Raw genomic sequence first — 48,247 nt, forward strand, 5'->3', positions numbered from 1 at the left:
GCGCGTACCGTGCGAACGGACGCGGCGGCGGCCGGGATCGCCAGCGCGACGGCGACCAGCCCGGCGGCCACCGGACGGCGGCGGCACCACCACAGCGCCGCGCACGCCGCCGCGCCGCCGATCACGTCGGCCCACAGGTACCAGCGGGGCGTGCCGGGGCCGAGGTCTCCCCACACCACCGAGACGCCGCCGGCCAGCGCGAGCACGACCCCTCCGGCGACCGCGACCCGCTCCCGCCGCGACCGCCCGCCCTCTCGCCCACCGGCTCGCCCGTCATCCTGGCCGTCGCCACCGGTGCCGGCCCACCAGGCCCGCCCGGCCTGGTCGGCCTGATTTTCGTCGCCCGTCTGCGGGCTGCTCGCCCCGAACACCATGGCCGATCGTAGCCCGCGGCCGCCGCGCCGGGCGGCAACCATGGTCACCGGCCGTGGCAACCAAAGTCGTCACCGGTGCGCGACCGCGGTGGCCACGGTCCGGCCGCAAGGCAGCAGCGCCGCCCCCGCGCGGGACGGGAACGTGGGGTCATGGTCTCCCTTCAGGCACGCGGCCGGTGGGCCGCGCTCGTACTGGCCGGGCTCACCCCGGTCGTCGCCGAGCTCACGCTGGGCAATCCGCCGCTGCGCCAGGCGTGGCTGCTGCTGGTGTGGACGCCGATCTACGGCGCGGGCACCGTCCTGATCCGCGAGCTGGTACGTCGTGCCGGGCGCGGGCGGGGGTCGGTGCTGCTGCTGGGGGCGGCGTACGGGATCGTGGAGGAGGGGCTGGCGCTGCAGGCGCTGACCAGCCCCACCCTGTACGGCGCGGCGGGGTGGGCGCCGCGCGTCCTGGGCCTCAACAGCGCCTACACCGAGCTGAACATCCCCTACCACGCGGTGTTCAGCGTGGCGCTGCCGATCCTGCTGGCCGACCTGCTGTTCCCGGCGCTGCGCCACCGCCCCTACCTGGCGCGGGCCGGGCTGGTGGTGACGGGCGTGGTGTTCGTGCTGGGCGTGCTGCTGCTGCGCTGGACGGCGGCCTTCATGGACCCCGGCTACCTGGCGCCGTGGCCGGTGCAGGCGGGGTTGCTGCTGGCGGTGGCGGCGCTGGCCGTCCTGGCGTTGCGCGTCGTCCCGCCGTCGTCGGCCGAGTCCCCGCAGGCGGCCGGGGGATCGGCGGGCGTGCCCGCTCCGGCGCTGGTGGCGGTGGGGGCCGGGGTCGTCGCGTTCGGGTATCTGGCGCTGCTGTTCCCCTTCGGCGGGGCCCGGCATCCGGCCTTCACCCAGGGCGGCTGGGTGGCGGCGCCGATGGCGGCCGCGGCGCTGCTGGCGGTGGTGGCCGCGCTGCTGGTACGGCGGTGGGCGGCCTACGGCGGCTGGGGCGACCGGCACAGTCTGGCGCTGGCGGGCGGTGCGCTGATCGGGCACACCGCCTTCGGAGTGCTCGCCAACGGCGAGACGGCCGCCGACCGGGTCTCGCTCACCGTGCTCGGCCTGGTGATGGCCGCTCTCCTGGCGCTGCTGGCCCGCCGCATGCGCCGGCTTCCAGCGCCGGCCCGTACACGCTGACCTTCAGCGCCGGCCCGCCGTACGGGCTGAGGTTTCAGCGGGCCGCGGCGGCGGGCTGGGCGTGGCGCTGCACGGCGGCGGCGAACGCGGCGATCAGCGGGTGCGGACGCCGTCCGTCGCCGGCCAGCTCCGGCTGGAACAGCGTGCCGACGAAGAACGGGTGGCCGGGCAGCTCGGCCACCCGCACCATGCCGTCCTCGGCGTGGCCGGAGAAGACGAGCCCGTGCTCGGCCAGCCTCCCGCGGTAGGCGTCGTTGAGGCCGTAGGAGCAGCTGTAGGCCTCGACGATGGACGTGGTCCCCATGATCTGCTCGATCCGCGAGCCGGGGGTCAGCCGCACCAGCCCCTCGTGCCCGGCCAGCGAGCACGACAGCGGCTCCAGCAGGAACGCCTCGGCGCCGGGGGTGTTCTCGGCGTGGTCGACGTCCAGCCCGCACACGTTGCGGCCGTACTCCAGCAGCATGTGCTGGAACCCGCCGCAGGTGCCCAGGAACGGGATGCGCCGCTCGCGGGCGGTGCGGGCGGCGTTGACCGCGCCGGCCTCGCTGGCGTACGGGCTGCCGGGCATGATCCAGATGCCGTCGAAGCCGTCGAGGTCGTCGGCCTCGGTGGTGGGGATCCAGTAGGGGTCCAGGGCGATGCCGTCGCGTTCGCGCAGCGCCTCGATCAGGCGGGGGAGGCGGGCGTGGGACCGGACGCTGGGTGAACGGTCTGCGACCAGGGCGATTCTCATGCCTCCCATCGTGACCTCCACCCGTGCTTAAGCGCCAACGATGATGTCTGCACCTGCTATAAGCATTACTGATGGACCCGAATCTGTTGCGCACGTTCGTGACGGTGGCCCGCCTGCGTTCCTTCTCGGCCGCCGCCCACGAGCTCGGCTACACCCAGTCGGCGATCTCCCAGCAGGTCGCGGCGCTGGAGGCCGATCTGGGGCTGCCGCTGCTCGGCCGCCGCCCGGTGGAGCCGACCCCGGCCGGTGAGCGGCTGCTGGAGCACGCGGGGCCGCTGCTGCTGCGCCTGCGGGCGGCGCGCGCCGACGTGCTGCGCGCGGCGGCCCAGCCGGCCCACCGGCTGCGGCTGGCCGCCACCCCGCTGGCGGTCAACGCCGTGCTGGCCGGACGGCTGGCCGGGGCGCGCGCCGCCCAGCCGCGGCTGCGGGTGGAGGTGCGTACCTGTGACCGGGAGCGGCTGGCCGAGCTGCTGGCCGAAGGGGAGGCCGACCTGGGGCTGGCCGACGGCATCGCCGCGCCCAGCGACCCGCTGCGCCTGCCGGAGTCGGGCCCGATGACCACGGTGGGCGTCAGCGAGGAGGACCTGGTGGTGGCGTTGCCGCCGGGGCATCCGCTGGCGGGACGCCGGGCGTTGCGGCTGGCCGACCTCCTCGACGCCCGCTGGCTGCAGACGCCGCTGTGCCCGTTGCCGCGCCTGCGTGACCTGGCCGGTGACGGGTTCGCCGCGGCGCTGGTCTACCAGGGCGACGACGTGCACACCGTGCTCAACCTGGTGGCCGCCGGGCACGGGCTGACGCTGCTGCCGGCCTCGGCCGGCCGGGGGGTGCCGCTGGTGGCGCCGCGCCTGGTGCACCGCGTGGAGCTGGTGCACGGCGCGCTGCCGCCCGGCCCGGCCGCCACCTTGGCCAGGGCCCTGGCCGGCCCGCCGGACTGACGCTGCGGGGTGCGGGCCGGCCCGCGTGCGGTGGGTGGACGGGTCAGGCGTGCCAGCCGCTCACCCCGCCCGGCACCGGCGCGGCCGGGTCGTAGGGCTCGCGGGTGAAGACGAACGTGTTGAGGTCGAGGTGGTCGGCGGCCACGCGCAGCGTCTCACCGGTGTAGTAGCCGTCCAGGCCGAGCCATGTGCCGTCGTCCTGGGCCACGAACCGGGAGGCGCGCCCGCTGCCGTCGACGGGAGCCAGCGACAGCCCGCGGTCGGGCAGCAGCCGCAGCGCGTACGGCTTGGGCCCCCAGTGCCACAGCCCGGTCAGCGCCAGCAGGTCGGGGTCGGCGGGGACGGGCTGCCATTCCTCGGGCAGGCGCGGCTCGTGCTCGTCGAGGATGTCGAGCAGGTCGGTGAGCAGGGTGCCGGTCATGCCGCTGGTGGTGTTGGCCATGAACAGCGCGCCCACGCGTTCGGCCGGGTCGGCCCACACGGTGGCCAGGAAGCCGGGCATGGACCCGGTGTGCCCGGCCAGGCGGCGCCCGCCGACGCGGGCCAGTTGCAGGCCGAGCCCGTAGCCGACGGTCCAGGAGTCGCCGTCGGCGACGCCGGCCGGTTCGCGCATCTCGGCCAGGGTGTCGGCCGACAGCACGCCGCCGGTGTCGCCGCCGACGAAGGCGGCCCAGCGGGCCAGGTCGTGCGGGGTGGACCACAGCTGCCCGGCCGGCCCCATGGCCACGGCGTCGTGCTCGGGCTCGGTGAGCACCATGTCGGCCCACGGGTGGACGGCGTAGCCGGTGGCGTGCGGGGCGCGGGGGCGGGCGGTGGTGGCGTTCATCTCCAGCGGCGCCAGCACCTCCTGCCGCACGGCCTGCTGCCAGCCGGCGCCGCGCAGCCGGGCCACCAGCTCGCCCAGCAGCGCGAACCCGACGTTGGAGTAGTGGAAGAGGCGCCCGGGCCGGTGCCTGACCTGGTCGGGGCCCACCCGCTTGAGCAGGTCGGGCAGCTCGAGGCCGGGGGTGCGCTCCCACCAGTCGGTCGGCGGTTCGGCGGTCAGGCCGGAGGTGTGGGCCAGCAGCTGGGCGATGGTGGCCTGCCCGGCGGCGGTGCCGGGCAGGTGGCGCTCCAGCGGGTCGGTCAGCGCGATCCGGCCCTCGTCGCGCAGCCGCATGACGGCCACGGCCACGATCGACTTGGTGATCGACCCCAGCCGGTACTGGGTGGCCGGGGTCGGCGGGCCGTCGCCGACGCGGCCGCGGCCGCCGAACCACACCGTCCGCCCGTCGCGGACGATCGCCGCCGTCAGCGACGGCACCCTGCACTCGGCCTGCTCGACGGCCAGCCTGCGCAGCAGCGCGCGGGCCGTCACCTGTCCCACCTGACTCATGGGCGACAAGACTAGCGGCGTCGGGCGGGCGCCAGGTGCGTACCTGCCGGCTCGCCGCGGCTGTCCGGGTGGCCGGGCCGTCATCGATCGTGGTGGTGCGGGGAGACCAGGCCGGCGTCGTAGGCGGCGATGACGAGCTGGACCCGGTCGCGGGCGCCGAGTTTGGTGAGCAGGCTGGCGATGTGGGCCTTGGCGGTGCCGGGGCTGATGTGCAGCCGGGCGGCGATCTCGGCGTTGGACAGGCCGCGCCCGGCCAGGGTCAGCACCTCCCGTTCCCGCGCGGTGACGCCCAGCGGCTCGCGCGGCAGCGGGCGGGGTTCGGGGCGGCCGGCGAACTCGGCGATGAGGCGGCGGGTGACGCTGGGGGCGATCAGCGCGTCGCCGGCCGCGACCACGTGGACGGCGGACAGGATGTCCTCCAGCGCCATGTCCTTGACCAGGAAGCCGCTGGCTCCGGCCCGCAACGCGGCGTGGATGTTGTCGTCGTCGTCGAACGTGGTGAGCATGATCACGCGGGTGTCCGGGGATTCGGCGGTGATGGTCTGGGTGGCCTCGATGCCGTCCATGCCGGGCATGCGGATGTCCATCACGACGACGTCGGGGCGTAGCTGCCGGGTGAGCTGGACGGCTTGGGCTCCCGTCCCGGCCTCCCCGGCGACGACGACGTCGGCGATCCCGGCGTGCTGCGCGTGCTGGCCGCCAACGCGCTCCTGGCTCCGGTGTCAGGGCTGGTCGGCATGGGAGTCGGCGCGCTGCTGCGGCACACCGCGGCCGCCGTCGTGTCCGTCTGCGCGGTGCTGGTCATCGTGCCGACCTTCTTCCGGCCGACCGTCCACCAATGGCTCAACGACCTCTACGCCCTGGTCCCCTTCTACGTCTGGCGCACCTGCCTGGGACTGCCCCAGCTCCGGGACGATCCCGCCCTGCCCACGGTGGCCGGCTCCTGGGCCGTGTTCGCGGCCTGGCCGCTGGCCGCCGCCGTCCTGGCCGTGCTCGTCGTGCACCGCCGCGACGTCTGACCGCTCCCGAAAGGAATCCGATGAACTCCCTGCTGCTGCGGCGCCTGCCGGCCGTCCCGCTGACGGCCTGCCTCGCCCTGGCCGTCACGGCCTGCGCCACGCCGACCGCCTCGGCCACGCCCACCGGCCCCGCCACCGCGTCCGCCGGCCCCGCCGCCACGGCCACCGCGTCCCCGGCCGTTCCCCGGCTGGAACTGCCGCGCCCCACCGGCCCCGATCCGGTCGGCCGCGACGTGCTGTACCTGGTCGACAAGAGCCGTAAGGACCCTTGGGTCCCGCGATCGGGCCCGCGCCGGCTGATGGTCTCGATGTACTATCCCGCTCGTTCGGCCACCGGCGCCCCGGCCCCCTTCATGGCCCTGGAGGAGGCCGCGTCCCTGCTGCGACGCAAGGCCCCCGGCGCCGACCTGCCCGCTGAGATCGTCAGCGACATCCGCACCTACGCCCATGCCGGCACGCCCGCCAAGAAGGGCCGCCATCCGCTGGTGGTGCTCTCACCCGGCCTCGGCCTGCCGCGGGGCGGCCTCACCTCCCTGGCCGAGGACCTGGCCAGCCGCGGCTACGTCGTCGCCTCGGTCGACCACGCCTACGAATCGTCGGGAACCGTCTTCCCCGGCGTCGGCCTGCTCACCTGCGCCCCCCTGTGCGACCAGCCCAGACCCCCCGAGGGCGGCAAGGCCGCCATCGCCAGGAACCGCGCCCAGGACGTCTCCTTCGTCCTGGACCGGCTGACCGGCCGCCACCCGGCCTGGAAGCGCGCCAACCTGATCGACTCCAGGCGCGTCGGCATGGCCGGCCACTCCATCGGCGGCGAGGCCGCCTCCGCCACCATGGCCGCCGACACGCGGATCAAGGCCGGGGTCAACCTCGACGGCACCATCAGCGCAACCCTGCCCGCCGCCGGCCTGGGCGATCGCCCTTTCCTGCTGATGGGCAGCCGACGTGACCACAGCCCCGGCAAGGACGACACCTGGGACAGCGCCTGGCGGACCCTGCGCGGCTGGAAGCGCTGGCTCACCGTCGCCCAGGCCCAGCACAACAGCTTCACCGACCTGGCCGTCCCGCAGAGCAAGGTCGGCCCGCCGGCTCCCGGCACCATCGCCCCCGAACGCGCCCTGGCGCTCACCCGCGCCTACGTCGGCGCCTTCTTCGACCAGCACCTCAAGAACCGCAAGCAAGCCCTGCTCGACGGCCCCACCCCGGACAACCCCGAAGTCGGCTTCCACAACCCGTGACCCTGCACCGGGCCACCGCCGCCCTTCCCCGATCGCGCGCTCGGGGCCCGTCCGTATGGCCGCCGGGGCCGGTCAGCGGGTGGGGGCGCGGTCGAAGGTGTCGAGGATGAGCCGGCTGGCGTCCAGGTCGCGGGCGGTGTCGCCGAGCCCGGGCAGCTCGATGGGGCCGGGCCAGGTGTGGCCGCCGCCGTTCACCGTGTACAGGCCCAGCGTGGCTCCCCGCGGGCAGGACGTCCACAGGCGCAGCCGGACGAGGCGCAGGGGATGGCTGGTGGCGGGGGAGGAGCAGCGCTGGGCGGCGGCCCAGGCGTTCATGGTCTGCTCGACCGGAGGCAGCACGATGAGCGCGGCCAGGTGTCGCAGTTGGCCGCCGGGCTCGGGGTGGCCGCCGCCGTAGGGGACCAGGCGGTCGGCGGTGCCGTGGAAGGCGATGATCGTGGTGGGGGCGGGGTGGGCGCAGGGCCGGGCGATGGGGATGCCGGCCACGGCGGCCACGCCGCTCAGGCGTCCGTCCAGGGCGCAGACGAGCGAGGCGGCCAGGCCGGCGCCATAAGACAGGCCGGCGGCGAACTCGCGTCCGGGGTGGGCGCACTGGTGGCGTTCGACCTCGTCGAGCAGGGCGGCCAGGTAGGCGGTGTCGTCGGGGCCGGCGGTGTGCGGCAGGGTCCAGGCCAGCCGTCCGGGCGCCGATTGGGGAGTGATGACGATGTAGCCGCGGCTGGGGCCGATCTGCGGCAGGCGGCTGTAGGCGGCCTGTTCGGCGGCGTTGGAGCCGAGGCCGTGCAGGTTGAGCAGCACGGGGTGGGGGCCGGGCCCGTCTGGGACGGCCAGCAGGTAGCGGCGGGTCAGGCCGGCGGTGGTGAGCTGGTGGGGGCCGGAGGTGAGCCGGCGGGCCGTGGCGGCGCATCCGCTGCTCGCCGCGCCCCGCACCTGCTCCCGCATCCGCCCCTGGTCCTGCCCCTGATTTTGCCTCTGGTCCTGCCCCTGCCCCCGCGCCTGACCGGGAGTCTGGCCCTGTTCGCCTTCGCCGGACCGGGAGGGCACCGCGCAGCCAGACAACACCGCCACCGCCAGCAGCGTCACCAGCGCCGTCATCAGCGCCGTGACCGTGGTGCTCGCGCTGGTGCTGCTCGCGGCGCTAGTGATGGTCGCGGTGCTGATGCTGCTGCTGGTCGTCCTGGTGCTCGTGGTGCTGGCGCTGCTGGTCGCGCTGGTGCTCGTGCTCCTGCCCATCTCGCCCCCCATCTTGCCCACCGCGCGCTGCTGGTCGTACTGGCAAGTGTGCCTTCCGCCGCCGCCCGCATGCGCGCATGCCGAAACCGGCCGCCCCCTGTGCCCGGGGGACGGCCGGCCAGGGCGGCGGGTCAGCACACGATGAAGATGCTCTTCCAGCCGACGGGGGTGCGCTGCTCGGCGTTGCGGTTGGAGGCCAGTTCGAAGTGCATCACGCCGGAGGCGTTGGGCTGGTTGTACATGCGGCCGCTCTGGCCGTCGCCGTACCACTTGTAGGAGCCGTGGTAGGGGATGTTGGACACGCCGCAGGCGTCCAGGACGACCGAGCGGCCGGTGAAGCCGCGGCCTTCGTAGGCGACGTACTGGGAGGCGTACGCGGCGCCGGCCGAGGCGAGGACGAGCCCGGCGGTGATCGCGGGGACGAGAAGGATCTTCTTCAACGTGTTCTCCTTCGAGGGTTCCTGACGAATGCCCACGGTGGGTAATCGTATGGCAACCCTTCGTACGCGTCGAGGCGTTCTCGCTGATGGCGAGGGTGGGAGGCCGTCCGGGGCGGTCCACGGCGGCGGGCCGGGACGTCGAAAAGCCGCTCACCGCGGGCCTGTCGGCGGCGGTGAGCGGCTGCGTCAGAGCGGGGGAGCGGGGGAGCGGTCAGGACTTGGCGTGCAGGGCGCTGCCCTTCTTCCACTGCGAGAACGGCAGCTGCCAGTAGCCCCAGCCGTTGTTCCACTCCAGTTCCCGGTTGGTGCCGGTGATCTCCACGACGTCGCCGCGCTGGAAGTTGTCGTAGAACCACTTGGCCTGGTCGGGGCGGGAGTTGATGCAGCCGTGGCTGACGTTGCGCACGCCCTGGGCCCAGACGTTGTCCTTGGCGTGGACGTACTCGCCGGAGTTGGAGATGCGCACGGCGTGATCGATCATCACGTCGTAGTAGCCGGGGTCGCCCTTCTTGCGGCCGGGGGAGATCATGCGCACCGGGTTGCCGCGTTCCATCGTCAGGTGCACGCCGGAGGTCGTGGTGTACTCGCGGGTGGTGGCCATGCCGGCGCTGATGCGCATGGTCTGCACGCGCTTGTTGTCCTTGTAGACGTACATCATGTGGGTCTTGGTGTTGACCTTGCTGATGACCTTGGCGCCGATCTTGAGGCTGGCGGAGTAGTCCTTCACGCCGTACAGGCCCTTGCCGGCCTTGACGCCGGTGATGCGGGCGTTGAAGCTCACCTTCTGGTGAGCGGGCCAGTACTTGGCGGTGCGGTAGATGACGGTGGTGTCGTTGATCCACCGCCAGGCGCCGGTGACGGGCTTCTCGGCCTCCACCTCCAAGGCGCGCTCGACGGCCGCCTTGCCGGTGACGGGCTGGTTGAAGGTGACGATGATCGGGGCGCCGACGCCGAGGGTCTCGCCCTTGGCGTTGGGGGTGACGTCGGCGACCTGCAGCTCCCGCTCGGGTTTGACCGTGGTGAAGGTGCTGGTGGCGGCGGTGGCGCCGGCCTTGGCCGAGACGTTGTAGTTGGTGGAGGGCTTCAGCGGCGTCCGGGAGACCCACTTGGTCTTGTCGGCGTTGAACCTGCCCTCGACCGTCTGGCCGCCGCCGTCGACGGTCACCTCCTCCAGCGCGCCGCCGGCGGAGGTCACCACGACCTTCTTGTCGGGGCTGACCTTGGCGCTGCCTTCGGCGGGGCTGATGGAGACGGTGGGCGCCTGCGGGGTGGCCACCGTGGTGGCCTCGGGCGCTTCCGGCCCGCGCGAGGCGGCGTTCCCGCTCGAGCAGGATGCCGTCAGGGCCGCCACCGCCAGCAGCGCGAGGCCGGCGGCAGACTTCGTCCATGCGGGCGCAACGTTCAAGACTGTCCTCTCCCCCAGGGCGGCAAACCCACCCCAAAGACTTTAATGCTCCTGCATGTATGACGCAGAAGCATTTAGGAGAGTTCGGTCACATTTGCATCACTAATTGCTGTCAACCCCAGGTCAACCTGCGTCAACGCGACGATCAACGCCTCCTGTCCGGGGGAGCTCAGTGCCGCTCCAGGCGGTGGGTCAGGCCCGTGTGCCGCCGTCCGGCGCCCTTGGTCCGTACGGCCTGGGCCAGCGCCCGCCGCGACCCCACGATCACCACCAGCCTCTTGGCCCGGGTGATCGCGGTGTAGAGCAGATTGCGCTGCAACATCATCCACGCGCTGGTGGCCAGCGGGATCACCACCGCCGGATACTCGCTGCCCTGACTGCGGTGGATGGAGACGGCATAGGCGTGGGCCAGCTCGTCCAGCTCGTCGAAGGCGTAGTCGACCTCCTCGTCCTCGTCGGTGCGCACGGTCAGGCTGTGGTCGTCGGGACGGATGCCGGTGACGATCCCCACCGTGCCGTTGAACACCCCCGCCGCGCCCTTGTCGTAGTTGTTGCGCAACTGGGTGACCTTGTCGCCCACCCGGAACACCCGCCCGCCGTAACGGCGTTCTGGCATGCCCTCGCGGGCCGGGGTCAGCGCCTCCTGCAACGCGATGTTGAGCGCCCCGGCCCCGGCCGCGCCGCGGTGCATCGGCGCCAGCACCTGCACCTCGCGCCGGGCGTCCAGCCCGAACCTGGACGGGATGCGCCGCGCGACGACGTCCACCGTCATCGCCGCGATCTCCTCCGGCTCCTCGCACGGGAACAGGAAGAAGTCCGACATGCCGGCCAGCACCGGATGGTGCCCGGTGTTGACCCGGTGGGCGTTGGTCACCACCCCCGACTCCTGCGCCTGGCGGAAGATCTGCGTCAGCCGCACCCGCGGCACGTCCACGGCGGCCAGCAGATCCTTCAGCACCTCCCCGGCCCCCACCGAGGGAAGCTGGTCCACATCGCCCACCAGCAGCAGATGCGTGCCCGGCGCCACCGCCTTGAGCAGCTTGTTGGCCAGCAGCAGATCCAGCATCGAGGCCTCGTCCACCACCACCAGGTCGGCGTCCAGCGGGTTGTCGCGGTCGAAGGTGGCCTCCCCGCCCGGCCTCAGCTGCAACAACCGGTGAACGGTGGTGGCCTCGTGCCCGGTCAGCTCCGACAACCTCTTGGCCGCCCGCCCGGTCGGCGCGGCCAGGATCACCTTGGCCCGCTTGGCCCTGGCCAGCGTCACGATCGACCGCACGGTGAAACTCTTGCCGCAACCCGGCCCGCCCGTCAGCACCGCCACCTTGCACGTCAGCGCCAGCCGTACCGCCTGACGCTGCTCGGGCGCCAGCTCGGCGCCCGTCTGGGCCGCCAGCCACGCCTCGGCCCGCTCCCAGTCGACGTCGGCGAAGGACCGCAGCCGGTCATGGCCGCTGTTCAGCAACGCCAACAACCCGCCGGCCAGCGACAGCTCGGCCCGGTGGAAGGGCGGCAGATACACCGCCGGCACGCTGTTGTCCCCGGCCGGCACCTGCTCGCGCACCACCCCCTCCTCGGCCGCCAGCTCCTCCATGCACCGCGTGGCCAGCTCGGCCGGCACGTCGAGGATCTTGACCGCGTCGGCCACCAGGTTCGGCGCCGGCAGATAGCAGTGGCCGTCGTCGGCCGCCTGCGACAACGTGTACCGCAACCCCGCCTTGACCCGCTCGGGACTGTCATGGGGGATCCCGACGGCCTGGGCGATGGTGTCGGCCGTCTTGAACCCGATGCCCCACACCTCATCGGCCAGCCGGTACGGCTGCCCGCGCACCACCGAGATCGACGACTCCCCGTACTGCTTGAAGATCCGCACCGCGATCGAGGTCGACACCCCGACCCCCTGCAAGAAGATCATCACCTCTTTGATGATCTTCTGCTCCTCCCACGCCACCGCGATCATCTTCGTCCGCTTGGGACCCAGCCCCGGAACCTCCACCAGCCGCTGCGGCTCCTGCTCGATCACCTCCAGCGTCCCCGTACCGAAATGATCGACGATCCGCTCGGCCATCTTCGGCCCGATCCCCTTGATCAGCCCCGACCCCAGATAACGCCGGATGCCCTGAACCGTGGCCGGCAACACCGTGGTGTAGGACCACACCTCGAACTGCTTGCCGTAACGCGGATGCGACGTCCACCGCCCCCGCAACCGCAACGACTCCCCGACCTGCGCCCCCAGCAGCGGCCCCACCACCGTCAGCAACTCCGCACCCGACCGCTCGGTGGCCACCCGCGCGATCGTGTACCCCGTCTCCTCACTGGCGAAGGTGATGCGCTCAAGAACCGCATCAAGGGACACACCGAGCGAACCGTTGGCGTCAGGCTTCACGCAAACCCCTCTATTGCCTGTTGTGAAGGCAAGGTTAGAACAGCAGCCCCTCCCACGAACCACCCCATCTCCGGGTGGCGCTACCCGGCTTCACCACCCGGCCGCGGCGGCACGCCGGATTCGAGCCCCCTGCCGATCCGCGCACCCAGGCAGCGCAGCGCCTGCCTGAGTTCGGCCGGTTCGACATCCGCCAGGTCGGCGTCGAACGTCAGCAGCAGCCCCGCCAGCCCAGGCCATGACCACGCGCCGAGCGTGAGCCGGCACGTGCCCTCGGTGTCGTACTCCACCGTCGACCCGCCCGGGGCGAACCGGGCCACCGTAGCGGCGGGCAGAGCCAGGACGGCCGAGCCCCGGCACGGCCACTCGGCGGCGGCGTCCCCGCGGTCGTGCGCGGTCATGACGAAGACGACAGGATCGCCGTGCGGGACGTCACGCCGGTCGAAAGGCACATGCGTGGGCAGGTGCGGCGTACAGCGATCCACGCGCATCGCACGCCACCGGCCGGCGCCCGGGTCGAAGGCGACCAGATACCAGCGCGCGGCCCACACCACGAGCTCGTGCGGCTCCAGCGTGAGCGTGACAGGCTCGCCCTCACCGGTGTAATCCACCCGAACAAGATGCCGCCGGCCGATCGCACCGCCCACGGCCGCGACGACCCCGGCCTCGATCGGCGGCGCGGGGAACTCCCAGTAGTTACGGGCCGAGGAAACAGTGAACGCCTCGGCGTGCAGACGGCTGCGCACCGGCATCGCCTGATGCAGCGTGGCCAGCGCACGAGCCGCGTTCTCACGGATCCCGGACAGGACCGCCGGCACCGTCTGCAGCGCGACGGCCGCGGCCACCGCCTGATCCTCATCGAAGACCACCGGCGGCAAACGGGTCCCACGACCCAGCCGATACCCTCCACCCGCTCCGCGGACGGCCTCGATCTCATACCCCAGGTCCCGCAACGTCTCGATGTCGCGACGCACCGTTCTCACCGACGCCCCGACCCGGCCGGCGAGCTCACCGGCCGTCAGAGTCGCACCGACCCCGAAAATCGACAGCAGCTTGAGCGTCCGCGCGGAAGTGGCAGCCATGATTGCCCGATCCTCCCACCCAAAGCGGCCACTCGATGGCAACCATGCCGACAAAGGTGGCCGACATGACCCAGCCACCCAGCCCCCACAAGCACACCCGCACCACCGAAGCGCCCCCCGCACGCGAGGCCGGCACCCACGCGACCACCGCGCTACTGGTGGTGCTCCTGGGATCCTTCATGGACCTGCTCGACGCCACCATCGTCACCGTCGCAGCCCCCGCCATCGCCCAGGACCTGGCCGCCGACGACACCCAGATCCAATGGACGATCGCCGCCTACACCCTCGCCCTGGGCACAGGCCTGATCACCGGCGGACGACTCGGAGACCAGCACGGCCGCAAGCGCCTGTTCACCATCGGACTGACCGGCTTCATGACCACCTCGGCACTGTGCGCCCTGGCAACCGACCCCGGCATGCTCATCGCCATGCGGGCCGGACAAGGACTCACCGCGGGAATCATGGTCCCGCAGGTGTTCGGCCTCATCCGGGCCACCTTCCCCCCGGGCGAACGCGCCAAGGCGTTCGGCGCCTACGGAGCAGCCCAGGGCCTCGCCTCGGTCGCCGGACCGCTGCTCGGCGGCCTGCTCGTCGACGCCGACCTGTTCGGACTGGGCTGGCGCACGATCTTCTGGATCAACGTGCCCCTCTCCATCCTCGCCCTCACCATCGGCGCCAAGACCCTGCCCGAGTCCCGCTCCGCCTCCACCGCCCCGCTGGACCTCCCCGGCGCACTCCTCGCCGCCACCGGCATCCTTCTCCTGCTCCTGCCGATCATCCAGACCCAGACCTGGGGATGGAACTGGACCGGCTACGCCCTCCTCACAACCGCAATCCTGCTGCTCACGATCTTCCTCGCCCACGAACGCCGCCTCACCCGACGCGGCAACGAACCCGTCCTCGACCCGGCCCTGCTGAGAATCCGCGCCTTCACCGTCGGCCTCAGCGCCTCCACGCTCTTCTTCGGCGGCATCGGACCGTTCTTCCTCACCCTGTCGGTCTACCTCCAAAACGGCACCGGCCGCACCGCATGGCAGACCGGCCTGGTGATCCTCCCGTACGCACTCGGCTCGATCATCACCTCCGGCCTCGGCGTCGCCCTCACCACCAAAGCAGGCAGAACGCTCCTGACCACCGGCTCCCTCACCATCGCGGCATCCCAGCTCGCCCTGTGGTACATCGTCAAAGACGGCAACGACCCCGGCTACTGGCCCCTGGCCCTGGCACTGTTCGCCGGCGGCCTCGGACTCGGCCTCACCGCACCCATCCTCGTCAACGTCGTCCTGGCAGGCGTCCCCGGACGCAACGCAGGCGCCGCGGGCGGGGTCCTGTCCACCGTCAACCAGATCGGCGGCGCGGCCGGCATCGCCGTCCTGGGCACCCTCTTCTTCACCTCCGCCACCGCACCAGCCACCACAGCACCGGCGCCGCCCGCCTACAGTCACGCGCTCGGCATCGTCCTGACCGCCTCCACCGCGCTCTACCTCATCACCGCACTCCTGATGCTCGCCCTCCCGAAAACCGCCACCACCAACGCCGAACAGAGACAACTGCACAGAACCGACGAAAGACGGGGGACAGGCACCACACCGTGAACCCCCCGTCAGCACCCAACCCACCCACCACCCCTTACAGTGTCACCGGTGAAGATCAGACAAGGCCGCCCCGGCGACGACGCCGTCGTCCTGACCATGTTCGACAGCGCCATCACCTGGCTCGTCAGCCAGAACCGCACCGGCCAATGGGGCACCCGCCCCTTCACCGGCGACCCCCGACGCACCCAGCAAGCCGCCGACTGGCTCGCCGGCGGCGGCATGCGCATCGCCGAGATCGACGACCAACCAGCCGGCTGCATCGTCGTCGGCGACGCCCTGCCCTACGTCACCCCCGCCACCGAACCCGAGCTCTACGTCCAGGTCCTCGTCATCGACCAACGCCACGCCGGCCGAGCCGTCGGACGACACCTCCTGCAATGGGCCCTGCAAGAAGCCCGCGACCGCAGCCTCGGACTCCTCCGCGTCGACTGCTACGCCGGCGACGACGAACGCCTCGTCTCCTACTACGAAAGCTGCGGATTCACCCGCGACCAGCCCTTCACCGTAGGGGAGTGGCCCGGCATGATCCTCCACCAACGCCCCTGAACCCGGCCCGACCCCGCCCCGAGCCTCACACCAGGGCCAACTGAGCCACCGACGGCCCCCGCCCCACCGGCTCCGGCGCACCGCACCGCATCCCATAAACCCGGCACAACTGCGCGATCTGCCCCGTGATGCGCTGCTCGTAACCGGGGGAGGGGAACCCTGCCCGATCGTAGAGCTCCTCATAACGCTCCACCAGACGCGGATGCGCCCCAGCCAACCACCGCATATACCACTGCCGCGTCCCCGGCGGCAACCGCAACACCACCGGCTCCACCGCCACCGCCCCCGCACCCGCGATCCGCCGCACCGTCGCCGTCAACTGATCAGCCGCATCACTGAGCAACGGCAACACCGGCGCCATCAGCACCCGGCACTCCACCCCCGCCTCCACCAGCGCCGACACCAGCTCCAACCGCGCCTGCGCCCCCACCGCACCCGGCTCGACCGCCCGCCTGATCCGCTCGTCCACGAACGCGATCGACACCGCCACCCGCGCACCCGCCCGCGCCAGCACCTCCGCATCCCGCAACACCAGCGCACTACGCGTATACACCGTGAACGGCACCCCCGCCGCCCCCAGCGCCGCCACCACCCCCGGCATCAACCGATACCTCTCCTCAGCAGGCTGATAACCATCGCCCGCCACACCCACCGCCAGCGGCTCGCCCTCCCACCGCCCCAACTCCGACCGCAACCGCTCCACCACATTCGGCCGGACCACGATCCGCGAATCGAAATCAACCCCCGCGTCCAACCCCAACCTGCGATGACCCGCCCGCGCCCCACACCCCAGACACGCATGCACACAACCCCGGTAAGGCGAAACCGCCCACCGCTCCACGATGCCCGCACTCCCCGGCACCCGCTCGATCACCGTACGGGCCTGCGTCTCATAAAAACCGTCACGCACCACCGCGCGCCGCTCGATCAGCGGCCGCCCATCGACCGCCTCGACAAGCGCCAGCGCATCCCAACCCACCCAACCAGTGGAACACGCATTCGACTACCTTTCAAGCGGAACACCGCAACGCCCACACCCCGAAGGAACCCCATGGCCTGGATCCTGCTCGCCCTCGCCATCGCCACCGAAGTCCTCGCCACCACCGCACTCAAACTCAGCAACGGCCTCACCCACATCGGCTGGACCACCGCCGTCGCCACCGGCTACATCACCTCATTCGTCCTGCTCGCCCGCGCCCTCAAACTCCAACTCGACATGGGCACCGCCTACGCCATCTGGTCCGGCGCCGGCACCGCCGCCATCGCCCTCATCGGCGCCACCCTCATGGGCGAAACCCTCACCCCCCTCAAGATCAGCGGCATCCTCCTCATCATCGGCGGCGTCATCGTCCTCAACCTCGCAGGCACCCACTGAACCCCACCACAAAACGCGTTGAACACCCCCCACCCCCTCCCTACACTGCCCCCGTGCTCACACCCGAATACCCCCTCACCACCCCCCGCCTCCACCTGCGCCCCTTCACCCCCGACGACCTCGACGCCCTCCACGCCTACGAATCCCGCCCCGACGTCGCCCGCTACCTCTACTGGGAACCCCGCGACCGCCAAACCACCAGCACCTCGACAAAAGAATCACCCGCCACACACTCCACGACGAAGGCGACGCCATCGACCTCGCCATCACCCTGCGCACCACCGGCCAACTCATCGGCAACGCCCTGCTCATCTGGACCAGCAGACAACACCGCCAAGGCGAGATCGGCTACGTCCTCCACCCCGACCACCACGGCCACGGCTACGCCCCCGAAGCCACCCGCCCCCTGATCCACCTCGGCTTCACCCAACTCGGCCTCCACCGCATCACCGGCCGCCTCGACGCCCGCAACAAAGCCTCAGCCCGCGTCCTGGAAAAACTCGGCATGCGCCACGAAGCCACCCTCCTCGACAATGAGATCGTCAAGGGCGAATGGACCAGCGAAACCATCTACGCCATGCTCGAAACCGAATGGACCCCATGACCGTCGTCCACCACCTCGCCCTGCAGACCGACTGGGAACACGCCCAGCAAGCAGGGGAGTACCGCATCTCCACCCTCGGCCACACCCTCGACGACATCGGCTTCATCCACCTCAGCCACGACCACACCCAACTCCGCACCGTCCACGACACCTACTACACCACCGTCACCCACCCCCTCCTCGTCCTCGACATCGACCCCACCGGCCTCGACATCCGCACCGAGAACGGCTACCCCCACCTCTACGGCCCCCTCCCCGTCACCGCCGTCACCGCCACCCACCCCTACGCCCCCTGACCACCCGCCCACCCCATCGCCCGCAACAACCGCAACACATGAGGCGGCGTCCCCACCAACTGCGTACGCCCCGCCCGGCACGACACCACCAGCAACCGCGCCCCCTCCACCCCCAGAAAATCCAGCCCGCTCACATCCACCACCAGCGACTCGTCGATCCGCCGCGCCCGGCCCAACGCCTCGGCCAGCGCCACCTGGTTCGTCGCATCCACCTCACCCACCAACCGGATGATCGACGGACCCGGCATCGGGCAGCACGTGATGCGCAACTGGTGATCGACATAGAGCAGATGGGGGAGGGACGCGCACCCGAGGGGGTCCGGGGTATTCACGACAAAGCCGCCATTCCCGGGCTCTCACACGCCCGGTATCGGAAGAGGGGAGTGGACCGTGGACCGTGCGGCCGGTGACGCACGCCGGGACCGCCGACCCCCCTGGACCAAGGCGGCCCCGCCGAGGCCGGAGGGGTTTCACGCCCCCAATTCACACACCCGCACCCCGACAGCATAGAGCAGCCGTCCGACCGCCGTGCGTAATCACGGGGATCTCCAGAGCCGCCCGACAAGGCCTTTTGCGGACCAATTACCCAAACCACACAGAATCCACGTTCTGTACGGTATGAGTAGTTTGTCCGACTAGAGGCGGTTCACGAAGCGGGAGGCGGCATGCTGGCTCATGCCGGTCTCGCCGCGCACCAGGAAGACGGCTTCCTGGATCTGGCCGAGCGCCTTCAGCTCCCGAGCCTGGTCCACCAGGTCGACACTGGGGTTGGGGCGGTTGCGGGGGCTTTTGGTGAGACGGACGGCCAGAATGATCAGCCAGATGACGGCGGCGACGATGACGGCCGTGAGTGCGACGAGGCCGGCCGTCGAGGCGGCCAGAGCCGGCGGGGCGGCGAGGAACTGGCTGGACGTCAGGCTGGGCATGGTGGAAATCTGCCCGGCGGGTGACTGTTCATGCGGGATGTCTTTGCCGTGTCGTGGCGGGTGGCTGGTTGCTCGATAATGAACATTATGTCAAGTAGACCGGATCGGGGGCCTCCTCCGCGCTCCGGTCGCGGCCGGGGTGGGTGTCGTCGCGGTTTCAGTGGTCTGATGCGTTCGACAGTTCGCTCGGTCGAATCGAGGATCGTTGGCGTGCTCTCCGCCGGCGGTATCCACGTGAGGGTCGGATGACTACCCACTTCTGGCACCTGTGTCTAGGCGGTGCGGCTTTCTGGACGAGGTCGATGGGCGGTTGTGCCGGCGGCCCTGCTTCTTCATCCGACGATGCGTGTCCTGGTCGGGTTGGTAGTGCTACTCCCCCGTGCGGGTGGCGGCAAGAGGGGGTCCTGGCGGGAACGGCACATCATCGAGGTGCCTTCCGGAAGGCGAGGCGGGGTCGGGCATCGAGCCGGTGGACGTCCTGCTGTCCAGGAGTCGGTGGGAGCGAGGGGTTGTGTTGCGTGTCGAACAGCTCCTGGGGTTTGTCGATGCCCGCTCGCCCCGGGTACTCCCCCATATGGCTGTCCTGTGACGTCGTTGCCTCGCACCCGCCCTGTCCCCCGGCCCGGGCGTGTCGGGGCACGGTGCGGTGGTCGGTGTGAGCATGGCGGGATGGTCGTACCGGTCTGGGGGCGGTGTCGGTGATCATCTACCCTCTTCGCCATGGGCGTGGTGATCGGGGTGGTCGGCGGATGAGCACGGTGTGGCTGTTCACGGGTGACAGCGTGACTCAGGGGGCGTTGCACACGTTCGGGTGGCGTGACTATACGCAGTTGTTCGCCGAGCGGGTGCGCTTCGAGCTGAACCGGCCGTCCGATGTGGTCATCAACACCGGGGTGAGTGGTCAGAAGGTCTCTCAGCTCGATGTGGAGAACGCGGTGTTGCGTCATCGGCCCGATGTGGTGGTGCTGATGTTCGGGCTCAACGACTGTGTTGCCGGGTTGGCGGGTCTGCCGGCTTTCGGCCGTGACTATGCGGCGGTGGTCTCCCGTGTGCGGGAGGCGGGTGCGAAGGTGGTGCTGCAGACGCCCAATCGGGCGCCGGAGTCCGGCTGGGCGGATCTTTCGGCTTATGCCGAGGTGGTGCGTTCGCTGGATGCGGATGTGTTGGTGGATCATCATGCGGCTTGGGATGGTGGCGAGCATTGGATGGGGTCTGGGTGCCATCCCAATGAGTATGGGCATCGGGCGTTGGCGAGGAATCTGTTGCGGGCGCTCGACCTGTGGGAGCCGGTGGGGGTGAGTGGGTCGTTGTTCATCCCGTGAGGTGTGCCGCGGATGGGGGTTTGGTCGGCAGTTGCTCCTGGTTGATGCGGGTGAGCAGTGGCGGGCTCCAGTGGGTGCCGTAGGCGAGTTGGAGCTGCGGCAGTCGCCAGTCGTCGCCGGTGACGGCGCTGCGGCAGGTGGGTGTGGCGCAATGGCAGGCCATGGACCAGGTTGCGACGCCGCTGTGGGTGGCGTAGTCGATGGTGAGCTCTTCGCCGGGGGCGATCTGTCTGCGGGCGGTCAAGGTGGTCGCGTCGGTGTGCCAGAGGTTGGGCTCGCAGGAGTGGTTGCCGTAGCGCACCGGGTGGTCCGGGTCGAGGAGCAGGTGGCGGCCCTCTTCGACGGTGAGGCTGCTGTAGGGCGGGGTGAGGGAGGCCAGGGTGTTGTCGTCGATGAGGCGGCCGCCCAGTCGCATGACGATCTCGTCCTTGCCGATGTGTTCGCGGGCGAACAGGCCGGTGCCGTGGATCGGCGAGAGGGTGGGGCGGGCGCGTGGCGTCAGCCAGGACTGGGGCGGGTAGGCCGGGCTCGTCATTGATGGCTCCCTGTCGGGACGTCTGAGCGTGCTCATGGTGGCGTTGAGGTCGGCGTGCATCGCTCTGCGGGTGTGCAGCGGGTGTTGTGATGGGACGGCCTGCTGGGGGGTCGGGTGGGCGTTGCTTGTGGGCCCGCCGCTCGGGTTCGCGTGATCATTGCTGCTGTTCATGTTCACAGAAATGACGAGTTCGTGGCCGGCACGTCGTCGCTCTTGTGTGCCTGCCGACTCGTCAGAGTCGTTCCGATCCACCTCGGTATGCCAGGCATGTCAGCACCAGGTGAAGCCTGTGCGGCCTTTCCGCTCGGTCAGTCGATGCCTTCGATGATGCGGAAGTCGCGCTCGACGCCGTCGGGGAAGGCCGCCAGCGCCTTCTGGTATGCCTTGCTGTCGTATGCCGCGACGGCCTGTTCAAAGCTGTCGAACTCGATCAGAACGACGCGTTGTGTGATTCCGGCCTCGTGGGCGACGACTCGACCGCCGCGGGACGGCAGGAGGGACAGGTTGCGTCCGCCCCCAGCCTGGACAGCGGGGCCGGCCAGCTTGTCGTAGGCAGTCAGCCTCTCAGGGTCGGAAATGGCGGGGTAGACGCTGACCCAGTAGCCCTTGGCCATGGAAACCTCCTGTGTTGGGCCGGACGGGTCCGACTTCGAATTGACACTCGGATCGATCGATTCCGGCGACGGTACTGCGGTCAGTTGAATCGCCATGTGCGCAGGTTAGGGCTTGATGTGCGGTCGGGGGAAAGATCGGTACGGGATAGACTCAGAACGGATCGTTATCAATCGGCCGGGAGGGCACGTGGCGCCGGACACGGTGAGCCTGCGGTATTTCCTGGTGCTGGCGCAGGAGTTGAACTTCACCCGCGCGGCCGCACGGATCGGTATCGCACAGCCCGCCCTCAGCGCCCGGATGCGCCGTTTGGAGGCGGAACTCGGTACGGCCCTGCTGGTCCGCAACACGCGTAGCGTCGGATTGACCGCGGCCGGTGCGGCTTTGGCGGAGTCAGCGCCGCCCGCGCTGGCGGCGCTGGACCGGGCATGGGACACCGCCCGGAGCGCGGCGGCCGGTGAACTGGGCACGCTGCGCATCGGATACAGCCTCAGCACCGGGGCCGAGACGGCACCGGCTCTGGTGGACAGGCTGATTCGCGGCAACAGCGGGCTCGAGGTCGGCGCGGTGCCGATGGCGACACCGGAGATCTCCCCCGCGGTCGCCGACGGCCGCATCGATGCCGGGATCACCCGTGGTGAACAGCCGGGTCGTGGCGTGCGCCGGTTCCTGCTGCGGCGTCAGCGCGTCGGGGTCCTGCTGGCGCAGCACCATCCGCTGGCCGGGCACCCGGAGATCGAGATCGCCGACGCGGCCGCGTATCCGCTGCGACTCCCGGACCGTGCGGCCAACCCCGTGATCCACGATCAGCTGTCCGAACTGTTCCGAGGCATTCGGCCACACCCCCGGTTCCGTAGGCCCGCAGTCTCTTTCGACATGTCTCAGCGTGACCTGCGCGACGGGGTCACCCTCGCCCCGGCGGGAGAAGCCGCGGTCACGGCATCACCGGCCGGTCTCACCTGGCGACCGCTGCGGGGCGCGCCCAGCCTGACGATCCACCTGGTCCTGCCGCTCGAGCAGTCGCCGCTGCACCGCCGCATCCGTGCTGTCGCCAAAACTCTGGCGCACGGGCTGCACTGGCTGCCGGACTGACGCGCAGGAGGTCAAGCGAGACGGACGTCTGCGGTCCTCTACAAGTGCGTCCTGGTGCTCAAGGGCGGCCGCCGTCCGCAACTGGGCCCGGCCGTCCCCGGCTCCTCGGCCCGCGCTCGCCTGTGGAGTGTCCGCGTGAACGCCCCGACCGACGTCCCCGCTGTCCGTGACGGGCAGCCGCCGACCACCCCGGCCGACACCGATCGGGACACCGAGGTGGCTGAACGGGAGGCGTACGTGCGCGTGTCGATCGACCCGTCCGAGCCGGTGGCGGTCTGGTTGGCGATCGTTGAGGTCCCGTCGCGCCAGGGGTGCCGACGCGGTGAGGCGCTCCATGGCGGACCCCGGACCGCTGCCTGGTGATCACGGACTGGAACTACACAGAGTTACTTCGGGGGTGGTCGCAGGGACCTGAGCGAAGGGTCTTGTGGGGTTGGTGGGAAATTTTTTTCGGGGGTCCGCGGCTTCGTTGTGATCTTGGCGGGCGGATGGGGGGTGTGGGGGTGATCTGGGGTTTTGGGGGTTGCGCAGGGGTACGTCAGGGCTCCCCCAGGTGCTGACGGGGGCTTTGACGGCGTGTTGATTCACTGTCTTTGTCATGTTCGGTGGTTTTAGGGTAGAGCTCCTGCTATTCGCTCAGCGAGAGGAGCAGCACGTGGGGAACCAGTCGGTTTTATGTCCGGTGTGTCAGGGGGTTCTGCCTGCTTCCGACAGGGAGGCGTACACCTCGCTGCGGGGCCGGTTGATCCTGACGAACGGGTATTGCAGGGGTGGGCACGCCGAGCGGCGTGCCGAGGTGGCGGAGGTTGAGGAGACGCGGCAGGTGGCGCGTCCGTTGCCGGTCCCTGGGGTGGTGGCGCCGGTGCCGATGGGGCGGCGCTGATTTCTCTGCTCATCGGTGGCCTGGGGTGGTGTGCCAGTAGTCGCGGGTCTGTACGGCCAGGCCGTCGGGGTTGAAGCGGGCGAAGACGCAGCCCGCGAGGGTGATGGGGTGGCCGTTGTCGAGGGCGTGGACCCGGAATTCGATGGCGGCCTGGTCGCCGTCGACGATGGGGGTGGCGAAGGTGACGTGGGGGTCGCTTTCGCCGGTGAAGGATTGCCGGATGTAGTCGGCGATGGCGTCTTTTCCGTGGTGGGGTGGGCGGAAGGGCATGCTGGTGTGGGTGGCGTCGTCGCTGTAGAGGGCGATGATGGCGGTGGTGTCGTGGTGGGTCCAGCCGTGTTGCCAGGTGTCGGCGAAGTGCTGGGCGGCGGCGCGGGTGTCCATGTGATCGTCCATGTGATCCATTGTGTGCGGTGGGTTTCGGGTGGGGTTCCTGGTCGGGGTTGAGGTGTCTCCCCCGCCAGGATTTTTTTCGGGCATATCAGGGCAATTTGGCTGCTCAGCTCGGCTGTCTGCGGTGATTTGTCAGCATCGGTGGAAGATTCGTGTCAACATCTAGAGATGCCTGGGCCTTATGGGACTGCCGTTAATGCCGGTACTGGTGGTGTTCGTCCGCTCGCGATCGGTTGACGCCTCTCCCCTGCCCGCTGCCCTTGACGTCTCCGCGAAGGAAGATCCGCGTTGCGCATCCTGCTCCTGTGTTCCTCGTTCAACGGCCTGACCCAGCGTGCCTGGCTGGAGCTGCGGCGGGCCGGCCATGACGTGAGCGTCGAGCTGGCGATCTCCGAGCGGGTCATGGTGGAGGCGGCCGAGCTGGTCAAGCCGGACCTGGTGATCTGCCCGTTCCTGAAGGAGCGGGTGCCGGAGGCGTTGTGGCGCGGGCACCGTACGGTGATCATCCATCCGGGGCCGCCCGGGGACCGGGGGCCTTCCTCGCTGGACTGGGCGATCGCCGAGGGCGAGCGCGAGTGGGGGGTCACGGCGCTGCAGGCGGTGGAGGAGATGGACGCCGGCCCCATCTGGGGGTGGCGGACGTTCCCGATGCCGTCGGAACCGCCGCGCAAGTCGGCGCTGTACAACGGGCCGGTGTCCGACGCGGCGGTGGAGCTGGTGGCGGAGGTCGCGGTCAAGGCGGCCGATCCGTTGTTCGCGCCGGCGCCGCTGGACTACCGCTCCCCCGGTGTGACGGGACGGCTGCGGCGGCCGATGCGGCACGCCGACCGGGAGTTCTCCTGGGAGCAGCCGGCCGAGGAGATCGTGCGGGTGGTGCGGGCGGCCGACGGCGCGCCGGGCGGCCGGGCCCGGTTGTGCGAGTTGCCGGTGCGGGTGTTCGACGTGCACCGGGGTCCCGATCTGGCCGGCGCGCCGGGGGCGGTGGCGGCCCGGCGTGAGGGGGCGGTCCTGGTGCACACCGGCCAGGGGACCGTGTGGGTGGGCCACCTGCGCCTGGAGGCGGACACAGAGGCGGACACAGAGGCAGGCTCCCAGGCGGGCTCGCAGGCGGGCGGGGTGAAGCTGCCGGCGACGATGGTGCTGGGTGAGCGGCTGGCGGGTGTGGGTGAGCGGGCCGGCTACAGCGAGATCACCTACGAGCGCGGCGATGAGGTCGGGGTGGTGAGCTTCGACTTCTACAACGGCGCGATGTCCACCGACCAGTGCCGGCGGCTGGCGGCGGCGTTGCGGTACGCGGCGGCGCAGGACACGCGGGTGCTGGTGGTGCGGGGTGGCGAGGTGTTCTCCAACGGCATCCACCTGAACGTGATCGAGGCGGCACGTCATCCGGAGCTGGAGGCGTGGATGAACATCAACGCGATCAACGCGGTGTGCCGGGAGATCGTGGAGTGCACGTCGCAGCTGGTGGTGACGTCGATCGCGGGGAACGCGGGGGCGGGCGGGGTGATGATGGGGCTGGGCGCCGACCGGGTGATCGTGCGGGAGCCGGTGGTGCTCAATCCGCATTACCGGACGATGGGGTTGTTCGGCAGCGAGTTCTGGACGTACGTGCTGCCGCGGCGGGTGGGGGCGCAGGCCGCGGCGGAGCTGACCGGGCGGGCGTTGCCGGTGGGGGCCGCCGAGGCGGTGGAGCTGGGGCTGGCCGATCGGGTGGCGGGCGGGTCGCGGCAGGAGTTCGAGCGGCGGGTGGTGGACTTCGCGCACCGGCTGGCCCAGGACTCCTCCTACGACGCGTTGCTGGCGGCGCGGCGGCAGGCGCGTGAGGCCGACGATCGGCGCAAGCCGCTGGACGCCTACCGGGCCGAGGAGCTGGCCGAGATGAGCCGGGACATGTTCGACGACCGCAACGGGTTCCGGGCTGCGCGCCGGGCGTTCGTGGGCAAGGCGCGGGCGCAGGCCACTCCCCCGCATCTGGCGGGTCATCGGGAGCTGTCCGGCGCGTCGGGGCCCGCGGTCGCAGCGGCATCTCATATGTGAGATATGGTCCTGTGTTGTGGCAGATGATTATCTTGTGCGGATCGGCCGGCTCATCCGGGATGCGCGTCAGCATCGCGGTTGGACGCAGCTTCAGCTGGCCGATGCGCTGGCGACGAGTCAGAGCGCGGTCAACCGGATCGAGCGCGGCAACCAGAACATCAGTCTTGAGATGATCGCCCGGATCGGGGAGGCGCTCGACAGCGAGATCGTGTCCCTGGGGTATGCCGGTCCGATGCATCTGCGGGTGGTGGGCGGGCGCCGGCTGTCGGGCAGCATCGACGTCAAGACGTCCAAGAACGCGTGTGTGGCGCTGTTGTGCGCGTCGCTGCTGAACAACGGCCGCACGATCCTGCGCAAGGTGGCGCGGATCGAGGAGGTCTACCGGATCCTGGAGGTGCTGGCCTCGATCGGGGTGCGGGCGCGGTGGATCAACGAGGGCAGCGACCTGGAGATCGTGCCGCCGGCTCGGCTGGAGCTGGAGGCGATGGACACCGAGGCGGCTCGCCGTACCCGTAGCGTGATCATGTTCCTGGGGCCGTTGATGCACCGTACGGGAGAGTTCCAGATCCCGTACGCGGGCGGCTGCGACCTGGGCACGCGTACCGTCCAGCCGCACATGTCGGCGCTGAAGCACTTCGGGCTGGACATCACCGCGACGGGCGGTTTCTACCACGCCAAGGTGGACGGCGGCGCCGCCCCCGCGCGGCCGATCGTGCTGACCGAGCGCGGCGACACCGTGACGGAGAACGCGCTGCTGGCCGCGGCCCGCCACCCGGGGGTGACGGTGATCCGCAACGCCTCCTCCAACTACATGGTGCAGGACCTGTGCTTCTTCCTGGAGCAGCTCGGCGTGCGGGTGGAGGGCATCGGCACCACGACGCTGACGGTGCACGGGCTGGCCTCCATCGAGCGGGACGTCGACTACTCCCCCTCCGAGGACCCGGTCGAGGCCATGAGCCTGCTGGCGGCCGCGGTGGTGACCAGTTCGGAACTGACGATCTGCCGGGTGCCGGTGGAGTTCCTGGAGATCGAGCTGGCGGTTCTGGAGGAGATGGGCCTCGACTGCGACCGCACGGGCGAGTACTGGGCGGCCAACGGCCGTACCCGGCTGGTCGACCTGACGGTGCGGCCCTCCAAGCTGGTCTCCCCCATCGACAAGATCCACCCGATGCCGTTCCCGGGGCTGAACATCGACAACGTGCCGTTCTTCGCCGCGATCGCGGCCGCGGCGCAGGGCTCGACGCTGATCCACGACTGGGTCTACGACAACCGGGCGATCTACCTGACCGAGCTGACCCGGCTGGGTGCCTCGGTCAAGCTGCTGGACCCGCACCGGGTGCTGGTCGAGGGGCCCACGCGGTGGCGCAGCGCCGAGATGATGTGCCCGCCGGCGCTGCGCCCGGCGGTGGTGGTGCTGCTGGCCATGATGGCCGGCGAGGGCACGTCCGTGCTGCGCAACGTGTACGTGATCAACCGCGGCTACGAGGACCTGGCCGAGCGGCTGAACGCGCTGGGCGCGCGCATCGAGACCTTCCGCGACATCTGATTTTCGTCGGTGGCGGCCGCTACCGTCTCCTCTGCAAGCAACATCACCCGCAGGCGGCCTGCCGGCCGGTGGGTGCGTTCGGTGCGTCGCCGAGATGTGAGGAGGGGAGCCGGTGCGGCCCGCGGAGCTCGACAGGTTGACGGTGGGACAGGCGGCTGACCGCTACGTGGAGCTGGTGGTGGCCAAGACGTCGACGGGCGCGCTGTCCCCGGCCACGGCCGAGGTCTACGCGCGTGACGTGGCCACGCTGGTGGCGCTGGCCGGCGCCGACGTGGTGCTCGACGACCTGACCGGCGAGGACGTCGACGCGATCTTGCTGGCGTTCGCGCGCAAGCCCGACGCGCGGCAGGCGGGCGGGTCGGGGTCGGGGCAGTCGCCGTCCTCCCAAGCCCGGTTCCGGCGGTCGATCTCGGCGTTGTTCAAGCACGCGACGCTGGCCGGGTGGGTGCAGATCAACCCGATGACGGCGGCGACGGTGACGGCCAAGCAGCGGGGCGGGCTGCGTCCGGAGCGGCGGGCGCTGACGCGGGAGCAGGCCCAAGGTCTGATCGGCGCGGCGCGGCAGCTGCGGGAGGCGCCCGAGCAGGAGGGCAAGCGGCGCGACCAGCGCATGCAGTTGCGCGACGCGGTGATCGTGCTGCTGCTGTCGACGGTGGGGCCGCGGGTCTCGGAGCTGGTGCGCGCCAACGTGGAGGACTTCTTCACCAACGACGGGGTGCGCTACTGGCGGATCTTCGGCAAGGGCGGCCGTACGCGTGACGTGCCGCTGCCCGCCGACGTGGCCGAGGTGTTGCAGGCGTACCTGGCGCGGGGGCGGGGCCAGGTGGCCGGCGCCGACGACGGCAAGGCGCTGCTGCTGTCGTGGCGGGGGCGGCGGCTGGCGCGGGGCGACGTGCAGGCCGTGATCGACCGGGTGCAGCGGCACGTCGATCCCGATCAGCGGCGTTCGGTGACGCCGCACGGGTTGCGGCACACCACGGCCACCCATCTGCTGGCCGACGCGGTCGACATGGACGCGGTGCGGCGGGTGCTGGGGCACAGCGACCTGTCGACGCTGGGGCGTTACCGTGACGAGCTGCCCGGGGAACTGGAGGTGGCGATGAGGTCGCACCCGCTGCTGCGTGACAAGCCGTCCCGGTAGATCGTTTGGCCGGCGGTGATCCGGTTGGTGATCGGGGTCGTGATGGCGGCCATCGGAGTCGTGATTGGCCGGGGCGGGCGGGGGCTGGTTGGCTCGGCGGTGTGAACGGACGGATCACCACCGGATGGGTGGACATCGCGGGCATGGCGGCCTACACGGCCCTGCCCGTGGGGATGCGGCGGCCCGTGGGCGTGCTGGTCGCCGGTGAGATCTTCGGGGTGAGCGGGTACGCGCGGCGGATGGCCGATCGGCTGGCGGGGCTGGGGCATGCGGCCGTCGTCCCCGACTTCAACCACCGGCACGAGCTGCGGCCCTCCCCTGGGCCTTCGGCGGCTCCTGCAGCGGCTCTTTCAGCGGCTCTTTCAGCGGCTCTTTCAGCGGCTCTTTCAGCGGCTCTGACGACTTCTGCGGCTCCGGCGACGGAGGATCCGGCGGCCCCTTCAACAGGCCCGTCAACAGGCCCGTCAACAGGCCCGTCAACGGGGTCATCCGCGGGTTCCACGGCGAGCCCGTCATCGGGCCCGTCAGGGGATCCGTCGGCGGGATCTTCGGCGTGCTTCGTGCGGGAGGCGGTGGAGGGGGCTGAGGCAGGGGTCGGGGTGCCGGTTGCCGTGGACCCGGGGACGGGTGGCCCGCTGGGGCGGGTGGTGGAGTTGCCGGCCGACGCGGACGGCCGGGAACGGGGGCTGGAGCTGGCCTGGCTGCTGCGCCGGGAGCAGGTCCTGGCGGACGCGCGCGCCGCCTCGGAGCATCTGCGGCGCGTGGGTGCCTGGCCGGCCGCGGCGGTCGGGTTCAGCCTGGGCGGGCACGTGGTGTGCTCGGTGGCCGGTGAGCTGGGGCTGGCGGCGGCGGTGGCGCTGTACCCGGGCTGGCTGACGGGCACCGAGCTGCCGCTGAGCCGGCCGGAGCCGACGCTGGAGCTGGCCGCTCGGGCGACGGGGCGGCTGGTGGTGCTGCTCGGCGCCGACGACCCGATCATCGACGTTGATCAGCAGCGGGTGATCGGGGAGCGGCTGGAGACGGTGGTGTATCCGGGGGCGAGCCACGGGTTCGCCGCCGACGAGCGTGACAGCTTCCATCCGGCCTCGGCGCGGGACGCCTGGCGGCGGATCGAGGAGGTGCTGGACGAGGCGCGCCGCTCCCGTACGGACTGACCCCGAACCGGGCGGGTCAGGTACGGGCGGGGGTGGCGCGGATCGCCAGGCGTTCGAGGGAGATGCCCAGGACGTCGGCCAGTGAGGCGATGGTGAAGAACGCCGGCGTGGCGATGCGCCCCGTCTCGATCTTGCGGAGGGTCTCGGCGGACATGCCGGCCGCGGCGGCGACCTCGACGATGCTGCGCTCGCCTCGGGCCTGGCGCAGCATGTGGCCGAGCTGCTCGCCGCGCAGCCGCTCCTCGGGGGTCAGCGGGGATCGCACCATGCCCCAAGCCTACACCCGCGGGATACTTATACCGGTATTGTTATCGCCCCCGAGCAGAACCAGGTCCGGCCCCCGAGCCGACCTCCGGGTCAAGGGATGCGGGACACCTCGGGGAAACGGCTGTCGGGCTCCTGGAACAGGCGGGTGGGCTTGCCCAGCAGGTGCAGGTCGAAGAACGCCCCGACATAGGCGCGCTGGGCCGCCACCGACCGTTGCGGATCGATCGTGCCCACGAAGTCGGCGACCGGCACCCCGCCCTGCTTCCCGTCCCCCGCCTTGGGCAGCGCCGCGGCGATCTGCGGCAGCAGCGCCTGCAGGTCGGTGAACGAGCCGTGCGCGGCGCCGGTGAACCGCAGCTCCCGCTTCCACCCGGTCGAGGCCCGCCAGAACGACTTCCAGCTCGGCTCGCTCTCCCGCGTGTGCGTCTGGGCCGCCAGCTGCAGGAACGGCCTGGTCACCCCGGTGGCGGCGACCGGGCCGACGTAACCGCCGTCGAGGTTGACCCCGGCGTCCACCCGCGGGTCGTCGTGGACGAGCTGGGCCGCCACCGACCCGCCCAGGGACTGCCCCAGCGCCCCCACCCGGGACAGGTCGGGCGCGCCGGGCAACCCGGCGGGCAGCCGGCCGCCGCCGACGGCCCGTCCCTGCCCCAGGGCCGTGACCTGGTCCAGCACGAACCGCATGTCGGCCAGCCGCGCCCGCGCGTGCCGCTCCAGCAGCGCCGCTATGACGGGCGGGGTGAGCTTGGCCGGCAGGGGCAGTGCGCGCACGACCCGCCCGCCGGGGAACTCCACCTGGTCGGCCTCGTAGGTGTGGTCCACGGTGACGACCAGGTACCCGCGCGAGGCCAGGTCCTGCACGAGCGTGGTGCCCAGCGTGCGCGGCCCGCCGTCCCCGGAGCCGAACAGCACGACGGGCAGCCGGCCCGCGCCGCGCTCGACCGGCGCGCCGGTACGGGCGGCGGTACGGGTGGCGGCCCAGTCGACGGCGCCCTTGGCGATGCCCATCGGCGGCGCGGAGCGGCGGTCCCAGTCGGCGGCGGCCAGGGGCGCCATGTGGGGGGCGAGCGGCTGCGTGCCGCCCTTGGCCGGGTACCACAGGCTGACCATCAGCTCCCGGTACGGCTTCGACCGCACCAGGGGGTCGCGGCGGGAGCGGTCGACCAGGCGCAGGGCGACGGTTCCCACCGGGTGGGGGCCGCCGGGCGCGGGCAGGGCGACCGTGACCGCCGGCCGCGCCTGCTGGGCGTGCAGGGGGACGGTGGCGGGCGTGAGGGTCAGGGCGGCGACGGCCAGAGGGGCCGCGTACGTCTTCACGGGCATGCCGGTGTTCTCCTCGAACGGGAAGGAAGGCGGGGGTGTGGTCCGAGGCTGGCAGGCGGGCTCGCGGGCGGGCCAGCGGCCACGGGCTGACCTGCCGGTACGACTTTCGGATGAGGGGCCTGGATGTTCCTCCTTGCGGAGGATGGGGGACGCCGCGGCGCGGCCTTTAGGGTGGGCGCATGACTCCGGCCGCCCGCCCGACCGCGACGATCGGTTCGACGGTCCGCCCAGCGGTCCGCTCGATGATCGGTTCGACGGTCCGCCCAGTGATCGGCTCGACTCGGTGATCGGCTCGGCGATTGGTCCAACAGCCCGTTCGGTGATCGGCTCGACGGTCCGATCGACGGTCCGATCGACTGTCCGTTCGGTGGTGGGCTCGGTGCCGCCCGTGGCCGCCGACGCGCTGCTGGCCGCCGTGATCTTCGTGGTCACGCTGGGGCCGGGCCGGGTGGCCGAGGGCGGCCCGGCGGTGCTGGCCCTGCAGGTGGCTCTGGTGGCGCCGCTGGTGTGGCGGCGGCGCGCCCCGCTGCCGGCGCTGTGCGCGATCGGCGGAGCGGCCGCCCTGCAGTGGGTCGTCGGGGTGCAGCTTCCGGCCGACGCCGCGCTGCTGGTCGCGCTCTACACGGTGGCATCCCGCCGCCCGTGGCGGGCGACGCTGGCCGCCGCGCTCGTGCTGGAGGCCGGGGTGGTGGCGGCCGCGGCGCGGTGGGCACCGCCGGGCCGGATGCCGTTGACGGTGGCGGCGCTGAGCGCGATGTCGGCCGCCGCCCTGGCCGCCGGCCTGTGGACGCGTACCCGGCGGGCCTACGTCGCCTCTCTGGAACGCGACCGCGACCAGCGGGCACGTCTGGCGGTGGCCGAGGAGCGCGCCCGGATGACGCGCGACATGCACGACATCGTCACCCACAACCTGTCGGTCATGGTGGCGCTGGCCGACAGTGCCGCCTACGTCCACGACCGCGCCCCCGATCAGGCTGTGGCCGCGATGGCGCAGATCGCCGACACCGGCCGCCAGGCACTGCGCGACATGCGCCGCTCCCTCAGCACCGACCAGGCCACCGACCAGGCCACCGACCAGAGCGCCGACCAGAGCGTCGGCCAGAGCGCTGAGGAGGGCGCTGAGGAGGGCGCCGGCCAGGAGCAGGAGCTCGGCATCGCCCCGCTGCACCCGGCGCCCGGGGTCGCCGACCTCGACTCGCTGGCCGGCCGGATGCGCGCCGCCGGCCTGCCGACCCGGCTGCAGGTCGACGGCGACCCCGCCGACGTCCCGGCCGCCGCGCAGCTCACCCTCTACCGGCTGGCCCAGGAGGCGCTGACGAACACGCTGCGGCACGCCCCCGGCGCCCGCGCGCACGTCCAGGTGCGGCTGACCCGCCGGCGGGCCGACCTCGAGATCACCGACGGCGGCGGCCGCCCGGCGCCCCTGCGGCCCGCCGGGCGGGGACTGGCCGGGATGCGCGCACGCGTCGCCGCCTACGACGGCACCCTGCACGCCGGCCCGGCCCCCGGCGGCGGCTGGCGGGTCGCGGCCGTCCTGGACCTGTCGGGCCCGCATCTGTCGGGCCCGCATCTGTCGGGCCCGCATCTGTCGGGCCCGCATCTGTCCGGCCCGGACGCGCCATGACCATCCGGCTGCTGATCGCCGACGACGAGGCGCTGCTGCGCATGGCCTTCCGCATGGTGCTGGACGCCGAACCCGACCTGCACGTCGCCGGCGAGGCCGCCGACGGGGAACAGGCCGCCCTGCTGGCCCGGCGGCTGCGCCCCGACGTCGTGCTCATGGACGTCCGCATGCCCGGCCTGGACGGCATCGAGGCCACCCGCCGGATCGTCCGGGACTGTCCCGCCTCGCGGGTGCTCATCCTGACCACCTTCGACCTCGACGAGTACGCCTTCGCCGGGCTCAAGGCCGGTGCCGCCGGGTTCCTGCCCAAGAACACCCCGCCCCCCGACCTGCTCAGCGCGATCCGCAACGTCGCCGCCGGCGAGGCCGTCCTTTCGCCGCGTGTCACCCGCCGCCTGCTGGACAGGTTCGCCCCCCAGCTCACCCCCGCCCCCCGCGAGCAGCACCGGCTGCTGGGCCTGCTGACCGCCCGCGAGCACGACGTGCTCGTCCAGGTGGCGCGCGGTCTGTCCAACGCCGAGGTCGCCGCCGCCCTGCATCTGGCCGAGGCCACCGTCAAGACGCATCTGAGCCGCGTGCTGCTCAAACTGGGGCTGCGTCACCGCGCCCAGGTCGTGGTGTTCGCCTACGAGAGCGGCCTGATCCGCCCCTCCTCATGACCCGTCCCGGCAGCCTGCCGTTCGGCCCGGTGGACCAGCGCGGCGATGTGGGCGCTCACCTGCCGCCACACCCCCGGCGGGAACCCGTGCCCCATCCCCTCGACCAGCAGGAACTCCGCGCCCGGGATCGCCTGCGCCGTGGCCAGCCCGCCGGCGGGGTCGGCGGCGGCGTCGGCCGCGCCGTGGATCACCAGCGCCGGCACCGCCAGCCCGGCCAGTCCCTCCCGCCGGTCGCCCGACCCGATCACCGAGGCCGCCTGCCGCAACATGCCCGGCAGCGACCAGCCGCGATCCCACGCCCGCTCGGCCACGGCCCGCACCGCCTCCAGGTCGGCGGGCACGCCGCCGGCGCTCGCACCGGCCACCATCCGCGCCACGTACAGTTCACGGGTGGTCGGCGGCGGCCCCGGGGCGGCCGGTCCGGTACCGGGGCGCGGCGGCGGCGGGGTCATGCGGTCGCCGTGCGTGGACATGATCGAGGTGAGCGACCTGACCCGCCCGGGGTGCCCGACGGCGACCGCCTGGGCGATCATGCCGCCCAGCGACGCGCCCACCAGGTGGACGCTGTCCAGGCGCAGGACGTCCAGCAGCCCCACGGTGTCGGCGACCAGATCGGCCAGCGTGTACGCCAGCGAGGACAGGTCACCGGCCAGCGCCGCGGCGAAGTCCGGCTCGCCCGCGCCGTCGAACCGGGTGGAGCGCCCGCAGTCACGGCCGTCGAACCGGATCAGCTGCAGGCCGTGCCCGACCAGCTCGGCGCACAACCCGTCAGGCCAGTTGATCAGCTGACCGCCCGCCCCCATGATCAGCAGCACGGGCGGCGCGGCCCGATCACCCAGCCGCTCGTACACGATGTCCACCCCGGCCGGCCCGACCCCGGACGCCGTCTCCTCGCCCACTTCCGCCCCTTCCCGGCGCCTCCCGGCCCCTTCCCGGCACGGGCGGAACTGTCGGCGCCCGCCGCTACCGTGACCGCATGGACGACCGCATGGACGACAGCATCGTCATCACCGGCGCGCGCGTGAACAACCTCAAGAACCTGTCCCTGCGCATCCCCAAGAACCGGCTCGTCGTCTTCACCGGCGTGTCCGGCTCCGGCAAGTCCTCGGTCGTCTTCGACACCGTCGCCGTCGAATCCCAGCGCCAGCTCAACGAAACCTACTCCTGGTTCATCCGCAACCGGCTGCCCAAACACGAAAAACCCGAAGCCGAGGCCATCGACAACCTCGGCGCCGCCATCGTCGTCGACCAGAAGCCGGTCGGCGGCAGCTCACGCTCCACCGTCGGCACCATGACCGACATCCTGCCCGTCCTGCGCGTGCTGTTCTCCCGCTACGGCACCCCCAGCGCCGGCTACTCCTACGCCTACTCCTTCAACGACCCCCACGGCATGTGCCCCGGCTGCGACGGCCTCGGCCGGGCCGTCCGCCTCGACCTCGACGCGCTGCTGGACACCAGCAGGTCCCTCGACGAGGGCGCCATCCGCTTCCCGCTGTTCGGGGTCGGCACCTGGCAGTGGCAGATCTACGCCCGCTCCGGCACCTTCGACCCCGCCAAACCCCTCACCGGCTACACCCCCGAAGAGCGCCACCTGCTGCTGCACGGCGGCGGCTTCACCGTCGAGGTCCGCGGCAAGAACGGCACCCTCAACAAGGTCGACTACGAAGGCGTCGCCGACCGCTTCACCCGCCTCTACCTCAAACGCGACCTGTCGGGCCTGAGCGACAAGACCCGCGAGGCCGTGCTGGCCTTCGTCACCGAAGGCACCTGCCCCCAGTGCCAGGGCGCCCGCCTCAACCAGGCCGCGCTGGCCACCACCATCGGCCCCCACACCATCGCCGACCACACGGCCATGGAGATCAGCGACCTCATCGCCGTCCTGGCCGGGCTCGGCAACCCCGTCGCCGACACCGCGGCCGCCGCGCTGCGCCGCATCGACCAGATCGGCCTGGGCTACCTCACCCTCGACCGCGAGACCACCACCCTGTCCGGAGGCGAGAGCCAGCGCCTGAAGACCGTCCGCCATCTCGGCTCCAGCCTCACCGGCATGACCTACGTCTTCGACGAGCCCAGCGCCGGCCTCCACCCCGCCGACGTCGGCCGGCTCAACACGCTGCTCCAGGCCCTGCGCGACAAGGGCAACACCGTCCTGGTGGTCGAGCACGACCCCGACGTCATCGCCGTCGCCGACCACGTCATCGACCTGGGGCCCGGCGCCGGCCTGCACGGCGGCACCGTCGTCTACCAGGGCACCGTCGAGGGGCTGGCCCGCTCCGGCACCCTCACCGGCCGCCACCTGCGCGCCCGCACCCCGCTCAAGACCGCCGTGCGCCGCCCGACCGGGCATCTCACCATCACCGACGCGGCCCTGCACACCCTCGACCACCTCACCCTCGACGTGCCCACCGGCGTCCTGACCTGCGTCACCGGCGTCGCCGGGTCCGGCAAGTCGACTCTCATCGGCGAGGTGTTCACCGCCCAGCACCCCGGCGCCGTCACCGTCGACCAGGGCGCCGTCGCCGTCTCGGCCCGCTCCAGCCCGGCCTCCTTCATCGGCGTCCTGGACCCCGTCCGCCGCCTGTTCGCCCGCGCCACCGGCACCCAGCCCGGCCTGTTCAGCTACAACTCCACCGGCGCCTGCCCGGCCTGCGAGGGCCGCGGCGTCATCCACACCGACCTGGCCTTCATGGACCCGGTCACCGCCGTGTGCGAGATGTGCGGCGGCACCCGCTACAACCCCGAGGCTCTGCGGCACCGCCTGCGCGGCCACACCATCGTCGACGTCCTGGCCCTGACCGCCGAACAGGCCGCCGTGTTCTTCACCGAACCGGCCATCCGCGACCGCGTCACCACCCTGGTCGACGTCGGCCTGGGCTACCTCACCCTCGGCCAGCCCACCTCCACGCTGTCCGGCGGCGAACGCCAGCGCATGAAACTGGCCGGCGAGCTCACCAAGACCGGCGCCGTCTACGTCCTGGACGAGCCCACCACCGGCCTGCACCTGTCCGACGTCGACACCCTCATCGACCTGCTGGACCGCATCGTCGACGCCGGCAACACGGTCATCGTCGTCGAACACCACACCCAGATGGTCAAACGGGCCGACTGGATCATCGACCTGGGGCCGGGCGGCGGCAAACACGGCGGCCGCCTGATGTTCCAGGGCACCCCCGAAGATCTGCTGACGGCGTCCGGCTCCCTCACCGCCGCGCACCTGGCCGCCGCGCTTGCCTGACCGGCCGCGAACAGGGTGGAGCTGATCGTGCCGGGGGCGGCACGATCAGCCCTGTGTCAGCCCTGTGTCAGCCCTGGGGCTCCTCCGCCGGGCAGCCGATGCCCTCGGCGGGCAGGGCCGCCGAGATCAGGTAGCTGTCCATGGCGGCCGTGGTGCACGTGGTCATGCCGTAGACGCCGTGGCCCCAGCCCTCGTAGGTGAGCAGGGTGGCCTTGGGGCCGAGCTGGCGGGCCACGTTGGCCGACCACTCGTACGGCGTGTCGGGGTCGTGCTTGGAGGTGGCCACCAGCAGCGGCGTGCTGCCCTTGTACCGCAGCGGGTGCTGGGGGTTGTTGACCGGATGGCCCTGGCAGATCGGCATGTCGCCCATCGGCATCGGGTTGTACCGCATGTCCGGCGCCACCGCGTTGGCGGCGCGCATCACCTCGGCGTACTCGCCGTAGCCCCGCAGCGACAGGTTCCAGTCCTGGCACAGGATCGCGGTGGGCAGCTCGGCGTACGTGCCGTTCACCGGCCAGTTGCCGGGAGGGCCGGGCATGTCGTCCGGCACCGGGCCGCCCGCCAGCGCGAGCAGCACCTTGGCCTCCTGCCGCCAGGCGGGCGCCTCGTTGAGCACCACGCCCAGCCACTGCAGGTTGTGCGCGCTCACCGGGCGGCCGTCGCCCGGCCACAACAGCTGACCGCGGCCCGCCTTGGTCAGCAGCCCCTTCCACAACGCCCGGATGTCGCGGCCGCGCAGCACGCAGTCGCTGTCGCGCTCGCACCAGGCGATGAACTCATCGAAGCTGTCCTGGACGGTGGCCGCCTCGCTCACCTGGAACGCCTTGACGTCCAGGCTGTGGTCCATGTTGCTGTCCAGCACCATGGCGCGGATCCGGCCCGGGAACAGCTCGGCGTACATCTGCTGGGCCAGCGTGCCGTAGGAGACGCCGTAGGAGGTCAGCTTGTCCTCACCCAGCGCGGCGCGGATGGCGTCCATGTCACGGGCCACGTTGACCGAGTCGAGGTGGTCGTACAGGGGGCCGGTGAGCTTGCGGCAGTCGGCGCGCAGCCTCTTGTCGAAGGCGACCCACGTCAGGTAGTCGGCCTGGCTGGACATGACCGGGTAGGGCATCTGGTTGTACACCGAGGCCGAGCAGGTCACCGAGCGGCTGCGGGCGACGCCGCGGGGGTCGTGGCCGACGATGTCGAAGCGCCGCTGGATGTCCTGGCTGAAGCCGGAGGGGCGCAGGATGTCGTTCACGCCGGAGTTGCCGGGCCCGCCGGGGTTGCTCAGCAGGGAGCCGATCCGCGCGGACGGGGCGGTGGCCTGGCGGCGGGCCAGGGCCAGTCCGACGGTCGGCCCGTCGGGCTTGGACCAGTCGACGGGCACGGCCAGCGTGCCGCACTCGACGGTGGGTTCCTCCTCGCACGGCCCCCAGGTGATGCCGCGTTTACCGACGGCATCCGTGACGTCCTGCCGGGTCACCGCCGCGCCGGCCGTCCCCGCCATCGGGACGGCTAACAGCGTCGCCACCGTCGTGAGGGCGGTGGCGAGCAGGGATGTTCTTCTCAGCACATTGCTCCTATCGTCGATCGGCACGTCGATCGGCGGGCGGGGCTGCTCGCACGGCGCACGATCGGGCCCCCTGGCCTGGCCGTGGAGCATCCCTGTTCCTGCCTCAGCGGCCCGTGGCGGGGCCGTTGCCGTGCCTCTCCTTGATCACGACTGGGAATTTAACAGGCGAAGGCCGCACCGGTGGACATTACGTCAGAATCTGGACAATTGCGGGTGCGGGACCAGCGGAGGCCGCCCGGCCGGGACCCCGCCGTCCGGTCAGCAGCTCAGGTCGCGCGCCGGCAGACGGCCCGTGACGAGGAAGTCGGTGACGGCACGATCACCGCAGGCGTTGCCGTTGGCGAGATACACCCCGTGACCGCTGGAGTCCACGGCGACCATCCGGGCCCGCTGCCCCAACGCCTCGCGCATCTTCAGCGCCCCGCTGTAGGGCGTGGCCGGATCCCGCAGATTCTGGATCAGCAGGACGTTGGCCGGACCCCGCGAGCCGACCCGCGTGGCCCGCTCGGCAGGCCGGAACGGCCAGTACGCACACGGCCCCAGATTCACCGGCATGCCCGCGGTCAACGGGTGGGCGGCCCGGCTGCGCCGCACCTGCTGCTCGTGCCGGGCGATCGAGCTCGGCCACACGACGTCGTTGCACATCGTGGCACCGGCGTGCGCGGCGGTGTTCTGCAGAGCGGCCGGCGGCGGCTGGTTCGGCGCGGGCAGCTCGGCACCGTTCAGCGCGGCCTTCATCAGCCCCGCCAGCATCGGGTAATTGGCCCTGGAGTACAGCGCGTTGAGCAGCGTCTCCCGCAGCAGGTTTCCGGTCAGCCGCTGCTCCGGCTCCGCCCCCGGCCAGGCGAGCGGCTCGCGGTCCAGCCGGGCGGCCAGATCCAGGAACGTCCGGCGCACCGCGGCCACGTCGGCGCCCAGGCCGTAGTCGCCGTCGCGGGCGGCCGCCCACGCGCCGAAGTCGGGGAAGCTGTCCGCCACGCCGACGGCGTAGTTGGCCAGCCACTGGCGCGCCACCCTGCGCGGATCGGGGTCGTCATTGCTGTCGAGGATCACCCGATCGGTGGTGCCGGGGAACATCGTGGCGTGCACGGCGCCGGCGTAGGTGCCGTACGAGACGCCCCAGTAGGAGATCTTGTCCTCGCCGAGCGCCACCCGGATGCGGTCGATGTCCCTGGCGTGGTTGCGGGTGCTGATGTGCCGGATCAGCGGCCCGCCGTTGCGGGCGCAGGCCTCGGCGATCCGGCGCGACCACGCCGCGTTCCCGGCGATGCCGCCGTCGGCGTCGGGGTAGGGCTTCATACGCGTCAGCGACAGGTCGGCGGGCGCGAGCCCGCATGAGACCGGCGAGCTCCTCCCCACGCCACGCGGGTCGAACCCGACGATGTCGAAGCGGTCGAGCACCTCCTTCGGCAGCTTCCTGACCAAAGTGCTGGGCCGGTTCAGACCCGGACTGCCGGGGCCACCCGGGATGATCAGCAACACGCCACGGCGGAGGTCGGGACGAGCCGTCCTGATCCGCGACACCGCCAGCGTGACCGACGGGCCGCCGGGGGCGGAGTAGTCCATCGGCACCTCGATCGTCGTGCACTCCTGGCGGGGATCGACACCCTCGCCGGGCAGGCAGGCGTTCCACGGGGTGACGGCGGCGTGCGCCGGGGCCGCCAGCAGAGTGGCCGTCAGGGTGGCCGCGGACAACAGGGCACAGGATTTCATCAGGGTCCTTTCGGTTCCGGTGGGGACGTCCACGACTCTGCCGGGTCGTTGATCGTCGAACCAGAGACCTCGTCACCGACCGCCCGTGACCTCATCACGAAACCGACAAAACACCTGAAATCCGGAAGCCTGGAACGGGATGGAACGCCCAGCCGATAGAGACCATCCACCAGGAGACCAGCTTGAAACTGCCCGGACGCCCCCTGCTCGCAGCCGCACTCCTCCTGACCGCCACCCTGCACACACCCACCGCCCAGGCCGACACCGCACCCATCGTCCACGCATGGGGATACAACTTCTTCGGCCAAGTCGGCAACGGCACCAACGACACCCCCGTCACCCACCCCATCCCCATGGTCTCCACCGGCGGCCACAACGTCACCCAGACCAGCGGCGTCTACCTCGAAAGCTACGCCCTGCACACCGACGGAACCCTCTGGACCTGGGGCAACGGAAACCAGCAAATCCCCCGCCCCGTCCCCGGCCTCCCCCCGATCAAACAGATCAGCAGCGGCACCGGCCACAACCTCGCCGTCGGACGCGACGGCTCACTGTGGGCATGGGGCAGCAACGACTACGGCGAACTCGGCGACGGCACCACCACCCGCACCCCCACCCCCACCCCCAAGAAAGCCCCCATCACCGGCATCGTCCAAGCCGCAGCAGGAACCGGCTTCACCCTCGCCCTCAAATCCAACGGCGAAGCATTCGCCTGGGGACTCAACCGCTTCGGACAACTCGGCGACGGCACCACCACCCAGCACACCACCCCGGTCCGCGTCAAAGTCCCCTACGGCATCACCCAGATCTCCGCCACCGGCGAATTCGGCATGGCACTGCGCAACGACGGCTCCCTCTGGTCCTGGGGAACCAACTCCTCCGGCGAACTCGGCGACGGCACCACCACCCAGCACACCACCCCCATCCGCGTGGACCGCCACGTCTCCGGCATCACCACCATCTCCGCAGGCATCGCCCACACCCTCGCACTCGCCGCCGACGGCACCATCTGGACCTGGGGCAGAAACTGGACCGGCCAACTCGGCGACGGCACCACCACCGACCACGCCACCCCCGTCCACCTCCCCCTGACCGGCATCACCCACGTCAGCGCCGGAACAGGGGAAAGCCTGGCCATCGACACCACCGGCACACTGCGCTACTGGGGCGACAACACCTACGGCCAAGCCGGCAACGGCACCGCCGGCCCCGATCACCCCGTCCTCACCCCCACCCCGGTCAACGGCCTGACCGGCGTGGTCACCGCCAGCGCCGGCATCGTACCGCTGGCCGTCGCGGCACCCGGACCCGTCGTCGTACCCGACCTGACCGCAACACTCGCAAGCCCGGCAAACCGGCCACTCCTCGCCGTCGGCCTCCTCCCCGGCACCACGACCACCACCCCCGACAGCCGCCTGTGCAACCACCTCGGCGAAATCGTCAGCCAGAACCCCCAACCCGGCGACACCGCGACCGCAGGCTCCACCGTCAACATCGTCGTCGCCGTCCGGCCCACCAACGGCTGCCTCTGACGACGACACCCCTCACGAAACCCCGTCCACCACCGGAACCAGCACGTGCGTCACCAACTCCCCAGCCGGCGTACACCCCGGATCCGACACATACACCTCCCGCACCGCACCCCTCACCACCAAACGCCGCTCAGCACACCACGCCAGAACAGCGTGCACCGTCAACGCAATCTGGTCATAAGGCCCCACATGAGTGGCCCGCGCGAACACCCCACCCGGCAACACCCCCACCTCCACCCCCTCACCGACAACCCCCTCCACCCCACCGTCCAGCAACAACGCCACCCGGACGTCCACCACCTCACCCACATCAACCGGAAACAACCCCACCAACCGCACCGGCCCAAACCCCTCCGGCAACCCCGCCACCAACCGCGCCACCGCCGCAGACGTGGCCCGCCCCACATCCTCAGGCCCCGCCGCCCGCTCACCCACGAACGCCGCCCGCCCCCCAGCCTCCCGCACCAACCCCACCTCAGCCGCCGGCAACCCCACAGCCAGCACCCGCTCCAACGACGCCAACGTCCGCCGCCGCCGCGCCAACTCCACCTCCAACGACACCCGAACCGACTCCAGCGCCCCCACCTCCCCCGACAACACCCGACCCACCACCGCCAACGGCACATCCAACGACCGCAACAACCCGATCGACAACGCCTCCCGCGCCTGCCCAGCCCGGTAATACCGATAACCCGTCACCGCATCCACATACGCCGGACGCAACAACCCCAACTCGTCGTAATGCCGCAACTGCTTCACACTCAACCGACCAAGCCGCGCAAACTGCCCAATCGGCAGCAACTCCTCATCCACCAACACACCCACCCTCACGTAACGTCAGCCCCATGACCCTGTCCATCGGCCAAGTCGCCCAACTCGCCGGAATCACCGTACGAACCCTCCACCACTACGACGAAATCGCCCTCCTCACCCCCAGCCAACGCACCACCGCCGGCTACCGCCGCTACACCGACGACGACCTCCTCCGCCTCCAGCAAATCCTCCTCTACCGCGAACTCGGCTTCCCCCTCGAACAGATCACCGACATCCTCGACCACCCCCACACCGACGACCTCACCCACCTCCACCGCCAACACGAACTCCTCACCCAAAAAGCCCAACGCCTCCACCAGCTCATCACCAACGTCGAACGCGCCATCCAAGCCCACACCCACCGCATCCCCCTCACCCCCCAAGAACGCCTCGACGTCTTCGGCGACTTCACCCCCGAAGACCACCAAGCCGAAGTCCAACGCCGCTGGGGCCACACCGACACCTACGCCGAAAGCCGCCGCCGCGTCGCCTCCTACACCAAGACCGACTGGCTCCGGCTCACCACCGAAGCCACCGCCATCGACGACGACATGCGCGCCGCCCACACCCGCGGGATCGCCCCCGACGACCCCCAGGTCATGGACATCGCCGAACGCCACCGCGCGCACCTCACCCGCTGGTTCTACGACTGCACGCCCGAACTCCACCGCGGTCTCGGCGACCTGTACGCCACCGACCCCCGTTTCACCGCCACCTATGACGACCGCGCCCCCGGCCTGGCCGCGTACTACCGCCAGGCCATCCACGCCAACGCCCGCCGCCTCTGACCTGGATGAGGGGTTTGTGGTTGGAAAAGCTAGATCATGTTCAAACCCGGCACCTTTACATTGTAGATTTCTAAGCTGGGAGGTCCAGCGCGGCGGCCGTCAGCGCGCGCGCCCGCCGGGGCGAGGTCACCAGCTCCACCGCGTCCGACAGCTGGTCCACGCACCCCGCCACCGGCAGCCCCCTGACCACCGGATCCGTCACCGACGCCAGCAACGCCCGCGCGAACCGCTCCCCGCCGATCACCCGGAACGGCCGGTCGTAGAACCCCCGCACCCCCTCCTCCAGCCGCTCGGTCAGCGCCATCCGGTTCTGCAGCGCCGCCAGCCGTCCGTACGCCGTCGTCAGGCCCTCCTCCCGCTCGCGCCACGACCGCGCCGCCAGCGCCGCCCCCAGCGCCTCACCCAGCTCGGCCGAGCCCGGCAGCCGGGCCAGCGCGCTGCCCAGCCATTTGGCGTACGGCGGGTAGCGGCGCCGCAGCAGCAACGCCAGCCGCATCACCTCCCGCGCCAGCCGCGCCCCCACCACGGCCGACCCCAGCTCGTCCCCCACCTCCCCGCACCGCCCCGGGAACGGCTCCTCCTGGCCGATGCGCTGCCACTGGCAGGCCAGCACGTACCGCCACACGTCCTGCGGATACCAGCGCAACGCCTGCCGGGCCGTCTCCAGGCCCGCACCCGGCAACCCGTCGCAGAAGACCTCACCGCCCGTCACCTCGGCCAGCGCCTGCCACGGCACGGACAACCAGTCCAGCAGGGACACGCCCGCACGCGGATCGAACCCGAGCCGCCCGACCAGCCACTCCTCCAGCTCGGCGACCACGACCCCCGGCTGCCGCACCCCGTGGTACTCGAACACCGTGTCAAAACCCCCGAACCGATCGGGCAGCCCCGCCGTCACCCGCTCCCGTACCGGTTCCACCTGACCGGCGGGCACGAACAGCAGGACCCGCGGCCCCCAGTCGTGGTCGGCCGAGCGGGCCGTGTCGAACGCGAGCACCTCGGACCCCGGGCCGATCAACGCGGCGCTGTGCCGCACCCCGGGAAGGAGCGGCGCGACGACTTCGCCGTAGAAGGCACGAGAAAGCTCAATACCAGGCACAAAATTGGACATCACGCCGTCAACTCTGCACGAGCACCGCCCGAACCTCACCCGGTTTTCCCGCCGCCGATGACAGCGTGGTGACCGACCGGACACGCCAGGGGGAGGGACCCGTTGAGCAAGGTCGTCGCCGACATCTCCGTATCGCTGGACGGCTACGTCACCGGCCCCGACCCCGGCCTCGAACACGGCCTCGGCACCGGCGGCGAACTGCTGCACGCCTGGGCCCGCCAGCCCACCGACGTCGACGCGCGCGTCCTGGGCGGCGCCGTCCGCGCCACCGGCGCGGTCATCATGGGACGGCGCACCTTCGACGTGGTCGACGGCCCCTACGGCTGGGGCGACCCGCTCGGCTACGGTTCGGCCCGCGACCGGCCGCAGGCGACGCCCGTGTTCGTCGTCACCCACGTCCCGCCCTCAGCGGTACGCCGGCCCGAACTGTTCACCTTCGTCACCGACGGCCCGGCCGCGGCCGTCGAGCACGCCCGCACCGTGTCCGGCGACGGCGACATCGTCATCATGGGCGGCGCCGACCTGATCGGCCAGGCCACCGACGAAGGGCTGCTCGACGAGCTGCGCCTGCACCTGGTGCCGCTGCTGCTCGGCGCGGGCACCCGGCTGTTCGCGCAGGTGCGCCCCCGCCAGTGGGAGCCGGTCGAGACGCACTTCTCCCCCCTGGCCACCCACCTGACCTACCGCGCCATCACCTGACCCACCCACCCCGCCGGGCGGGCCTCGCGGGGTTCAGCCGGCGACGTGGCAGGCCAGCACCAGACGCCGGCGGTAGCCGATCCGCTCGTACACCTTGATCGCCGCGGCGTTGACGTCGTCCACCATCAGCGCCGCGCGGCCGTGCGTGGCCACGAGCTGGGACGACATCCAGCCGCACACCCGTTCGGCCAGCCCCCGCCCGCGGAAGCGGGCGGCCGTGGCGACCCCGGCCAGCAACCCCACCGACGGCGCCGACCACGCGTCGGCCGCCACCGCCGCCAGCTCGCGTCCCACCCGCACACCGGCCCAGCGCCGCACCCCGGCCGCGCCCGGCACCGCGTACGACGAGGGGGCGTCCCCGGCCAGCAGCGCGGTGATCTCCTGCTCGGCGTCGCCGTTCAGCCAGCCGACCACCAACGGCGGGCTCGCGGCCTCGCCGCTCAGCGGGCCGGCATCCAGCGGCGGCGCACCGGCCTGGCCGGGCAGGCCGTCCCGGGCGCGGGGCGGCCCCGGCAGGCTCATCCAGGAGAACGCGCCGCTCTCCCGCACGCCCTCCAGCCTCGCCGCCACCCGCCGCATCAGCTCCCGTTCGCCCAGCGGCCGGTAGGCGGGTCCCAGCTCGGCCAGCGCGTGCCGGACCAGCTGCGCCGCGTCGTCCGGGTCGCCCCACACCGCCAGCCGGTCGTGCCGGGCGATGCGCGGGGCGGCGGCCACCACCGCCTCCCCCAACGCCCAGGCGCGGGCCTGGCCGCGCAGGTCCTGGGCCGTCCACATGATCAGGTCGTCGTCGCCGCACGCGGCGCGCAGCGCGCCCGGGTCGCCGAGCCGGTGGATCACAAGATCTCGCCCGGCCGATACGCGGCGGCCTCCGGGTGCTCGGCCACGACCTGCCCCACCTGCCGCGCCACCTCGGCCACCTGCGCGGCGGCCGCGCCGGTGAAGGAGACCCGGTCGGCCAGCAGCGCCTCCAGCTCGCCGCGGTCCAGCGGGAAACGCTCGTCGCCGCCCAGCAGGTCCAGCAGCTCGTTGGACGCGCCCCGCGACCGCATCGCCAGCGCCGCCGCCACCGCATGCTCCTTGATCAGCTCGTGGGCCTGCTCGCGGCCCATGCCGGCGCGCACGGCGGCCATCAGCATCTTCGTCGTGCCCAGGAACGGCAGGTAGCGGCCCAGCTCGGCCGAGATCACCGCCGGGAACGCGCCGAACTCCTCCAGCACCGTCAGCATCGTCTCCACCAGCCCGTCGAAGGCGAAGAACGCGTCCGGCAGCGCCACCCTGCGCACCACCGAGCAGGACACGTCGCCCTCGTTCCACTGGTCGCCGGCCAGCTCGCCCACCATGGAGGCGTAGCCGCGCAGCACCACGGTCAGGCCGTTGACGCGTTCGCAGGAGCGGGTGTTCATCTTGTGGGGCATCGCCGAGGAGCCGACCTGCCCCTCCTTGAACCCCTCGGTGACCAGCTCGTGCCCGGCCATCAGCCGGATCGTCTTGGCCAGCGAGGACGGCGCGGCGGCCAGCTGCACCAGCGCCGAGACCACCTCGAAGTCCAGGGAACGCGGGTAGACCTGGCCGACGCTGGTCAGCCGCCGGGAGAACCCCAGGTGGGCGGTGACCTTCTCCTCCAGCTCGGCCAGCCTGTCCTGCCGGCCGCCCAGCAGGTCGAGCATGTCCTGGGAGGTGCCGACCGGGCCCTTGACGCCGCGCAGCGGGTAGCGGCCGATCAGGTCCTCCAGCCGGTGGTAGCCGGCCAGCAGCTCGTCGGCGGCCGAGGCGAACCGCTTGCCCAGCGTCGTCGCCTGCGCCGCCACGTTGTGGGAACGCCCGGCCATGACGGTGGACGTGTGCTCCTCGGCCAAAGAGGCCAGGCGGGCCAGCAGCGCCACGACGCGGTCGCGGACCAGCAGCAGGCTGTCGCGGATCTGCAGCTGCTCGACGTTCTCGGTCAGGTCGCGCGAGGTCATGCCCTTGTGCACCTGCTCGTGCCCGGCCAGCGCGTTGAACTCCTCGATGCGCGCCTTGACGTCGTGACGGGTGACGCGCTCGCGCGCCGCGATCGACTCCAGGTCGACCTGCTCGACCACCTTCTCGTAGTCGGCGATCGCGCCCTCGGGCACCGCCACCCCGAGCTCGGCCTGCGCCCGCAGCACCGCCAGCCACAACCGCCGCTCAGCGATGATCTTGTACTCGGGAGACCACAGGCGGCCCAGCCCGGGTGAGGCGTAGCGGGCGGCCAGGACGTTCGGGATGCGCGGCTTGGAAGTCACGTTGGACAAGTCTATTCACACCCCGTCACCCGCACCGCATCCAGCCCGCACGGGCTTCCCGGCGGGCACGTTCGACCGCACGGACGGGCGCTGACCAGGGCCGTCACACGCCCGGCCGGACGGAGGCCATGTTTCCCCCTGTCCTGGCCGGAAAGTACAGGAAGTCGCGAGGACCCGACCAGAAAGGCATGAACATGAGCACCGACGACAAGATCCGCAACAAGGCCCAGGAGCTCAAGGGACGCGCCAAGGAGAACATCGGCGACGCCACCGACAACGAGAGCCTTCAGGCCGAAGGCCGCGCCGACCAGACCGAAGGCGGCCTGAAGCAGGCGGGCGAGAAGGTCAAGGACGCCGGCAAGAAGGTCAAGGACGCCTTCAAGAAGTGACCGACGCGCCGTCCGGCGGGGCTGCGAGCTTGGGGGGCGGTGCGGCGGGTCGACTCGACCTCACACCGCACCGCCTCCCCCGCTTCCCGGTCACCGGACCCTGCTACCGGACCGGCCGGACCGTCATCGGAAGCGTGTGCCGCACGCCGGCTAGCTGTTGCACTCCCGCGACAGGACCTTGCCGGTCTTGGCGTCCGTGCAGGTCTTGCACGTACGGTCCGGGCTCCCCGTGATCGGTTCCTTGGTGGTCTTGCACTCGCGCTCCGTCGACTGCTCCGGCTGCTTGGTCTTCTGCTCGCAGTACTGCTTCTTGTACCCGCTGCCCTTCTTGTCGCGGCAGTAGTAGCACCGCTTGTTGCCTTCCTCCAGATATTTGCACTTGGGCGCGCCGCTGGCGGCGCCGCCCGCGGCGCAGTCGGCGAGCGCGGCCGACGTGGCGGGCGCAGCGGTGGTGGCGTGGACTTTCTCCCCCAGTGCCTGCGAGGCCATCGAAGGGGCGAGGGCGGCGGCGACAAGGGCGCTGACAGCGCATGCTTCCTTGAACACGTTTCCTCCCACAGGACATCTTCCTCTGGCCCCTCCATCGTGGCCCGCCATTACCGGGAATCGTCAAGACATCCGCCCGGAATTTATTTTCCGCCGTCGAACGCATTTCTTCGCCCGAAACGCTTCGCCCCACCGCCATTACTTTCGAGTGCATTACTCGGAGAACATCCTTTGCCTTTTCCGGCCGTTCTTCCCCCGTCATGACACAAGGCGGCGGGGTGCCGGTCGTCACGACCAGCACCCCCCCAGGCGCAGACAGTAGGCAGAGAGGCGGATTGTTGGCGAGCG

The 48,247-nt window shown here is 71.5% G+C and carries 48 protein-coding genes and 3 pseudogenes; 25 read left to right on the plus strand and 26 right to left on the minus strand.

What is annotated here, in order from left to right; all coding sequences use genetic code 11:
• Positions 1-422 (minus strand): annotated as a pseudogene (locus ABZ444_RS44960) (hypothetical protein); the annotation flags it as partial.
• Positions 423-524: 102 nt separating this feature from the next.
• Here ABZ444_RS44960 and ABZ444_RS44965 point away from each other — a divergent pair.
• Complete coding sequence (locus ABZ444_RS44965; RefSeq protein WP_358010358.1) at positions 525-1,544, plus strand: hypothetical protein; 1,020 nt, start codon at positions 525-527, stop codon at positions 1,542-1,544.
• A 34-nt stretch (positions 1,545-1,578) separates the two neighbouring features.
• On the opposite strand, the gene ABZ444_RS44970 is transcribed toward ABZ444_RS44965, so the two are convergent.
• Entirely contained in the window at positions 1,579-2,277 is a 699-nt protein-coding gene (locus tag ABZ444_RS44970) for a gamma-glutamyl-gamma-aminobutyrate hydrolase family protein (RefSeq protein ID WP_358010359.1), read from the minus strand.
• 71 nt (positions 2,278-2,348) lie between these two features.
• Between ABZ444_RS44970 and ABZ444_RS44975 the strand changes: the two genes are divergently transcribed.
• Positions 2,349-3,212, plus strand: coding sequence for a LysR family transcriptional regulator (locus ABZ444_RS44975; RefSeq protein ID WP_358010361.1), 864 nt, complete (start codon positions 2,349-2,351; stop codon positions 3,210-3,212).
• Between the two features lie 43 nt (positions 3,213-3,255).
• Here the strand turns inward: ABZ444_RS44975 and ABZ444_RS44980 are convergent, their stop codons facing one another.
• A complete protein-coding gene (locus tag ABZ444_RS44980) occupies positions 3,256-4,587 on the minus strand; it encodes a serine hydrolase domain-containing protein (protein ID WP_358010362.1) in 1,332 nt (443 codons plus the stop codon).
• A gap of 80 nt (positions 4,588-4,667) precedes the next feature.
• Complete coding sequence (locus tag ABZ444_RS44985; RefSeq protein ID WP_358010411.1) at positions 4,668-5,261, minus strand: response regulator transcription factor; 594 nt, start codon at positions 5,259-5,261, stop codon at positions 4,668-4,670.
• Here ABZ444_RS44985 and ABZ444_RS44990 point away from each other — a divergent pair.
• Positions 5,217-5,606, plus strand: coding sequence for a hypothetical protein (locus ABZ444_RS44990; protein WP_358010363.1), 390 nt, complete (start codon positions 5,217-5,219; stop codon positions 5,604-5,606). The two genes, ABZ444_RS44985 and ABZ444_RS44990, sit on opposite strands and share 45 nt — an antisense overlap.
• Before the next feature lie 20 nt (positions 5,607-5,626).
• Positions 5,627-6,841, plus strand: coding sequence for an alpha/beta hydrolase (locus ABZ444_RS44995; RefSeq protein ID WP_358010364.1), 1,215 nt, complete (start codon positions 5,627-5,629; stop codon positions 6,839-6,841).
• A 72-nt stretch (positions 6,842-6,913) separates the two neighbouring features.
• Here the strand turns inward: ABZ444_RS44995 and ABZ444_RS45000 are convergent, their stop codons facing one another.
• A complete protein-coding gene (locus ABZ444_RS45000; RefSeq protein ID WP_358010365.1) occupies positions 6,914-7,936 on the minus strand; it encodes a PHB depolymerase family esterase in 1,023 nt (340 codons plus the stop codon).
• Positions 7,937-7,943: 7 nt separating this feature from the next.
• Here ABZ444_RS45000 and ABZ444_RS45005 point away from each other — a divergent pair, with 7 nt between their 5' ends.
• Complete coding sequence (locus ABZ444_RS45005; RefSeq protein WP_358010366.1) at positions 7,944-8,219, plus strand: hypothetical protein; 276 nt, start codon at positions 7,944-7,946, stop codon at positions 8,217-8,219.
• On the opposite strand, the gene ABZ444_RS45010 is transcribed toward ABZ444_RS45005, so the two are convergent.
• The 4 genes from ABZ444_RS45010 to ABZ444_RS45025 form a co-directional block, all read right to left on the minus strand.
• Positions 8,206-8,514 carry a MiAMP1 family antimicrobial peptide gene (locus ABZ444_RS45010; protein ID WP_357975940.1) on the minus strand — a complete coding sequence of 103 codons (309 nt, stop codon included), beginning with the start codon at positions 8,512-8,514 and terminating at the stop codon, positions 8,206-8,208. The two genes, ABZ444_RS45005 and ABZ444_RS45010, sit on opposite strands and share 14 nt — an antisense overlap.
• Before the next feature lie 211 nt (positions 8,515-8,725).
• On the minus strand, positions 8,726-9,919 hold the full coding sequence (locus ABZ444_RS45015; protein ID WP_358010367.1) for an Ig-like domain-containing protein: 1,194 nt from the start codon (positions 9,917-9,919) through the stop codon (positions 8,726-8,728).
• A gap of 169 nt (positions 9,920-10,088) precedes the next feature.
• A complete protein-coding gene (locus ABZ444_RS45020) occupies positions 10,089-12,302 on the minus strand; it encodes an ATP-dependent RecD-like DNA helicase (RefSeq protein WP_358010369.1) in 2,214 nt (737 codons plus the stop codon).
• Between the two features lie 80 nt (positions 12,303-12,382).
• Entirely contained in the window at positions 12,383-13,381 is a 999-nt protein-coding gene (locus tag ABZ444_RS45025; RefSeq protein ID WP_358010371.1) for a WYL domain-containing protein, read from the minus strand.
• Positions 13,382-13,446: 65 nt separating this feature from the next.
• Here ABZ444_RS45025 and ABZ444_RS45030 point away from each other — a divergent pair, with 65 nt between their 5' ends.
• Together ABZ444_RS45030 and ABZ444_RS45035 are read left to right on the plus strand one after the other, a co-directional pair.
• Entirely contained in the window at positions 13,447-14,976 is a 1,530-nt protein-coding gene (locus ABZ444_RS45030) for an MFS transporter (protein WP_358010372.1), read from the plus strand.
• 48 nt (positions 14,977-15,024) lie between these two features.
• Positions 15,025-15,522, plus strand: coding sequence for a GNAT family N-acetyltransferase (locus tag ABZ444_RS45035; RefSeq protein ID WP_358010373.1), 498 nt, complete (start codon positions 15,025-15,027; stop codon positions 15,520-15,522).
• Positions 15,523-15,547: 25 nt separating this feature from the next.
• On the opposite strand, the gene ABZ444_RS45040 is transcribed toward ABZ444_RS45035, so the two are convergent.
• Positions 15,548-16,501 (minus strand): radical SAM protein, encoded by a 954-nt coding sequence (locus ABZ444_RS45040; protein WP_358010374.1) that lies wholly within the window; start codon positions 16,499-16,501, stop codon positions 15,548-15,550.
• Positions 16,502-16,573: 72 nt separating this feature from the next.
• On the opposite strand from ABZ444_RS45040, the gene ABZ444_RS45045 reads away from it, so the two are divergent.
• The 3 genes and pseudogenes from ABZ444_RS45045 (at position 16,574) to ABZ444_RS45055 (ending at position 17,797) form a co-directional block, all read left to right on the plus strand.
• Positions 16,574-16,897, plus strand: a complete 324-nt coding sequence (locus tag ABZ444_RS45045; RefSeq protein ID WP_358010375.1) for a multidrug efflux SMR transporter — start codon at positions 16,574-16,576, stop codon at positions 16,895-16,897.
• A 217-nt stretch (positions 16,898-17,114) separates the two neighbouring features.
• Positions 17,115-17,348, plus strand: a pseudogene (locus ABZ444_RS45050) (GNAT family N-acetyltransferase); the annotation flags it as partial.
• Between the two features lie 140 nt (positions 17,349-17,488).
• Positions 17,489-17,797 (plus strand): DUF952 domain-containing protein, encoded by a 309-nt coding sequence (locus tag ABZ444_RS45055; RefSeq protein ID WP_358010376.1) that lies wholly within the window; start codon positions 17,489-17,491, stop codon positions 17,795-17,797.
• Here the strand turns inward: ABZ444_RS45055 and ABZ444_RS45060 are convergent.
• Entirely contained in the window at positions 17,785-18,129 is a 345-nt protein-coding gene (locus ABZ444_RS45060) for an STAS domain-containing protein (protein ID WP_358010377.1), read from the minus strand. The genes ABZ444_RS45055 and ABZ444_RS45060 overlap by 13 nt on opposite strands.
• Before the next feature lie 303 nt (positions 18,130-18,432).
• Complete coding sequence (locus ABZ444_RS45065; protein ID WP_358010378.1) at positions 18,433-18,723, minus strand: hypothetical protein; 291 nt, start codon at positions 18,721-18,723, stop codon at positions 18,433-18,435.
• A 749-nt stretch (positions 18,724-19,472) separates the two neighbouring features.
• Here ABZ444_RS45065 and ABZ444_RS45070 point away from each other — a divergent pair.
• On the plus strand, positions 19,473-20,045 hold the full coding sequence (locus ABZ444_RS45070) for an SGNH/GDSL hydrolase family protein (RefSeq protein ID WP_358010380.1): 573 nt from the start codon (positions 19,473-19,475) through the stop codon (positions 20,043-20,045).
• On the opposite strand, the gene ABZ444_RS45075 is transcribed toward ABZ444_RS45070, so the two are convergent.
• Entirely contained in the window at positions 20,035-20,580 is a 546-nt protein-coding gene (locus tag ABZ444_RS45075; RefSeq protein ID WP_358010381.1) for an SET domain-containing protein-lysine N-methyltransferase, read from the minus strand. The two genes, ABZ444_RS45070 and ABZ444_RS45075, sit on opposite strands and share 11 nt — an antisense overlap.
• 308 nt (positions 20,581-20,888) lie before the next feature.
• Positions 20,889-21,290, minus strand: a complete 402-nt coding sequence (locus ABZ444_RS45080) for a DUF1330 domain-containing protein (protein WP_358010383.1) — start codon at positions 21,288-21,290, stop codon at positions 20,889-20,891.
• 91 nt (positions 21,291-21,381) lie between these two features.
• Between ABZ444_RS45080 and ABZ444_RS45085 the strand changes: the two genes are divergently transcribed.
• Together ABZ444_RS45085 and ABZ444_RS45090 are read left to right on the plus strand one after the other, a co-directional pair.
• Entirely contained in the window at positions 21,382-22,284 is a 903-nt protein-coding gene (locus ABZ444_RS45085) for a LysR family transcriptional regulator (protein WP_358010384.1), read from the plus strand.
• Positions 22,285-22,419: 135 nt separating this feature from the next.
• Positions 22,420-22,647, plus strand: a complete 228-nt coding sequence (locus tag ABZ444_RS45090; RefSeq protein ID WP_358010385.1) for a hypothetical protein — start codon at positions 22,420-22,422, stop codon at positions 22,645-22,647.
• A 529-nt stretch (positions 22,648-23,176) separates the two neighbouring features.
• Here ABZ444_RS45090 and ABZ444_RS45095 read toward each other — a convergent pair.
• The gene (locus tag ABZ444_RS45095) at positions 23,177-23,563 is read right to left on the minus strand and encodes a nuclear transport factor 2 family protein (protein ID WP_358010386.1); all 387 of its coding nucleotides are present in this window, start codon (positions 23,561-23,563) and stop codon (positions 23,177-23,179) included.
• 285 nt (positions 23,564-23,848) lie between these two features.
• Here ABZ444_RS45095 and ABZ444_RS45100 point away from each other — a divergent pair, with 285 nt between their 5' ends.
• From ABZ444_RS45100 to ABZ444_RS45115, 4 genes and pseudogenes are all read left to right on the plus strand, one after another.
• Entirely contained in the window at positions 23,849-25,597 is a 1,749-nt protein-coding gene (locus tag ABZ444_RS45100; RefSeq protein ID WP_358010387.1) for an enoyl-CoA hydratase-related protein, read from the plus strand.
• A gap of 16 nt (positions 25,598-25,613) precedes the next feature.
• Positions 25,614-27,143 (plus strand): UDP-N-acetylglucosamine 1-carboxyvinyltransferase, encoded by a 1,530-nt coding sequence (locus ABZ444_RS45105; protein WP_358010388.1) that lies wholly within the window; start codon positions 25,614-25,616, stop codon positions 27,141-27,143.
• Positions 27,144-27,255: 112 nt separating this feature from the next.
• Positions 27,256-28,284, plus strand: coding sequence for a tyrosine-type recombinase/integrase (locus ABZ444_RS45110; protein WP_358010390.1), 1,029 nt, complete (start codon positions 27,256-27,258; stop codon positions 28,282-28,284).
• A gap of 173 nt (positions 28,285-28,457) precedes the next feature.
• A pseudogene (locus ABZ444_RS45115) lies at positions 28,458-28,568 on the plus strand (dienelactone hydrolase family protein); the annotation flags it as partial.
• A gap of 4 nt (positions 28,569-28,572) precedes the next feature.
• Here ABZ444_RS45115 and ABZ444_RS45120 read toward each other — a convergent pair.
• Entirely contained in the window at positions 28,573-28,773 is a 201-nt protein-coding gene (locus ABZ444_RS45120) for a hypothetical protein (protein WP_358010413.1), read from the minus strand.
• 110 nt (positions 28,774-28,883) lie between these two features.
• Here ABZ444_RS45120 and ABZ444_RS45125 point away from each other — a divergent pair, with 110 nt between their 5' ends.
• Entirely contained in the window at positions 28,884-29,438 is a 555-nt protein-coding gene (locus ABZ444_RS45125) for a dienelactone hydrolase family protein (RefSeq protein ID WP_358010412.1), read from the plus strand.
• A gap of 16 nt (positions 29,439-29,454) precedes the next feature.
• On the opposite strand, the gene ABZ444_RS45130 is transcribed toward ABZ444_RS45125, so the two are convergent.
• Together ABZ444_RS45130 and ABZ444_RS45135 are read right to left on the minus strand one after the other, a co-directional pair.
• Positions 29,455-29,706 carry a helix-turn-helix transcriptional regulator gene (locus tag ABZ444_RS45130; protein ID WP_358010391.1) on the minus strand — a complete coding sequence of 84 codons (252 nt, stop codon included), beginning with the start codon at positions 29,704-29,706 and terminating at the stop codon, positions 29,455-29,457.
• An 89-nt stretch (positions 29,707-29,795) separates the two neighbouring features.
• Positions 29,796-31,028: a lipase gene (locus ABZ444_RS45135; protein ID WP_358010393.1), complete on the minus strand. Its 1,233-nt coding sequence runs from the start codon at positions 31,026-31,028 to the stop codon at positions 29,796-29,798.
• Between the two features lie 367 nt (positions 31,029-31,395).
• Between ABZ444_RS45135 and ABZ444_RS45140 the strand changes: the two genes are divergently transcribed.
• Positions 31,396-32,652, plus strand: a complete 1,257-nt coding sequence (locus ABZ444_RS45140; RefSeq protein WP_358010394.1) for a histidine kinase — start codon at positions 31,396-31,398, stop codon at positions 32,650-32,652.
• Positions 32,649-33,311: a response regulator transcription factor gene (locus tag ABZ444_RS45145; protein WP_358010395.1), complete on the plus strand. Its 663-nt coding sequence runs from the start codon at positions 32,649-32,651 to the stop codon at positions 33,309-33,311. The genes ABZ444_RS45140 and ABZ444_RS45145 overlap by 4 nt, the downstream gene beginning before the upstream one ends.
• On the opposite strand, the gene ABZ444_RS45150 is transcribed toward ABZ444_RS45145, so the two are convergent.
• Positions 33,278-34,210 carry an alpha/beta hydrolase gene (locus ABZ444_RS45150; RefSeq protein ID WP_358010396.1) on the minus strand — a complete coding sequence of 311 codons (933 nt, stop codon included), beginning with the start codon at positions 34,208-34,210 and terminating at the stop codon, positions 33,278-33,280. The two genes, ABZ444_RS45145 and ABZ444_RS45150, sit on opposite strands and share 34 nt — an antisense overlap.
• Before the next feature lie 77 nt (positions 34,211-34,287).
• Here ABZ444_RS45150 and ABZ444_RS45155 point away from each other — a divergent pair, with 77 nt between their 5' ends.
• Positions 34,288-36,546 carry an excinuclease ABC subunit UvrA gene (locus ABZ444_RS45155; protein ID WP_358010397.1) on the plus strand — a complete coding sequence of 753 codons (2,259 nt, stop codon included), beginning with the start codon at positions 34,288-34,290 and terminating at the stop codon, positions 36,544-36,546.
• A gap of 67 nt (positions 36,547-36,613) precedes the next feature.
• On the opposite strand, the gene ABZ444_RS45160 is transcribed toward ABZ444_RS45155, so the two are convergent.
• Entirely contained in the window at positions 36,614-38,104 is a 1,491-nt protein-coding gene (locus ABZ444_RS45160) for an alpha/beta fold hydrolase (protein ID WP_358010398.1), read from the minus strand.
• 258 nt (positions 38,105-38,362) lie between these two features.
• Positions 38,363-39,817 carry an alpha/beta hydrolase gene (locus ABZ444_RS45165; RefSeq protein WP_358010399.1) on the minus strand — a complete coding sequence of 485 codons (1,455 nt, stop codon included), beginning with the start codon at positions 39,815-39,817 and terminating at the stop codon, positions 38,363-38,365.
• Positions 39,818-39,999: 182 nt separating this feature from the next.
• Between ABZ444_RS45165 and ABZ444_RS45170 the strand changes: the two genes are divergently transcribed.
• Positions 40,000-41,349: a hypothetical protein gene (locus ABZ444_RS45170; protein WP_358010401.1), complete on the plus strand. Its 1,350-nt coding sequence runs from the start codon at positions 40,000-40,002 to the stop codon at positions 41,347-41,349.
• A 12-nt stretch (positions 41,350-41,361) separates the two neighbouring features.
• Here the strand turns inward: ABZ444_RS45170 and ABZ444_RS45175 are convergent, their stop codons facing one another.
• Entirely contained in the window at positions 41,362-42,162 is an 801-nt protein-coding gene (locus ABZ444_RS45175; protein ID WP_358010402.1) for a MerR family transcriptional regulator, read from the minus strand.
• A gap of 32 nt (positions 42,163-42,194) precedes the next feature.
• Here ABZ444_RS45175 and ABZ444_RS45180 point away from each other — a divergent pair, with 32 nt between their 5' ends.
• The gene (locus tag ABZ444_RS45180) at positions 42,195-42,950 is read left to right on the plus strand and encodes a MerR family transcriptional regulator (protein ID WP_358010403.1); all 756 of its coding nucleotides are present in this window, start codon (positions 42,195-42,197) and stop codon (positions 42,948-42,950) included.
• Positions 42,951-43,020: 70 nt separating this feature from the next.
• Here ABZ444_RS45180 and ABZ444_RS45185 read toward each other — a convergent pair whose 3' ends face one another.
• On the minus strand, positions 43,021-44,061 hold the full coding sequence (locus tag ABZ444_RS45185; RefSeq protein WP_358010404.1) for a DUF4037 domain-containing protein: 1,041 nt from the start codon (positions 44,059-44,061) through the stop codon (positions 43,021-43,023).
• Positions 44,062-44,163: 102 nt separating this feature from the next.
• Between ABZ444_RS45185 and ABZ444_RS45190 the strand changes: the two genes are divergently transcribed.
• Positions 44,164-44,760, plus strand: a complete 597-nt coding sequence (locus tag ABZ444_RS45190) for a dihydrofolate reductase family protein (protein ID WP_358010405.1) — start codon at positions 44,164-44,166, stop codon at positions 44,758-44,760.
• Between the two features lie 33 nt (positions 44,761-44,793).
• Here ABZ444_RS45190 and ABZ444_RS45195 read toward each other — a convergent pair whose 3' ends face one another.
• Together ABZ444_RS45195 and purB are read right to left on the minus strand one after the other, a co-directional pair.
• The gene (locus tag ABZ444_RS45195; RefSeq protein WP_358010406.1) at positions 44,794-45,597 is read right to left on the minus strand and encodes a GNAT family N-acetyltransferase; all 804 of its coding nucleotides are present in this window, start codon (positions 45,595-45,597) and stop codon (positions 44,794-44,796) included.
• A complete protein-coding gene (purB, locus tag ABZ444_RS45200; RefSeq protein ID WP_358010407.1) occupies positions 45,594-47,024 on the minus strand; it encodes an adenylosuccinate lyase in 1,431 nt (476 codons plus the stop codon). Before purB ends, ABZ444_RS45195 begins: the two co-directional genes overlap by 4 nt.
• A gap of 194 nt (positions 47,025-47,218) precedes the next feature.
• On the opposite strand from purB, the gene ABZ444_RS45205 reads away from it, so the two are divergent.
• Positions 47,219-47,413, plus strand: a complete 195-nt coding sequence (locus ABZ444_RS45205) for a CsbD family protein (protein ID WP_352350685.1) — start codon at positions 47,219-47,221, stop codon at positions 47,411-47,413.
• Positions 47,414-47,563: 150 nt separating this feature from the next.
• Here ABZ444_RS45205 and ABZ444_RS45210 read toward each other — a convergent pair whose 3' ends face one another.
• On the minus strand, positions 47,564-47,959 hold the full coding sequence (locus ABZ444_RS45210; protein ID WP_358010409.1) for a hypothetical protein: 396 nt from the start codon (positions 47,957-47,959) through the stop codon (positions 47,564-47,566).
• Positions 47,960-48,247: the final 288 nt, after the last annotated feature.

The organism is Nonomuraea sp. NPDC005730 (genome assembly GCF_040630865.1).
Classification (GTDB): Bacteria; Actinomycetota; Actinomycetes; order Streptosporangiales; family Streptosporangiaceae; genus Nonomuraea.

What these genes read in the sequence shown, in the direction of transcription:
- ABZ444_RS44965 (WP_358010358.1), top strand. Translation starts at nt 525, where the DNA reads ATGGTCTCCCTTCAGGCACGCGGCCGGTGGGCCGCGCTCGTACTGGCC.
- ABZ444_RS44970 (WP_358010359.1), bottom strand. Translation starts at nt 2,277, where the DNA reads ATGAGAATCGCCCTGGTCGCAGACCGTTCACCCAGCGTCCGGTCCCAC.
- ABZ444_RS44975 (WP_358010361.1), top strand. Translation starts at nt 2,349, where the DNA reads ATGGACCCGAATCTGTTGCGCACGTTCGTGACGGTGGCCCGCCTGCGT.
- ABZ444_RS44980 (WP_358010362.1), bottom strand. Translation starts at nt 4,587, where the DNA reads ATGAGTCAGGTGGGACAGGTGACGGCCCGCGCGCTGCTGCGCAGGCTG.
- ABZ444_RS44995 (WP_358010364.1), top strand. Translation starts at nt 5,627, where the DNA reads ATGAACTCCCTGCTGCTGCGGCGCCTGCCGGCCGTCCCGCTGACGGCC.
- ABZ444_RS45000 (WP_358010365.1), bottom strand. Translation starts at nt 7,936, where the DNA reads ATGACGGCGCTGGTGACGCTGCTGGCGGTGGCGGTGTTGTCTGGCTGC.
- ABZ444_RS45025 (WP_358010371.1), bottom strand. Translation starts at nt 13,381, where the DNA reads ATGGCTGCCACTTCCGCGCGGACGCTCAAGCTGCTGTCGATTTTCGGG.
- ABZ444_RS45030 (WP_358010372.1), top strand. Translation starts at nt 13,447, where the DNA reads ATGACCCAGCCACCCAGCCCCCACAAGCACACCCGCACCACCGAAGCG.
- ABZ444_RS45045 (WP_358010375.1), top strand. Translation starts at nt 16,574, where the DNA reads ATGGCCTGGATCCTGCTCGCCCTCGCCATCGCCACCGAAGTCCTCGCC.
- ABZ444_RS45055 (WP_358010376.1), top strand. Translation starts at nt 17,489, where the DNA reads ATGGACCCCATGACCGTCGTCCACCACCTCGCCCTGCAGACCGACTGG.
- ABZ444_RS45065 (WP_358010378.1), bottom strand. Translation starts at nt 18,723, where the DNA reads ATGCCCAGCCTGACGTCCAGCCAGTTCCTCGCCGCCCCGCCGGCTCTG.
- ABZ444_RS45070 (WP_358010380.1), top strand. Translation starts at nt 19,473, where the DNA reads ATGAGCACGGTGTGGCTGTTCACGGGTGACAGCGTGACTCAGGGGGCG.
- ABZ444_RS45075 (WP_358010381.1), bottom strand. Translation starts at nt 20,580, where the DNA reads ATGACGAGCCCGGCCTACCCGCCCCAGTCCTGGCTGACGCCACGCGCC.
- ABZ444_RS45080 (WP_358010383.1), bottom strand. Translation starts at nt 21,290, where the DNA reads ATGGCGATTCAACTGACCGCAGTACCGTCGCCGGAATCGATCGATCCG.
- ABZ444_RS45095 (WP_358010386.1), bottom strand. Translation starts at nt 23,563, where the DNA reads ATGGACGATCACATGGACACCCGCGCCGCCGCCCAGCACTTCGCCGAC.
- ABZ444_RS45120 (WP_358010413.1), bottom strand. Translation starts at nt 28,773, where the DNA reads ATGACCCCGTTGACGGGCCTGTTGACGGGCCTGTTGACGGGCCTGTTG.
- ABZ444_RS45130 (WP_358010391.1), bottom strand. Translation starts at nt 29,706, where the DNA reads ATGGTGCGATCCCCGCTGACCCCCGAGGAGCGGCTGCGCGGCGAGCAG.
- ABZ444_RS45135 (WP_358010393.1), bottom strand. Translation starts at nt 31,028, where the DNA reads ATGCCCGTGAAGACGTACGCGGCCCCTCTGGCCGTCGCCGCCCTGACC.
- ABZ444_RS45145 (WP_358010395.1), top strand. Translation starts at nt 32,649, where the DNA reads ATGACCATCCGGCTGCTGATCGCCGACGACGAGGCGCTGCTGCGCATG.
- ABZ444_RS45155 (WP_358010397.1), top strand. Translation starts at nt 34,288, where the DNA reads ATGGACGACCGCATGGACGACAGCATCGTCATCACCGGCGCGCGCGTG.
- ABZ444_RS45165 (WP_358010399.1), bottom strand. Translation starts at nt 39,817, where the DNA reads ATGAAATCCTGTGCCCTGTTGTCCGCGGCCACCCTGACGGCCACTCTG.
- ABZ444_RS45180 (WP_358010403.1), top strand. Translation starts at nt 42,195, where the DNA reads ATGACCCTGTCCATCGGCCAAGTCGCCCAACTCGCCGGAATCACCGTA.
- ABZ444_RS45185 (WP_358010404.1), bottom strand. Translation starts at nt 44,061, where the DNA reads ATGTCCAATTTTGTGCCTGGTATTGAGCTTTCTCGTGCCTTCTACGGC.
- ABZ444_RS45205 (WP_352350685.1), top strand. Translation starts at nt 47,219, where the DNA reads ATGAGCACCGACGACAAGATCCGCAACAAGGCCCAGGAGCTCAAGGGA.